This window comes from Shewanella sp. MEBiC00475 (assembly GCF_005234075.1).
Classification (GTDB): Bacteria; Pseudomonadota; Gammaproteobacteria; order Enterobacterales; family Shewanellaceae; genus Shewanella; species Shewanella polaris.
In genome coordinates this window covers 1,730,142-1,787,812 of the sequence record NZ_CP039928.1, presented here as the reverse complement: position 1 = coordinate 1,787,812, position 57,671 = coordinate 1,730,142, and the positions used below count along the sequence as shown (strand labels likewise).

The following is a 57,671-nucleotide window of genomic DNA, read 5'->3' as shown; positions in this document are numbered from 1 at the left end:
GAGATTCGATAGCGACTTCGATACTATTAATTAATTCTTTACGATTACCACGAGCAGCTTTGACAACGTCACGTATTACTCGATGTCGCATAGGGTAATAAGCTTGAAAACCTAAGTCTTCAAGTTCGATTTTGATATTATGAATACCTAATCGGTTGGCAATTGGGGCGTAGATTTCTAAGGTTTCGCGAGCAATGCGGCGACGTTTATCAGGGCGAAGGGCGCCTAATGTGCGCATATTATGGGTTCGGTCAGCCAATTTAATGAGAATAACTCGAATATCTTGAGTCATCGCCATCATCATTTTGCGGAAGTTTTCCGCTTGAGCTTCTTTTTTATCGCGAAATTTAATTTTATCTAGCTTTGATACACCTTCTACGAGTTCTGCCACTGTAATACCAAATAACTCAGTGAGTTCTTCTTTGGTAACAGGGGTGTCTTCAATGGTGTCATGGAGCAAGGCAGCCATAAGCGACTCGTGATCGAGACGCATATCTGCCAAGATGCGGCTAACCGCAACTGGATGGGTAATGTAAGGCTCGCCACTTGTGCGCATTTGCCCTTCGTGGGCATCACGCGCAACTAAATAGGCCTGCTTGAGTAATTCTACTTGATCCGGCTCTAAATAGCTGGATGCTGACTCTTTTAGACCTTCAAACAGATACAAGTGGCGCTACTCCTTATAAAACGTGGCCTTCTGCAATGGCGGCGACAGCGGCAATTTCTGCTGCTTCACGTTCACGAACAGTTTGGCGCTCATCAGCATCTAAAGTATTTGAGGTGACTAAACCTAATTCGATTTCACGCAAAGCGATAACCGTTGGTTTATCATTCATCTCATCAACCATAGGTTCTTTACCTTGCACGGCGATTTGGCGTGCACGACGCGCTGCAACCAGGATCATATCAAAACGGTTGCCGATTTTATTTACGGCGTCTTCTACAGTTACGCGAGCCATGTGTTGAAACTCCAGTGTTATCTATGGGAAAAAATGACGCAAAATTGTACACTATGACAATTAATCTGCCAAGAGATCATTAAGCATATCATTTTGAGCATACTGCTGACTAGCACAGGTTAAGCGTTGACTACGAATAATTGCCTTTAGGTCAGCTAATGCGCTATCAAAATCATCATTTACAATCACAAAATCATATTGAGTGTAATGAGACATTTCAGAAACGGCTTGTGCCATACGTGCATCGATGACTTCTTTGCTGTCTTGGCCTCGGCCAGTTAAGCGACGCTCAAGTTCGGCTTTAGATGGGGGTAAAATAAACACCCCAACGGTATTAGGCATCAATATTTTTACTTGTTCGCCACCTTGCCAATCAATATCAAGAAATACATCAATACCTTTATTTAAGGTTTGTTCAATGACACTTTTGGATGTGCCATAAAAATTACCAAAGACTTCGGCCCATTCAATAAAAGCGCTTTGATTAATTAATGCTTTAAATTGCTCAACAGTAACGAAATGATAATGTTGACCATCGACTTCGCCGGGGCGAGGTTTACGGGTCGTATGCGACACAGAAACCTGTTTATCGCTGGGTTTATCTTTTAAAAGTGCTGATATAAGTGACGATTTACCTGCGCCACTAGGAGCTGACACTATAAAAAGATTTCCACGAGTGCTCATAAATAGGGAGTCTCATCCAATTATTCATTAAGAAAGCTTAATATTATACTCGCTAACAGTAAGGTTATGCTAGCGCAATCATAGAGATTGCTGATGTATATTATGGTGATAGGATTAATTAAAGTGAGTCAATGATTGGCATAAGCAACTTGCAAGAGAGTCAGTAAAAAAGTAACGAAAAAACTAGGTCGGCTCTGGCTTTATAGGATTAATTCTGTAGGCTTTGCGCTATTAGCAGTGACTGATGATTATGGTGTTAACAACAATTCAATAATTGCCAATATAACGGAGTAGAATTATCAACGAATTGTGTTTTCTAGCGAGTTATTTTTGATATTTTTGTAAATAAATAGGAATGATTGATGTCTTTAAAAACCGTACTGTGCAGAGAAGGCCGTGACACAGGTTTAAGGTTAATGGCAATTTTATTAGCAGCATTTTTGCTATTAACGGTCACTGCGATCGTATTTTCGGCGAGTGTAATTAATTGGATTGTGATGTTGGCGGTCATGCCTATTGTTGGTTTATCTGCTATTCGTCGTTTAAATGACGCCAACAAACCGATTAAGTTGGCGATGATCTGTGTTGTTCCAGTATTGATTTTTGGCATATTGATTTACTTTATGATGCCTGTAGGGATATTAGCTGGGGTGTTTTTATTTGGCCTTGCTTGTGGTGGGTACTTTGCATTTTTACCTGCTAAAAATTCGATTAGGTATGTGCAAGGGTATAATGGACCAAGCATAGTACAATCATCCATTTTCGGTTCGGTACACCAGCGTCAAGAACCCGTAATGAAAGGTCAAATCCCCCCTGTTAATTCTGAGTCGGAACATTCATTTACGTCACCAGTATTGAGTGATAATGAAGCCGTCTTAACTGACTCGGCTGTGCCACATTCTGCAGAGGTTGATAAGCATCAATTCAAAGATGATTTACAGCAACCAACAATAATAGATCAAGATGATGTGCATATAGCTCATTCAGCTGATTCGGCCGTTGAGAGTGACCAATCTGCATCATTCACAACATCATCAAGTCGTAGTCATCAACCTCTGTATGTCGACCAAAATGCGTTACAGTCAGGGTCAATTACTGAGCTTACAAAGACTTGGCTTAATATGGCCAAATTACATCGATTAAAACTGATACTTATCGGTAAAATTGCCGTTGCTATTTTGGCTGTTTGTCTTGTTGTTTATTTAGTTTTCGCTTTAGTCAGTGCTTTTTCTGACAATGAAGCGCAACAAAGTCAACCGACTGAAGATACAATTAATGAGCAGCAAACTAGCTTACGACAAACCATTAAATTGCCAGATGGATTTTGGTTAGCATTAGACAATAATATCCTTATTGTTAGGTGGTTAGGTGATAGTGGTGATGCACATAAGCTGTGGGATTTAGCTACCGCAAAAGGTGATAAAACCTGTAGTCATCTTGAGTTTAATGACGGTAGTAGTTATCGGCCTATAACGGTTGATTTATTACAGGATAGTGCTACTGAAGCCCGATTTACTCCGCTAGATAAAAATGCCATTGTGAATAATGTCGCGCTTAGAGGCAGTTTTAAGTTGTGTGGTTATGAGTTTAGTCTTAAAGGCAGTCAGGCGACGTTAATGCAAAACCCTCAATTTGAAATGATACTAAGCCAATAATCATCTTGTAGATAACCAATAAATAATTTTTTGGGGTTATCTTTATTTTGATAAACAGGATATTGGAGTTCTTGATTGATTAATTTTATCCGCGAAAATGTACTGCCTCAATTTGGTTTTAGTCACAATTTCAGTACCGTTAGTTCATTGGGCAATGGCCATATTAATCAAACCTTTTTGGTGAGTGATAAATCAAAATCGTTGGTGTTACAGCGCATTAATACCCAAATATTTACAGAACCTAAGGTGGTCATACAAAATGCTGCCACCATAAGCCAACATTTACTGACTAAGCGCCAACAGCAGCATTATCCACTACAAGTAGTTAGCCCAATAGCCACAGTAGCTGGTGAACTTTATTTGGATTTAGCTGAACATGGCTTTTGGCGGGCAATAGATTATTTGCCCCACTGTGACACAATTGAAGTGGTTAATACTCCCGAGCAGGCTATGCTGGCGGCTGAGGCTTTTGGGCGCTTTGCGGCGGCATTGAGTGATTTATCCTCCAATGATGTTATCGATGTTATTCCCAATTTTTTAAATTTACCTCAACGAATGGCTCAATTACATGATGCAAAGGCCGCTGATGCTCACAATCGACTAATCCATTGTAAAAAATGGGTAGACTTATGTTTAGCGCAAACAGAACTATTGGCCACATTGGTACAGTACGAAACCGATTTGCCTATGCGAATATGCCATAATGATACTAAAATCAATAATATGCTCTTTGATAAACGAGATGGAACAAGTCTGGCCATTATCGATTTAGATACCTGTATGAAAGGCTATTTGATGTATGACTTTGGTGATATGGTTCGCGCCTTTTGCTCTCCCGAGGCTGAAGATTCAACCAACTTGGCCAATGTGCATGCACGATCGGAGATAATTTTCGCGGCTGCTAACGCGTACATTCAGTCTCTTAAAAATATTATTACCCCACTCGAAAAACGCAGTTTATGGCTAGGCACTAAAGTGATGCCATTAATGCTGGGGGTACGATTTTTAACTGATTATGTAAATGGTGATATTTATTTTGGCATAAAGCATCCAAATCATAATTTGGATCGCGGCATTAATCAGTTAACGATTTATCAAAGTCTGTTGCAGCAAGAAAACCAATTAATGCCATTATTCGACTCATAGTCGTCATCACAACATCTATTATTTTAACCAATAAGGCCTTAGTTGATGTCACATATAATCAATAAATATCAATGGATTTTATTTGATGCAGATGAAACGTTATTTCATTTCGACGCCTTTGCTGGATTGAAATTAATGTTTTCGCGCTTTGAAGTCGATTTTAATATAGAAGATTTTGCGGCCTATCAGCAGGTCAATAAACCATTATGGGTTGAATATCAAAATGGATTGATTAGTGCTAGCCATTTGCAGCATACTCGTTTTCATCATTGGGCAAGTAAATTGTTAGTCACACCACAACATTTAAATAGCCAATTCCTAATGGCAATGGCCGATATTTGCCAGCCACTACCCGGGGCTAGAACCCTTATTGATTCATTAAATGGCAAGGTTAATCTAGGTATTATTACTAATGGTTTTACTGAATTGCAGAGTGTTCGTTTGAGCCGCACAGGTTTTAAAGATGCCTTTAATCCGGTCGTTATTTCTGAGCAACTTGGTAAAGCAAAACCTGATGTCGCCATTTTTAATCATGCGTTTAGTTTAATGGGCAATCCCGAAAAACAGCAGGTGTTGATGGTGGGTGATAACTTATATTCTGACATTCTAGGTGGTATTAATGCCGGTATCGACACTTGTTGGCTAAATCATCATGACGAGCCGTTGAGTGGTGGTATCTCTCCAAGTTATCAGGTGCGTAATCTCACTGAGCTACATCAGTTATTGATGCCGAAATAGCCTGCAGTGAAACAGAAATAAAAAAGCCATTCAAGTGAATGGCTTTTTTTATTACGTAAAAGGTTATCCCACTTACTGAAATAAATCTTCAGCTGGATTATCAATAAAGATATCACCATTTTGTTGAGTTTCGGTAACGTATTCTTTAGGTTCAGTACCCTCTACAAAGTATTCAAACTGAGTCGTGTAGTCTGTTTTACGTGTTAATTTACCCGTAGCTAAATCAATACGTGCTGACACAATCCCTTTAGGGGGAATGACTGAAGCTTCAGGGGTACCAGAAAGCGCTTTGTTCATAAAGTCATTCCAACCAGGTCCTGCTGTTTTTGCTCCGGCTTCTGCACCCGATATTTGATCGGGTTCGCCATTAGCCATCCAACTAGAGCGACCTAGCTGACGACCATGATCGTCAAACCCAACCCAGAAAGTTGCCGTAAGGGTTGGGTTAAAACCACTGAACCAAGTATCTCGAGATTCGTTAGTCGTTCCTGTTTTACCCGCAATATCATGACGCTTAATTAATTTAGATGCACGCCAAGCAGTTCCATTCCAACCAGTACCTTTGCTCCAGTCGCCGCCACCCCAAATTACGCTCTTTAGTGCTTCTGTGATTAAAAATGCAGTCTGTTCAGAAATGACTCGTTTAGCAAAATGCGCTTGCGGATTAGAACAAATATTTTGTTCAACGGTCATTAGATTAACTTCGGTTGTTTCATCTGCATTGTCCGCTGATGGATTTACCGTTTGCGGCGTTAACTCTTCAGCCATCGCCGCGAATGGATCATCAATGGCAATGGGTTCTTCAACCTCAGGTTTACTACAGGCAATGGCAGGAATAGTTTGTTCAATCATGTTGTCGTATGAGTCAGTTACACGATCAATAAAATACGGTTCAACGAGATAACCACCATTAGCAAAAGTATTAAATGCTGTAGCAACTTGTAATGGTGTGACCGAAGGAGAACCTAATGCTAACGATTCATTTCGAGGTAAATCACTCGGGTCAAAACCAAATTGCACTAATTTTTTGATAGTGTTATCTAAGCCAGTATGACGCATCGCTCTAACAGACATGACGTTAATTGACTGAGCCAAACCTATCCGTAAACGTGTTGGACCGCCGTAAATATCAGGTGAATTTTTAGGACGCCATGCTGTACCTTGGCGAGTGTCAGGTTTATTAATTGGCGCGTTATTAATAAGCGTGGCCAATGTGTAACCATGTTCTAATGCCGCGGCATAAATGAAAGGTTTAATATTAGAACCCAATTGGCGTTTAGCTTGTGTTACTCGGTTAAATTGACTTTGGCTAAAACTGAATCCACCGACTAAGGTTTCAATTGCACCATCATGAGGCGCAAGCGAAACCGTCGCACTAGACACTTGCGGAATTTGTGATAACTGCCAATATTTACCATTATGTCTGATCCATACCTGCTGGCCAGCAGTTAAAATATCAGTCGCTAGTTTCGGTGGTAAGCTTTGACGTTTATCACTGATAAACTTACGAGCCCATTTTAAGCCTTTCCATTCAAGCGTAATCAGTTTTCCTTTGTCATCAATAACTTGTGCTTGTTGATCTTTAACGCTGATGACTGCCGCGGGCATAATGCCTTGTATTGAAGGTGTACGTTTTAAAATAGCCACAATCGCTTCATTATTTATCGGTGTATCAGTCCATAACTCAGCTGCAGCACCACGATAACCATGGCGTTGATCATAAGCAAAAACATTATCTCTTAAAGACTCCTGAGCCATCAATTGTAGATCTGATGAGATTGTGGTGTAGACATTGTAGCCGTTGGTATAAGCAGCTTCTTCACCGTATTTCTGGATCATATAATCTCGTGCCATCTCCGAAACATACGGAGCATATAAATCAATTTCAGCACCATGGTATTTGGCGGTTAATGGACTATTAATGGCGACTTGGTATTCAGCTTGAGTAATATTGCGTTTTTCAAGCATACGACTCAAAACCCAGTTGCGTCGGGATATCGCCCGCTCTGGGTTTCTAATAGGATTTGCGGCAGAAGGAGCTTGTGGTAAACCTGCAATCATGGCCATCTCAGGCAGTGTAAGTTGGCTAAGTTCCTTACCATAGTAAACCTGAGATGCTGCACCAACACCATATGCGCGATTTCCTAGGAAAGAACGGTTTAAATAAAGAGTTAAAATTTCTTGTTTAGAAAGTGCTTTTTCAATTTTAAGAGCGAGAAATATTTCCTTAACCTTACGAATGTAAGTTTTTTCATTAGATAAGAAAAATCCTCGAGCAACTTGTTGAGTTATAGTACTTGCACCTTGACTTTTTTTACCTGTCGTGACCAATATTAGCGCGGCACGGATAATACCAATAGGATCAATGCCGTGATGTTCGAAAAAACGTGCATCTTCGGTATCGAGAACCGCATTAATTAACTGGACAGGCACATTTTCATACTCTACTGGAATACGACGTTTCTCACCAAACTGGGAAATGAGCTTACCGTCACTGCTATATATACGCAGTGGAGTTTGTAATTGGACCGTTTTTAGTGAATTAACATCCGGCAAACTTGGTAACACATAAAAGTAAGCCGCAACAATAGCGCCGACGCCAAGTAGTGATAGACTAAAAAGTGCAATCAATAAACGTTTAAACCACTTCACTCAATCATTCCAGTAAAATTAGAAATAGTGGCGGTAGTATATAAGCGGGAGGCTTTTTCGTGAAGTAAAACATGAAATAACTAAAAAGCATTTGTAAAATGTTTAAACATTTTATCAAAATACTTATAACGAGTTGATTATGTGCTAATCTCTTAGAAAATAAAAATAGAATGATGACGGACTATGCTTTCAAAATTATGGAAGCGTCAAGCACCTCAAATGGTCGGGATTGATATTGGGTCTCAAGAAATTAAAGCCATATTGTTGAGCAAGACGGCGGATGGATATAAAATTCAGAATTATACGGCAGTGCCTGTAAGAAAGGGCGCTGTAGTCGATCATGATATTCGTGACACTGAAGCTGTCCTTGAATCATTAAGGCTGGTTAGGCGAGGCTTACCTAAATCACTCAAATTTGCAGCGGTCGCGGTTTCGGGTTCTGCAGTTATGACTAAAGTCATTTATATGGATGTTTCGTTAAGTGAAGAAGAGATGGAAGCGCAAATTGAAATTGAAGCTGACAACCTCATTCCTTATTCACTTGATGAAGTCAGCATCGATTTTGAAAGGCTCAGTCCAAATATTACCGACCCAACAAAAGTTGATGTATTACTGAGTGCCTGCCGTACAGAAAACATCGATTCACGGGTAGATTCATTGGATGCCGTCGAACTGGATGTCAAAGTGGTTGATGTAGAGGCTTATGCATTAGGGCGCTCAGCAGAATTAATTTATGGCCAGTTACCTGAAGATGCTACGCAAAAAACAATCGCTATGGTTGATATTGGTGCCAATATGACCACCTTTTCTGTAGTCGAACAAGGTGAAACTACCTTCATACGTGAGCAAGCTTTTGGTGGCGAGTTGTTTACGCAATCAATTTCATCCTTTTATGGTATGCCTAGTGATGAAGCTGAACACGCTAAAATAACTGGCCAATTACCTCGCAATTATATGTTTGAAGTATTATCACCATTTCAGATGCAGTTACTACAACAAATTAAACGAACACTACAGATATACTGTACCGCCAGTGGGCGAGAGAAAGTTGATTATATTGTATTATGTGGTGGCACAGCTAAGTTAGAGGGACTGGTTGATCTACTCAACAACGAATTGGGTACGCATACGATTATTGCGGATCCTTTCCAAGGTTGTTTACATTCTAGTGATGTAATAAAAAGTCAGCTTCAGCCTACTATAAGTAAATATATGGTGGCATGTGGCCTTGCGCTAAGGAGTTATGCTCAATGGCGAATATAAACTTATTACCTTGGCGTGAAGAAGCTAGAGAAAAACAAAAACGCGACTTTATCGGTATTCTCTCGTTAGTTTTTTTAGTTACGTCACTTGTAGTCTATTTATTTTTGGGTTTTTTAGAAGTAGTGACAGACGATCAACGTCAACGCAATGCATATTTAGAATCTGAAATTAGCTTGCTCAATACTCAAATAGCAGAAATTAAAAAAATTACCGAGCGTAAAAAAGACATTGAACGTCGTACGGAAATTATTCTTAATCTGCAACAGTCACGTAATTTACCGACTCATGTTTTAGATGAATTAGTTCGAGTAGTACCACCTGGTATTTATCTATCAAGCATAGAGAAAAAGGGTAGTGTGTTATTGATTGAAGGACGAAGTGAATCAAATAACAATGTCGCTAATATGATGAGAAAGGTTAAAACTTCTGCTTATCTAAATGATCCTAGTATGCAATCTATTGTGTCGCAAAACGAAGAGCTAAGGCAATTACAGCGATTTAAATTACGGATTACTATTCGTGATGATTCGCAAGTAATGAATGTTGACTCGGGCCAAGGAGAGAGAAAATGAATCTCGACTTAGAGCAATTTAACGATATTGATTTCGACAATATTGGTGGTTGGCCCAAGTTGGTAAAAATTGTTTTTGCCACTTTTTTGTCTCTGTGTGTTATTGGTGCCAGTTATTATTTATTTATTTCAGATTCGATTGATCAAATGGAAGCTGAACAACACAAAGAAATTCAACTGCGTGAAGATTTTGAATCTAAATATCGTTTAGCAGTAAACCTTAAATTGTATCGTGAACAATTAGCTGAAATGGAAATACAATTTGCTGAATTGCTTAAAATGCTACCATCTGAAAATGAAATGCCAGGATTGTTAGATGATTTAACCTTTGTTGCGACTGATGCCGGCCTTAGAATTAACAGTTTAGATTGGGATAATGAAATTGAACGTGATTTCTATATTGAGTTTCCAATAAAAATGTCTGTAGAAGGTAATTACCATCAAATGGGGCATATGGTTAGTGGTGTTGCAAAGCTACCTCGTATTGTGAGTTTGCACGACTTTATTATAAAGCAAAATGATACTGGTGGACTATCCATGGATATTCTTGCTAAAACGTATCGCTTTAAAGAAGGGGCTGAATTAACACCACCGGCTAAGAAGGGGCAGAAATAATGAAATTTTTGCCTTTATTATTATCAATGGTGTTTTTATTAAGTGGTTGTATTGGCGAACGCAGCGATTTAGAGCTATTTGTTACTACTACAAAAGCACAACAGGTAGCGCGTATACCACCATTAAAACAAACGCCGAAGTTTGAACATTTTGCTTATCAAGTTGAATCATTGCGGAGCCCTTTTGTTCCTCCGTCAAGGGAATTAACAGAAGAAGTAATTGATACATCCAAGGATTGTTTGCAACCAGACTTGAAACGTCGTAAAAGTCGGTTAGAAACCTATGCATTAGATAATTTAAGAATGCGTGGAACATTGAGTGAAGGTAGTGATATATGGGCTTTAGTGGAGTCTAGTGATGGCAATGTTTATCGTGTAGGAGTGGGTGAGTATTTAGGACTTTATCATGGCCGAATTGCTAAAGTAACACCGCAATTTATAGAAATTATCGAAATTATCCCTGATGGTTCAGGTTGTTGGGCAGAAAGATCCAGCAATTTAGAACTATCAGGAAAATAACGTGCGAAGGATGAGGGAATAATGGAGTCTTCTGCCACGATGAAAAAAACAATAACAAAGTTAATATTTAGTAGAGCACTTTTAGGTGCAGTATTAATAATGGGTTTAATACCTAGTGCGATAGCTGCTAACCGTCTTATAGATGTCAAATATCATTCAATGGTTGATCATCAATTAGAATTAGAGTTAGTTTTTGAATCATCAATAGCGTCACCGTCTGTTGATTTATCGGCTGACCCAGCTGAAATTATGTTGAATTTCTCTGACACGATTTCAAATTTAAATAAAAATACCATTCCGATAAATGTTGTTGGTGTAAAAGTGTTAAATGCACAACAACAAGGTAGCGATTTGCAAATCATTATTGCAATGAATAAAGTAAAGCCATATCAAGGTAAAATTGTTGGTAATAGCTACCGTTTAACTATAAATGATGATGTATCAGGCCCAGTTGAAGCAAATAACCCATTTGTTAATAGTATTAGCAGTATTGACTTTCGCCGCAATAAAACTGGTGGTGGAGAAATATTATTTAATCTTAGTAATCGTTCAGTCGCGGCGAATGTAGAACAAGTTGGTTCAAAGCTAGAAATAAAACTCTACAACACCGATATTGGTAATGACTTACTTTACGTTATGGATGTACAAGACTTTACTACACCTGTGAATAGTTTTGAAACATTTAAAGATGACTTAACTGCCCGTATTTTGGTTGATATAGAAGGTAACTATGATTACAACTATCGCCAAGACGGCAACGTATTTAAGGTCAGCGTAGATAAAGTTGAACGAGTTTCTATGGCGAAAGAAGCCAAAAAATATAATGGCCGCTCATTGTCTTTAAACTTCCAAAATATTTCTGTTCGAACTGTTTTGCAGATTATTGCTGATTATAACAACTTCAACCTTGTCACCAGTGATACGGTTGAAGGCGATATTACCTTACGCTTAGATGATGTACCTTGGGATCAAGCTTTAGATCTGATCTTGCAAACTAAAGGTCTTGATAAACGGATTGAAGGCAACATTCTAATGGTGGCACCAAGTGAAGAACTTGCCATCAGAGAAAGCAATGACTTAAAAAATAGACAAGAAGTGAAAGAGTTAGCCCCGCTATATTCTGAATACTTACAAATAAATTATGCCAAAGCAGTCGATATTGCTGAGTTACTTAAAACAACTGATTCAACCCTGCTTTCATCCCGTGGCAGTGTTGCCGTCGATGAGCGTACTAATACCTTGTTAGTAAAAGATACTACTGAGATTTTAGAAAACGTACATCGATTAATTGAAGTGTTAGATATTCCGATTAAACAAGTCTTAATTGAAGCACGTATGGTGACAGTTAAAGACGATGTCAGTGAAGACTTAGGTATTCGTTGGGGTATAACAGACCAACAAGGATCAGACGGTACTTCCGGTACTATTGAAGGTGCTACCAGCATTGCAAATGGTACGATTCCTAGTGTAGATGATCGTCTTAATGTGAATCTACCAGCAGCGGCAAGTTCGGCGACCAGTATCGCTTTTCATGTGGCTAAATTGGCAGATGGTACCATTCTCGATTTAGAGCTAAGCGCTTTAGAACAAGAAAATAAAGGTGAAATTATTGCCAGCCCTCGTATTACCACATCTAATCAGAAGTCGGCATACATTGAACAGGGTGTTGAAATCCCATACGTTGAGTCTGCATCAAGTGGGGCGACAACCGTAACCTTTAAGAAGGCTGTGTTATCGCTGCGAGTCACACCGCAAATAACCCCAGATGACCGTGTGATCCTTGATCTTGAAATTACTCAAGATTCACAAGGCACAACAGTATCAACCGGAACGGGGGAAGCAGTTGCCATTGATACTCAACGCATCGGTACACAAGTGCTAGTTGATAATGGTGAGACAATTGTCCTTGGTGGTATTTACCAACAGAACTTAATTAGTCGGGTCAGCAAAGTGCCAATATTGGGTGATATTCCGTTAGTGGGCTTCTTATTTAGAAACTCAACTGACTCTAATGAGCGTCAAGAGCTGTTAATTTTCGTTACACCCAAGATTGTGACCGAAAAGCTATAACATAATTTTTAGCAGCAATATCGTAAAAAACCAGCTATTTTATAGCTGGTTTTTTAATTTAAACTATTGTTATTTATCATTTAAATTTATAATTATAATTGTATATTAATATATTTATTATGGATTTTTTACCTTGGGAATATCATGAACAATAATAAAATTACTATAAATAGCCGTGATGACTTGCAAGCGGTAGCCCTTAACTGAGATAATCCTCCGTCAAGTCTCATTAGAGCAAGGTTAAATTATAGGTCGGCTTGAGTTTAAGTCGATAAGGCATTCTTCCATATAAGATTCAGACGTATACGAAATGGCTGAAAAACGCAATATTTTTCTGGTAGGCCCTATGGGCGCAGGTAAAAGCACAATTGGTCGCCATCTGGCGCAAATGCTGCATTTAGATTTCCACGATTCAGATCACGAGATTGAACAACGTACTGGTGCAGATATTGCCTGGGTGTTTGATGTTGAAGGTGAGGAGGGCTTCCGTCGTCGTGAAGCACAAGTCATCGGTGATCTTTCAGAAAGGCAAGGTATCGTTCTCGCAACAGGTGGTGGTTCTGTTCAGAGTAAAGATATCCGCAACTATCTTTCTGCTCGAGGTATAGTGGTTTATTTGGAAACAACAATCGACAAGCAAGTCGCGCGTACTCAGCGAGATAAGCGTCGACCGTTGTTACAAGTAGATGATCCACGTGAAGTGCTCGAAAGCTTAGCGGAGATCCGTAATCCTTTATATGAGGAAATTGCGGATGTTATCGTTAAGACTGATGAGCAAAGCGCGAAAATCGTCGCAAACCAAATTATCGAGCAACTTGGCTTTTAGGTAATAACATGCAACAGATTCAGGTTCAATTAGGTGATAGAAGTTACCCCATTTACATTGGCCAGGATTTGATGAGTGACAGCGAGTTATTTACTCGCTACCTAACACACAAAAAAGCCTTAATTGTTTCAAATGACACCATTGCTCCGTTGTATCTGAAAAAGATACAACAAGCGATGAGCGCTTGCGCGCGCGTTGAAACGGTTATTTTGCCGGATGGCGAAAAATTTAAAGATTTACAACATCTAGATTATATTTTTACCGGATTACTTGAGCATAATTTTGCCCGTGATTCTGTATTAGTTGCGTTAGGTGGTGGTGTTGTTGGTGATATGACTGGTTTCGCGGCAGCGTGTTATCAGCGTGGAATTGATTTTATCCAAGTACCCACTACGTTACTGTCCCAAGTTGATTCTTCTGTTGGTGGTAAAACAGCAGTAAATCATCCGCTTGGGAAAAATATGATTGGTGCATTTTATCAACCCAAGTCTGTAATTATCGATACACTTTGCTTAAATACATTACCCGCAAATGAGTTTGCTGCAGGGATGTCCGAAGTGATTAAGTACGGTATTATTTGGGATGCAGACTTTTTTCAATGGCTTGAGGCCAATGTTGAAGCATTAAAATCGCTTCAAACTGATGCGCTAACCTATGCGATTGCTAAATGTTGCCAAATTAAAGCAGATGTTGTTGAGCAAGATGAAACAGAACAAGGTGTAAGAGCATTATTAAACCTTGGACATACCTTTGGGCATGCTATCGAAGCTGAAATGGGCTACGGTGTCTGGTTGCATGGTGAAGCCGTTGCTGCTGGGACTATTCTTGCAGCACAAACAGCATATAAGCTTAATTTATTAGATAAGCAAAGTGTTGAGCGTATTCGCCAACTGATGTTGGAGTTTGATTTACCTGTAACGGCTCCTGAGTCGATGGGTTTTGAACATTTTATTAAGCATATGCGCCGCGATAAAAAAGTCCTAGGTGGTAAAATTCGCTTAGTGTTACCTACAGGAATAGGTCAAGCTGATGTGTTTAGTGAAGTTAGTGAAGACTTACTTAAACAGGTTGTTAGCGGCTTATAAACTATAGTGTGGTGAATCTTTGACGACTCCAGGGCTATTGTTACTACCCACTCAAGAAGCGCTAGTTCAGCGTTTGCAGCACATTGCTAGCTATAGCGAGCAGTTGTTGGTTATTTGTGGGGACAATGGTTCGGGTAAGTCAACGCTAACGGCTGCACTAGCAAGTGAGTTAGATGACTATAATTCTGCATTAATCATTTGTCCTCAACATGCAGATAGTGCGGAAATTCGCCGAAAAATTCTGGTTCAATTAATCTCAGCCCCTATCTTCGATGATGAGCGTCCTTTAATGGACACAGTGCTCAGAATCCAATCCAGTTTAAAAAAGCCATTACATATTATTATTGATGATGCTGATTTCTTGCCGAAAGATATCTGGGCGGAATGCATCTTGCTGAGTCAAATATACTGTGCAGGTAAACCTGTTGCTGTAACGATGACTGTTACGCCTAGTTTTTGGCAAACCTTAGTCGCCGACTTAACAGATGATACTCGCGCTAAGTTATTACCTGTCACAATTGAATCCTTATCGGTTGCAGAACGTGACGGCTTGTATCAGAGTTTATTACTGAGAAGTCGACAAACGCCGTTTATCCCACGTGAAATTATCCATAAACAATTAGAGAAACAACAAGGCACACCAGCTGAAGTTGTTAAATTGTTAGCGTTAGCATTAGAAGAGCCTCAAACAGATAAAACTCCTTGGCGTTTCGCGACTAAGTTGTCTATCACTGTATTTGTCATATCAATTTGTGTCACTATTGGTTTCGTGGTCAGTACACTATTACCTCAACCAATTGCCACATCGCCGCAACCAACGTTGACGGTCGAAGAAGCGATCGAACGTGAAAGCGCGCATCAATATCTAATTGAATTTGCAGATAATACGTTGAATAAATACTTTTCTCTGCGGGGACTAACACGGGCTGAATTTGGTGACAATTACCCATCAATGTTGTTAGTTGAATCGCAAAAAGTAGTCGGCAGTTTGGTTGTGAATAATGACTTAACCTTCTCTAATGAATTGCCTGCAAACAATTACACCGATGTGAAGGTGAGTTCGTCAATAAAAGGGCTGTCCTTTGAAGGCGAATTAACCAAAGTAAAAATCAAAGCGGCAGATAAACCAAGTGATATTGTTGAGAGAGATAATAAACAGCTTGTGAAAGTACAAGGTTTTACACTGCAACTCGCAAGCGTAAATGATAAATCATCACTCACTCCTATTTTGGCAAAGCTTGCGCAAGAGTCGCAGGTTTTCATTATGAGCAACAAACAACGTTATATCTTATTTTTAGGCGATTTCGATGATTTAGCTGCGGCAAACTCGAAAGCTAAAATGCTCCAGAAAAAGTATGGGTTGGCTGAACCTTGGGTAAGAAAGTGGGCGGACTTAAATGATTATAAACGGCAAGATTAAGTGTTTTGTATTCAACGCTATCTAAGTCAATAATATGAAAATTCGACACAATTATTCTACTTTAGCCGATGATAATTGTTGCTAAACAGAGTACAATCTTGTGCTTTAATTTTGCTGGCATAATGACTATTCATGATAAAAAAGCATAGAGCCTTTCTTAAATGGGCGGGTGGTAAATATAAACTCATTGATGAGCTAGCAAAACACCTTCCATCTGGAAATCGACTTATTGAGCCTTTTGTTGGGGCGGGATCGGTTTTTCTCAATACTCATTATGATGAGTATTTGTTATGCGACATTAACCAAGACTTAATCAATCTATATCAAATTGTTAAACAGCAGCCGGATGTCTATATCGAAGCGGCAAAGGCAATGTTCGTTGATGAAATGAATGATAAAGAAGCCTATTATCGTATTCGAGCAGAATTCAATCTTTGTCGTGATCCTTTTACTCGCTCGGTTTATTTTCTATACATGAACCGCCATGGTTTTAATGGCTTGTGTCGTTATAACCGCAAGGGTGGTTTTAACGTGCCATTTGGTTCGTATAAAAAACCGTATTTTCCAGAAGCTGAAATTCGTCACTTTTCATTAAAAGCGCAAAAAGCGACTTTTAAATGCATTAGTTATGAGCAGGCGTTTGATTTAGCTAATAGCGGTGACGTTATTTATTGTGATCCTCCATACGCGCCATTATCAACGACCGCCAGCTTTACCACATATGTGGGGCCAGGTTTTAGTTTAGACGACCAAGCATTACTCGCGCGTCATTCACGGCTTATTGCTCACGAACGCAATATTCCGGTGTTGATCAGTAATCATGATATTCCATTAACACGAGAGTTATATCGTGGCGCCTCTTTCTCAACGATTTCTGTACAACGTAATATTAGCCAAAAAGGCAGCTCACGGAAAAAAGTGGATGAAATTATGGCGTTGTACGACCAACATTATCGCGAAGAAGAGTGGTAATACAGCTGCATTAACGGGTGATTTAGTGGGTGTGTATCACGGCTGCTGATTAACTTAGCACTTGGTTGACGACTAATATCAATGAAATGACTAATGCTATAGCGAGAATTATCCCCATGATAATAAAAGGTAGCGGGGATTGAGTTTTAAAATCTTTTTGGCGATTCTGCTCTGTCTGCACACCAAAGAAAGCTGCAACAGTGCTACTGAACACCTGCCAAATCGACATTAGTGTAAGATCTGATTTGAACTACTAGAAGTTGGCATATCATTCAAAGGTTTATCTTTGTGACCATGGATCAACTCTAGTAAATCAATAAAGTGAAATTGGCTTGAACGGCTATTACCTGCTACCCAATTCCCCCAACTGACATCATTTGACTGCTCTGTGCAGCGATTTTTAGGATGACTGCTTGGTAGTTTGGCGTCGTAACTTGCGTTGCTATTGCATACACAGGTTTCGCCACTGGCATTATGGATCTCTGATGCTATCAATACTTGGCTTAATAATAATGCAAGTGCTGACGTTGCAAATACAGCATAAACAGATGCTGGCAATATTTTGCCATCATGATTCGAAAGTTTGCGAAGTAATTGCTTAACCATAAGGGTTACTTTATCCGTGGTTTATATATCGGTTGAAGTGACGACTAATATTAAATCCTAGACCAAATGTGAATCCACAATTTAGTCCTTAAGATAACAACTTTTTTGAGTATAGCAAAATAGCTTAGTTATTGAACACTGGTTTATGTGTAAAAAATAACAATTCCTACTTCTGGTCTAGTTTTAGACTAAAATCGCATTATAAATGGGTTATTTCCCTTGCTAGACTAGAGGCTTGCAGCCGCAAAGGGTAAAATGTCGTCACTTTGATCTGCCAATAGAGAAGATTATGCGCCCATTTTTAATTGCACCATCAATTTTGTCCGCCGATTTTGCCCGTTTAGGTGACGATGTTAAAGCCGTATTAGATGCAGGTTCAGACGTGGTTCATTTTGATGTAATGGACAATCACTATGTTCCAAATTTGACCATAGGCCCAATGGTCTGCACGGCGTTACGCAATTACGGTATCACCGCAGATATTGATGTGCATTTAATGGTTAAACCTGTGGATCGCATTATTCCTGATTTTGCTAAAGCTGGCGCATCCATCATTACTTTTCATCCAGAAGCTTCAGAGCATGTTGATCGCACTCTACAATTGATTAAAGAGTCTGGCTGTAAAGCGGGTTTAGTGCTTAATCCTGCTACCCCACTGCATTATTTAGATCATGTGATGGATAAGCTTGATGTGATTTTGTTGATGTCTGTTAACCCAGGTTTTGGTGGTCAGTCATTTATTCCGCATACACTCGAAAAACTTCGCCAAGTACGTGCGCTTATTGACGCCAGTGGCTTTGATATTCGCTTAGAAGTGGATGGCGGCGTTAAAGTCGATAATATCGCAGAGATCGCCGCAGCGGGTGCAGATATGTTTGTCGCTGGTTCGGCCATTTTCAGTCAAGCAGATTATAAAGTTGTTATTGATCAAATGCGTGCTGAACTCGCTTCTGTATCATAATATCTTTATTCGCCATCAGTGGGACTTTACATGATGCAATGGTCAAATATCAGCGCAATAGCTTTTGATTTAGATGGCACGCTAATAGACAGCGTACCTGATTTAGTTGTGGCTACAAATGCCACCTTAGCACAAAGCCAATATCCACCAGTGACAGATGCATTGGTGCGTAGTTGGGTGGGTAATGGTGCTAAAATGTTAATACAACGAGCACTAAGTTATTCCTCTTCCATGGCAGAAGACTCTCCAGAACTGCAGGCGATGCTTGAGCAAACTATGCCGCAATTTTTGCGTAATTATGGTGAAAACTTACAAAAGCATAGCCGTTTGTATCCGGGCGTATTAGCTACGTTACAACAGTTAACAGAAGCGGGTTTCAAACTCGCTATTGTCACCAATAAACCTTACCGATTTACGGTACCGTTATTAACGGCTTTTGGTATTGATGGCTTTTTTTCTGAAGTACTTGCTGGTGATTCATTGGCAAAAATGAAGCCTGATCCCATGCCATTACAACATCTACTTAAACAATGGAAGTTAGAGGCATCGCATTTACTCATGGTCGGCGATTCAAAGAATGATATTTTTGCAGCCAAAGGCGCGAATGTTATGTCTATTGGCTTGACCTACGGTTACAACTACGGCGAAGATATCGGTCTAAGTCATCCGGATGCGGTATGCGAACATTTTGCTGATATTGGTCAGTACCTACTGCCACAATAATTTACTATTCATAAGATAAACTGGAGCAATAAAACACATGATTAAACCCATAGTTCTCAGCGGTGCACAGCCATCAGGCGAATTAACCATAGGTAATTATATGGGCGCACTTCGTCAATGGGTTGCCATGCAAGATAGTCATGATTGCCTATATTGTGTTGTTGATTTACATGCCATTACCGTTCGCCAAGATCCAAAAAAGCTGCGAGAAGCCTGTTTAGATACTTTGGCGTTATACCTTGCTTGTGGTGTTGACCCTAAAAAAAGTACAGTGTTTATTCAGTCGCAAGTGCCGCAGCACACACAGTTGGGTTGGGCATTAAACTGCTACACCCAAATGGGTGAGTTAAATCGTATGACCCAGTTTAAAGATAAGTCGTTAAAGCATGCCAATAATATCAACGTTGGTTTATATGGCTATCCAGTATTGATGGCGGCAGATATTTTGCTTTATCAAGCCAATGAAATCCCTGTTGGTCAAGACCAAAAGCAACACTTAGAACTGACCCGTGATATCGCTACTCGTTTTAACAATGCCTATGGCGACACCTTTACCATTCCTGAACCGTTCATTCCAGAACACGGTGCTAAGGTCATGTCGTTGCAAGAACCGCTTAAAAAGATGTCTAAATCGGATGATAACCGTAACAACGTCATTGGTTTGCTTGAAGATCCTAAAGTGATCTTAAAGAAAGTGAAAAAAGCCATGACCGACAGCGACGAGCCACCAGTAGTGCGTTTTGACATGGAGCAAAAGCCAGGTGTTTCAAATTTATTGAGCTTAATGTCTGGTTGTACTGGGCAATCAATCGCTGCTTTAGAAGCAGAGTTTGAAGGCAAAATGTATGGTCATTTAAAAGTGGCAACCGGCGAAGCTGTTGTGGGTATGCTAGAGCCATTACAAGCTCGCTTTAAAGAGTATCGTGCTGACGAGACATTCTTACACCAAGTTATGGCCGAAGGTGCAGCAAAAGCCCAAGCTCGTGCAGCCGTAACCATTAAAAAGGTTTATGAGAAGATTGGTCTTATCGTATAAACCATCAAGGATTAACGTTAATTAAGCCAGCATTTTTGCTGGCTTTTTTTTTGTGACGTTTAATTTAATATGCGGTTATTTAATATGTAGTTATTGAGTTGACGGTTGCTGGGGTGACTATTATTTGATGAGGCGTTGTTGGGCTTATTAAAGTTTTAAAAAGGTCTGCTGGATAAATCCAATATGAACAATCTTTTTGATACTACCGTTTCTGCTTTATGCCATTGATACAAATAAAGGTAAAAAAAATTCATCGAGCAAAATGCTGGATGAATCTTATACCGCTAACAAAATGTGGGACAGTTGGATTAAGAATCAGTATATTCAAATACCTTAATCACTTTACGAACTCCGGCAGTATTTCGAGCGACGTCTACGGCTAAATCAGCTTGCTTGTGGTCAATTAAGCCCAGTAAAAACACTTCACCATTTTCGGTAATCACTTTCACTCGAGTAATATCGAGAGATTTCTCATTCAGCATACGGCCTTTCACTTTGGTTGTTACCCAAGTGTCGTTACTGCGAGTGGTGAATGAGGTGGGATTACCAATACGAATTTGGTTATGTATTTTGCCGCCGATTTGTAAATCTTGCACTACTTTAACGGCTTTATCGCGCAGCATCGAGTTAGGCGCTTGACCTATCATCAATACATTATTGTTCATCACAATTGCCGCAATATGGGTTTGATTATTAAGGTCATCATGTTTCGACAATGCGCTGGCAATAACAAAGTCAGCATTAGTATCGCTGACTTGAGTGCTCATGCTGCGTTCGTCATTAACCATCTTGGCACCGCTAACGGCACCAACCATGACTGCACCAGCACATCCCTGCAATATTGCTAGAGTTGTGATGATGAGTAACCCTTTTATCATGCTTGTTCATCCTGTGGGAACAAGGTGCGATCGATGTTATCGCATAAACAGTGAATAACCAGCAAATGGACTTCTTGAATACGTGCAGTGACGTTTGATGGTACACGAATTTCTACATCACCCGCACTCATCAAGCCAGCCATTGCGCCGCCATCTTTACCAGTTAGCGCAACAATTGTCATGTCGCGGCTTAATGCTGCTTCCATGGCTTTAATAACGTTGCCAGAGTTACCACTGGTCGAAATAGCTAATAAAATATCGCCCGGTTGACCCAATGCAAAGATTTGCTTCGAGAAAATTTCATCGTAGTTATAATCGTTAGCAATGGCGGTAATCGTTGACGTGTCACAGCTTAATGCAATTGCAGGTAGCGGCGGACGTTCAATTTCATAACGGTTTAATAATTCAGCAGAGAAGTGTTGAGCATCGCCAGCACTGCCGCCATTACCGCATGACAGAATTTTATTTCCGCCAAGTAGACATTGCACCATCATCTCTGCAGCTTTTTCAATCGGCTCTGGTAATGCTTCTGCAGCATCAATCTTAGTCTGAATTGATTCGGTGAAACTATCTCTAATACGTTCTAACATGCAACAATCCTTACGCTAAATTATATCTACGATGTCTCTGATGGGCTTTTTGTGAGCATCCATCAGTTAGACTCAGTAATTTGACTATATAATGCCATAAATCAAAGTTATGGTAATCAGTTGTTGCTTAAAAACACCCTTGTAGCCAGTTTATTTCATCATTATTCATTGCAATGACATCAAAGCGACAAGGTGGATTCAATTTTTGTCGTTGTAAATAATGATCTGCCGCCAATCTTATCCGGGTGATCTGTTTGCTTGTTAATGCATTTAAGGCACCACCAAATTGGTTTGACGCCCTAAATTTTACTTCAACAAACACCCACACATCCTGTTGGCGCATAATCAAATCTATTTCACCAAATGGGTAACGCACATTAGCCTCTACAAACGTCAGACCTTGTTGTTCAAGATAAGTTCGCGCTTGTTGCTCAGCTAATTGTCCACGGTTCATAGTGGTGTTAATTGCCCTTTAGTATATAGACCCCAAGACAATTGACGATCAATCACCCCATTAGGTTTAACCGATAATGCACCACTTCGCCCCATAAATTGATAACCAGGGAAAGCACGCATTTGCGCTAAACGATTAACCAATTCAAGTGCATCGAAGCCCATTACATATAAACGTTTTTGGCTGTTATTCCAACCACTCCATAGCTCTGCCACCATTTGAGTTTCGTCATTAGACTGCATTAACCATGGAACATCACTAATCATCAAGTTATTCAGTTCTTGCGATGACTGGGCCGACTCATTTTCGAGGCGACTTCGGCTAGTGGTATACAAGGCGACTGGTTCAGAGAATACGCTAAAGTTAACATCTAAAAACGGCTTAAGTAGAGCCAAGTCTTGTGAACCTGAAATCATGTAGATTGCATCAATATCTTGACGTGAACGGAAATCAGCCTCTAAACGACTGCCCAACAATTCACGCATTCTAGCGATGCGAGCTTGGCTGTCTTTAACGCCCAAGGCTTCTTGAACGGTCAGTTTCATTTGGTCGCCGGCATCATAATAATGCACTTCAACAGTATTATTTGTTAGGGCTAACCACGCCTGATTAAAGCTCTCAGCCATACGTTTACCAATAGAATCATTACTGGCAAGCAATAATGGCAACTTTACCCCGTCGTTAAACAGTTTTTGCGCGGCATCACTGGCTTCTTGCGCCGGAGACAATGAAAAATAAAAGAGATTAGCCTGCGGCGTAAACGTATCAGTTTGGTTTAAATATAGTTGAGGTACAGTGGTTTTTTGCTTGTCGTTGATTTTTTGTAACTCTTCAACCTCATTGGGTAATAATGGCCCAATGATAAACTCTGCACCTTTGGCAATAGCTTGCTGATAAGCGCCAGTCACACCTTGCTGAGTATCATAAAAGTTAAGTGAGACATTGCTATCGAAGTCAGATAGATAACTAGATAATAATCCTTGGCGGATAGGTTCTGCAACCGCAGCTCGTGGACCTGTTAACGGTAATAATATCGCAATATTTTGCGGCCTAAAGGGTTTAGCATTAAGTGCTTTTTCTAAATCGTTAGGTAACTTCATCGCAGCTGGATGGTAAGGATTATTACGTTGCCACTCACCTAAATAACGTACTAGTTGAGACGGCTCAACGGCATAATGTTTAGCGATATAAGTCAGTTGTAACCAACCAGAAAAAATAGGATTAGATTGATCGCGCATAAATGCTTGCACGGTTTCTTCATGCAATGGCTGGAGTAATTTCCAGATAACATTGTTAAGGGCTGCAGTTTCAGACTTTGGTAGGTAATTACTTAATAAGCTTAATTGTTTAACTTGCTCAATGGGTTGTTGGGTATGTTTATACAATTTAGCTTTAAATTGGTGATAGCTGGCCATTTGCCATCGTGGTAGCTGCCAATGTGGTGGATACTGTAAAATATCTAAAGCGGCTTGGCTGTTAGTGGTTTTCTCCGCAATGCGAGCGCGCAAATAGATATGCTCAGCCTGAAGTGATTGCACATTCACCATCGACTTTTGCATTGAGGTTAAAACATTAGTTGCAGCATTAAAATTACCATCATTTATATAAGCGTGAGCGGCGAGTAATAAATAACGATCGCGCTTTTCTGGTAAACTGCTTTTGGTTGCTTGAGCCAAATAAATTTTAGCCGGATGCTCCGCGGCAACGAGCGATGCACTTGCTTCAACGTTATCTTGCTGTTTTTGGGTAGCGCAACTGGCCACCAATACAGAGAAAATCAACGCACACACAAATTTTGTAGTATTCAGTCTTTTTAACACTTGGCTATACTCTGGTAAGATGCTGGCACTAGTTTAACCTGCTCTTACGCTTGGCGAAAGTATCAGGTAGATTCATTATCGAGGTAATTATGGACCAAATGGTCGCGCTGTATATTGTTCCCACCCCAATTGGTAATTTTGGCGACATCAGCGCTCGGGCAATAGAGGTGCTGCAACAGGTTGATTTAATCGCCTGTGAAGACACACGCCACAGCGGAAGACTGCTTAGTCACTTTGGTATTGAAACCCGTAAAACGGCATTACATGATCATAATGAACGTGACCGAGTGCAATGGATAGTTGAACAATTAGATGCCGGAAAGTCAATTGCGCTTATTTCCGACGCGGGTACACCGTTAATTTCTGACCCTGGCTACCATTTAGTTAACCATGTTCGTCAAGCGGGTCATCGAGTGATACCGTTACCAGGTGCTTGTGCCGCGATTACGGCCTTGAGTGCATCTGGTTTGCCGTCCGATCGATTCAGTTTTGAAGGTTTTTTACCCTCAAAAGAAAAAGCCCGTATCGACAAATTAGAATTTCTGAAAGAAGATCCTCGTACATTGATATTTTACGAGTCTCCGCATCGTATTCTTTATAGTCTTGCCGCTATTGTTGAGGTGTTAGGCGAAGACAGACAAATAGTGATGGCTCGTGAAGTCACTAAAATGTTTGAAACTTTTCTCTCTGGGACTGCAGCAGAAGTCTTAGCGTTAGTAGAAGCCGATGATAATCAGCAAAAAGGCGAAATAGTGATTATGTGCCACGGCTTTACCTTAACAGACGAAGAGGGTATTCCTGCGGTTGCTGTCGCCACGTTGAAGTTACTTTGTGAAGAACTACCACTTAAAAAAGCTGCAGCAATAGCCGCGCAAATACACGGTTTAAAGAAAAATGCCTTGTATAAATATGGTTTAGAACTGGATTTATAAAAAGCCCGTCGCTTTGGCATTGGTTTGTTGGTCTGCTTAGGCTATAATCCGCGCCGAGTTGGCCAGACAGTTGCCGCGTACGCAAGTACGGGGAGGAAAGTCCGGGCTTCAAAGAGCAGGGTACCAGGTAACGCCTGGGCGGTGTGAACCGACGACAAGTGCAACAGAGAGGAAACCGCCATTTTGGCTTCGGCTAAAGTGGTAAGGGTGAAAGGGTGCGGTAAGAGCGCACCGTGCGGCTAGCAATAGTCCGTAGCAAGGTAAACTCTACCCGAAGCAAGACCAAATAGGGTCCCGTATGGCGCTGCTCGCGTTGGGACCGGGTAGGTCGCTTGAGCCTGTGAGCGATTGCAGGCCTAGATGAATAACTGTCCTCGACAGGACCCGGCTTATCGGCCAACTCACCTCTTTACATGAAAGGCCTCGCAGCAATGCGAGGCCTTTTTTTGTTGGTATGAAAAATTATTGATTATCGTCATTGCCTACCCCAAAGGGGGAATCAAGCTTATTTATACTAAACCTTCATGCGGACTAATTGCCTGACGCAGGTGACCTATAGATTGTGACAAATGTGGAGAGCATATTAATAAGCGAACTTATGTTTATGATTAAGCAAGGCGCTGTAAGCACTAATAATGTTAGCTGTATTAGGAACAAATAAGTCAGTTTTTGATTGCCAGATTGAAGATATGAAATAAAGTTTACACTTACCCCACAAGCTCAAAAAATTGAGTAATTAAAAATAGCGAAAAATAAGAGTCGTAAAATAAATGAAAGGAGTGAAATTAAGATTTCATAATAATAGGTGGCTAGCTAACACAGACGCGATTTATAGGCTAATAAAAACGAGCAAGGCCCTAAGGCACTTGCTCGTTGTTGTCATCAAAACATAGAGATTATTGCTCTTTTTCGATGATCAGCTTTCTGTGTGGGAAAGGAATTTCAATACCTGCTTCATCCAGTGCTTTTTTGATTTGCTCAGGGATTGAGTACAGGATGTCGAAGTAATGTTCACCATGACAGAAAGGACGGACCAAGAAGTCCACTGAACTGTCATTTAAAGTTTCAACTTCAACAAATGGCACTGGGTCTTTTAAAATATGTGGATGAGCTGCCAATACCGCATCAATAACTTTGCGTACTTCATCGGTATTTTCTTTGTAAGCCACACCAAAGTGCATATCTACACCACGAATATCATGGAAAGAATGGTTAACGATTTGAGCCCCCCAAATTTGATTGTTCGGCACAATAATATGCTGATTATCAAAAGTTTTAAGGATCGTGGTGAATAAATCGATTTCTTGAACATTACCGAATCGATCAGCAGCGCTAATAAAGTCACCTACTTTATAAGGACGGAATAGTAATAACATTACGCCTGCAGCAAGGTTAGATAATGTTCCTTGCAATGCTAAACCAACAGCTAAACCAGCAGCACCTAACAATGCCACAATAGAGGCTGTTTGCACGCCAAAACGATTTAACACCGCTATAGCAACGAAAGCGAGAATGATGTACTTCGCTACACTGCCTAAAAAACGGAATAATGTGTTGTCGAGCTTATCGTAACTTTCACCAATTTTATTGATGATTGAGCTCATTTTATTAGCAATATAAAGACCAACGATTAAAATTAGCGCAGCTAATAATACATTGATCCCTACATCAATTATTAACGGTAGGTATTGATTAATATCGATTTGTTCTACGTAGTCTTGCATTTAATGCCTCCTGCATAAAAGGAATACTTGCTTTATGTTTGACGGTAACTTGTATTGGATCTTACATCTGATTAGATATTAACTTGGTTTGTTAAATTCTATGACTTAATGTAACAACATTGTTGTCGCGATAAGCTTAACACAATCATGGGCTAATGTGATGACAATCACTTTAAGAATGACTGAGAAGAGTTTGTTTTTGCTTGAATTAATGGTGGGTATCATGACTTCGCAACAGAAATTAAAAGTAAGCTTATGTCTATTAAATAAAAAGAACGTTAGTTGAATAAAGAACATTACCCATGATTATCGGCTGCAATATAAAATGGGTGGCTGAATAAAATAGACTATTAGCATTATTCACAAACGTTTTAATCCCTTGAGCAGTATTTCCCTACCTAAAGATAAAACGCTTCACATAACTTCTTTGCAAAAATATTTTGCGTAAAATTTTCGCGAATACGTACCTACTGCTAACCCATTGCGTCAGTCATTATTCCCTTAACAAAAACGAGACAGCTTGGTGAGTGTTATTCATCATTAAATATCTGTCTGTATAAGCGTCTTATCTGCCGTCCCAAAGGTATTTCGGTTAAAGATTGTTGCTTATGGCGCTAGATTAAGGGAAATATTATGTATAGATCGATATGTAAAGTGGTGATTTTTGGGGTAATGATGTTGGTATCGGCATGTTCGAGTGACGTTAGCCCTTATCATGGGAATCAAGGCGACACCCCTAAAGTATTTGATAGTCAGTTTTTTAGTGGCCAATGGAGTGTGATAAAAGCGCAAGGTAAATATACTCATTTCGCCAACAGAAAACCTCACATTGTGTCTATTTACCAAGGTGATTTAGAGAGTCTTAACAGCAGAATTACGCAAAATAAAGTCGCCGGACTACGCCTTGAAACCATTGTCGCGGCTCAAGGTAAAAGTAAAATACAGGCGCTACTAAATAATATAAATGAATTTGAATATATTAATAAACATTACACCTCTGAGAATATTGATAGTGTTCAAGAATCCACCATTTATAACGGTGCTAAGCCATTACGAAAAGACTTTGTACAAAAGAATGAAGCTAATACCTTAGTTTTTGATTACTACAACCAAAACAATGTTGTCGTTGGTCTTAATGCTTTTGTACTGTTTGAGTATCAACATTTTTCTGTGTTGCGAAAAAATCAACGTGAGCATTTTGCTCATGCTAAGACGACATATAAGCAATTGGGTTTGGATATTAATATCGACGTTGATTTTATAATGCTCAACGATAAACAAAATATGGTTGGTATTGATGTGGTGAACGATGAACTCATTATTGTGTACAACTTTGGCCGAGGTGAAAGGAATTACGCTATTTTAGAAAAAGTGAAATAGTAACAACTGAGTTTTTATTGGTTTATGTGAGATCTGAGTATTAACATAAGCGCGAGATCTCAAATGATGAAGTTTATTAATCATTAAACTAAATAATTCTGGGCTAGATGCATTGTTAATATATCCTTTAGAAAAATAACTCCGCTGTATTTTTTTGAGTATTAATTAATTTCAACATTGAAAATAAATGTCGATTATAAAAGGACCGTTATGAGTAACGAAATCATTGAGCCACGTAGTACTTGGACAATGCGACTAATTTCACCAAAGTTTAATGATGAACTCTATCTTTGGATGTCTACCATCCCAATATTTTGTGGTGTGATGCAGTTTATCCTCAGTTTTTTTTACTACCTGAGATTTATGGGACTGGTATTTGTTGGGGCAAGTGGCCCTAAAGCATCGAATGGCGGCGGTTTAGGCGCGCTAATGTTGGTTATTTTAGCTTTCTTGTTCACCATAGGACTATTTTGCGCTTTTGTTATTGGGTTTTCCTACGGTTTTACATCGTTAGGTTGGCTTTATGAAAGGGCTCCTTGGTTATTGTACTTGTGGCTAACCGTTGTTATTTTGGGGTCAATGTTTAAAAACAGCATAAAAGTTAAAGCCATTGGTGATAATGCTGATAAATATGGCTTAACTATTGTGTATTACTATGGCATGGGATTGACGGCTTTTTTAGTGTTACTGGTATCTAATCATGTTTTTGAAAATAATATGGTTGAAACGGGAGGGGGAAATTGGGCGTTAATTCCATTCGGTATTGTTGCCTGCTTTTTGTCTTTATTTCATGGCATTATTAAGCCCGCCATTACTTCAATTATTGTGCTCTATATTCGCTTATTCGTAAAAGCGGATGATAAGGTCAACGCGCTTATTTTGCAGCGCAATGAAGCGGCTATGGTAGCGGCAAAATCAGGTCGTAAGGGGTTAAGTTATCTACGTTACGCAGCGTTATTTAGTTTAATTTCACCGCTCGTATTTGTGCGCTTACTAGACGTATTGGGTATGGGACAGCAAGTGCTTAGCACTTCATTAGCGCCTTATACATTCGATATATTCATGGCGATGTTCGGGCATATTGAAATGGCAATTTGGCTGGCACTAATTGCGTGGTTTGCTATTGCTGCCATTATAACGCCACAGCGTAGTTTACTGGCAAAGCTTATCCGATTAAGTGGTAAGGAATCACTTGGTGCGACCAAAACAATTGCGGCTATTGGTGTTGTGTGTTTCAGTCTATTGGCTCTTGGAGTTTATGTTGACCTTGGTATTTCAAACGGATTTAACAAAAACAACCCAGAGAGCATTATTTTGCAAAAATCCCGTGATGGTAACCACTATTTATCATCACGTTATGCCAAAGAATTCGCGATAAATCAACCAGAGTTATTTGAGGTTTTTAATATTGAACCACCAAAAAAGACCACTATTTTTGGTGTAAAACCAGGTACAGCTAAATACAAAAAAGCCCAAAAAAACTATATTAATGATCACTATATTAAAGAAAGAACTGACATTGCTCAGTCTAAACATTATCAATTTAGGCAGGGGTTAGCATTTTATGAAATAGCATTATGTATTACTATTTTCTTAGGTATGTTTACGTTATCACCTATTCATTTAGGCATGTATTGTATATCCGGCTGTTTCATGTTTTTGATTTGTGCCACCAGTATTGAAGGCAACTTTGAATATATTGACGAAATAGAGAAAGATTCGTTGGAGATCATTGATAAATTATATTTTTATTCTACTCACAGCACGTTAAGTGGGGCCGAATATCGCCTTTATCGCGATGCGCAAAAACTCAAGTCTATATAACCATAATGACAGTTTATCTTGTCGTAATCTCAATGATCGACAAGATAAACTTCCCCTAATTCATTTATATTTAATTAGTTTTCCGATAAACATCAACACAAAGTGCTTGTATCGTTAACAAAATCATAATAAATGTAAACCCTTAAATACAAATGGTTATCATTAGTGTTTAGTGTTATATTACGGCCAAATTTTACTGTTGTTAATGAGTAAGCTGTTATGCATTTGAACGTGATTAATATTGGGATATTAAGCCTGCTGTTACCTGTACTGAGTGTCAGTGCTAATGAACAAGGTACCGAAAAAGCTCCAAGTGAATCGATTGAAAAAATAACCGTAATGGGTCGAGCGCAGACATTTTACCGAGAATCATCGACCTCGGTTGGTGCTAAAGTCGAAACCGATATAATGGATTTGCCACAATCGGTGCAGGTGTTGAATGAGCAGTTGATTGTTGACCAAGCCGCACGTGAAATTACCGATTTATATCGTTCTATTGCAGGAGTGAGTGCCTACAGTTATTCGGGCGTAACGTTTCGTGGATTTAGAGATGACAGTAATGTTTTTTATGATGGTGTCAGAGGCGATCCATTTTCTGGTTTTGGCGTACCACAGTTATTCAATATAGAACGCGTTGAAGTGCTAAAAGGTCCTGCCGCAGCATTATACGGTGGTGGCGAACCGGGTGGCATGATCAATTATGTTACCAAGAAGCCGAGTTTTGTCCAAGACACCGAGGTAACATTAACTGCGGGTGATAACGACCGTATGGGTGGCTCAATAGACTCAAAAGGTGGCTTAACAGACAATATTGCTTATCGCCTTGGTGGTTTTTATGAACAAAAAGACAGTTTCCGAAATAATGCAGATTCTAAAAATACCGAGTTAACGGGTGGATTATTATTTCAACTTGGTGATGACACCACACTAACAACCTCGATTGATTACATTAAGCAAGACTTAGGCGGTAATCGTTTACGTGGTGTTCCGGTTGATGATGATGGTAATTTTTTGGTTGATCCAAGTTACAACGCCAATGAAAAATCTGATTATCAAAACCTTGAAGCAACAATATTACAAGCTGATTTACAACATCACTTTAGCGATGCTTTGAGTATGAATACCACAGTTCGTTACCTTGATAATGAACGCGTTCAAGGCTATCACGAATCCCAAGGCTGGGTAGATGTCAATGGCGACGGTGAAGCCAACGTCGACGATGAAACCATTAAGCGCGAGTACCGTAAGCAGTATCGTGCTAATAAAGAAATGAGCGTGACCTCCGATTTTGTGTATCGTTTAGACAGTGCCATTGAGCAAACTTTGCTATTTGGTGCAGATTACCATCATGTGGATACTGAATATGATTATTGGCGTGCTCGTTATGAAGCCGATGGCGTCGCTAATCTCAATATTTTTGATCTGAATTATGGTCAGAGCGATCCGGCTGATTACAACTTAACCGATCAAAACCGAGATGGTGGTAAAACTGAACGTATGGGTTTATATACTCAAGATCAAATTAGTTTAAGTGATAAATGGCTGCTGCTGATAGGCTTACGTTACGATCACTTTAATGATTTTGATAAAGAGACTGGTTTTGAGTATAGCGATCATCATGTGTCACCTCGAGGCGGCATAGTTTACAAGTATTCTCCAGATACCTCTTTTTATGCGAATTATTCTGAAAGTTTTAATCCGACATCTATTGGTGATCAAGAAGAGTCCAGTGCTGATGGTGGTTTATCACCAGAAATAGGTGAGCAGGTTGAAGTTGGTATTAAAAACCAGTGGTTTGACGGTAGTATGATGACCACGCTTGCTGTGTATCAAATTAACAAAAAAGACGTGGCCATGAATAATCCTGACTATACCGGTGACGATGATGGTATCGCAGCCTTAATCAGTTTAGGTCAAGTAGAAAGTAAAGGTGTTGAATTTACCCTAGTTGGTGATATCACCGCCGATTGGACCATTATGGCAAACTATGCTTATAACGATACCAGAGTCACTGAAGGTGATATTGGCGATACCTATGCAGATGGCAGTAAATTTGTGAACGCGCCACGACATCAAGCCGGTTTATGGACTCGTTATGATATCGACAGTTTACAGTCTGCTATTGCATTTGGTGCTGATTATGTCAGTGAGCAAGTCAGTGCGGATGCGCAAAAGGTTAAACCTTATACTGTATTTGATATGAGCTGGACAACAACCTGGCAAGAGACCCAATTTCAGTTAAATGTCAAAAACCTGTTTGATAAAGAATATGCAGTAAGTGGCTTTTCTGAACGTAATGGTCATTTCCCTGGTGCGCCAAGAGAAGTGGTATTACAGGTATCACATCACTTTTAACTTAAGACTATTAACGGAAGACCCATAAGGTCTTCTTTAATAAAAAAGGGAGTAAACAATTAATTGTTTATTCCCTTTTTTATTATTTCACAACGGGTTTAAAAACTGGCTTTAACGCCCAGATTAATGGTGGTACCCAGTGCTTTGGTATAGTAACTCGCATTAGTAGAAGATTGTGCTCGTGCAGAAAAATAATCTTCATTGAGTAAGTTTTCTACACCTAGCGATAGTTGCCAATTATTGAGTTGATAGCTACTAGTTAGATTCAGGACGTTATAATTTGCTATAGGTCCTTGAGAGCCAATATATTCGCCATCGATCGGGTCAAATCGGTCTCGGTCACCAACATACATGTAGTTAATCCCGATACTAGCTTCTTCAACGGGTTGCCAACTAACATAAGCGGTTAATTTAGGGGGTGATATGGTACCACCATCTATATAAGTATCGGTTTCAGTGTCTTTCCCTTCAATCCAACTATAACTTAAACCGGTACTGAGGTTATCAAATACACGGTAGTCGAATTGCGCTTCATAGCCCCAAATTTTTTGTGGTGCGCGTACGGGTAAGTAAATGCCTGTTGTTGCATCAAAGCTGTTACTTGTGCCTAATTCTGATTTACTTCGGTAGGCGGCAATTTCATAATTTAAATCACCAAGTTGACCAGAAAAACCGATTTCATAGTTATCGACAATGGATGATTCGGTGCGGATTAATGCAATATCATCGACTGTGGCGGTTCGTAAAAGACGACCAATATCTGAAATATCTGCACCTTGGGAAAAGCTCATGAACGGGTTAAATAACTCGTTCATGTTGTAACGTAAACCAATATTATAGGTGGTTGAGTTATATGTTAATTCGCCGCCAGTGACATCAAAAGGTACTGAGCAAGTACTTGGCGTTCGACATAGTTTTAAGGTTTTATAATCATCAACAGTTAAATCGACACTGTCTTGGCGGATACCAGCTTTAAAAACCCAATCATCGGCAATAACAAACTTAGTTTGTAAATAAACCGCTAAATTACGCATATCCATTTCAGGCACCCAAATTCGGCCGTCTTCTAAAGGTTGTGAACTGATGTCTTGCAGCGCATCAATACCGTAAATAAAAGTTGATTCAACATTATCCCAATCAACTTGGGTAGCAAAGTTAACGCGTAGGCCTTTCTTTTCTGACTTGATGAATGATTGACCCCCTTCGTAACCTTCGCTTAGGTTAGCTAGTGCCGTTGAAAAGAAAAACATATTTTCAATTTTTTGAAGATAACCATCAACGGTTAACTGGGTGTTAGTGAATACTTCTTGATCGACGTATTTTAACATTAGATTATGATTACCGCGTGGCCCTTGAGGTACGCCAAGCTTTGCTACCCCAGTTGTGTTTTCTATCGCGTAAGTTTTTTCACCGGTGTTAGCATTACCTGCAACATCAATATAGTCTGAGTTTTGTTGGGCTTCATAGTAGTTATAAGTCAGTTGAATGGACTTATCGTCGTCAAGTTGATAGCCCAGTTTAGTAAAATAGTTGTTGGATTTAGTTTCTGATAAGCCATAGACTAATCCGATAGCGTCGCCTTCTGCATCTCGCTCCACGCCTGTTTTTTCTGTAATGGCACTAAATACATAGCTAAAATTGTCAATCGTACCATCTATCGAAGTATCCACTCGATAACCGGCACTGTCTTGTAACTTTATCGCGCTAAATTTACTGGAAATTCCAACATTAACTCGTGCTTTGTCTTCGCTGGCTCGTTTAGTGATGTAGTTAATGATCCCGCCTGAAGCACCATTGCCATAAATAGAGGTTGCACCTTTAATCACCTCAATACGTTCAATGGCTCCCGCATCAATGGAGCTTATGCCTAATTTTCCATTTCGTAATGGCGTAGATTGTGGCACACCGTCAATCATGACTAATGCAGCACGACCGCGTAAATTTTGTCCCGAGTTACTTGATGTGCCAGTGCTTGGCGCCAAGCCAGGAACACGAAATGCGAGTAAGTTTTGTAATTCGGATGTGACAAGCATATCGCGCGCGAGGGTTTCTTGCTCAATGAGCGTGACGGAAGAAGGAACTTCCTCTATTCGCTCAGATGAGCGACTACCAGTAACAATCATGCGCTCCATTGAGGCATTACTGTCCGTGGATTGTGGTGATGATTCTGCATTGGCATTAGTTGCGGGGAGTACCAATAAAAATAATGCACAGTGAGTCGCTATAGCCAATTGGCTAGGCTTGAATAACATAAGTATACCGATTAATAAACAATGAATGGTATGTAATGATATTCATTATCATTAATGAATACAGATTATTTACATTTTTTACATTAATTAGATGCCTGTTTTTGTGTACTAAATCAAATGAAGATTAATCATCTTTTTGCTTGGAAGTGTGGAGAGTTTCGTCTTTGTCATCTACTCGTTAGCAGTTTTGGTTTGGCACTGTAGTAACAAAGATCTGTAGATTTAGAAGTGATTTTTAACTTGGAATCGAAACTCCCAAGCATTGGTATCATCACCAGTGGTCATTGGCACTGCAACATCAATGTGTGCCACGTTGCCGTAACTGGATTTAGATGAGTAAACACGTGCGCCAATGCCAATACTCGCAATGGGGCCATTAACCTCGTTTAGCTCATCTGTGCCGCCAGTTGCTTGGCCAATATCGGCAAATATCGCCCAACCTAATTCAGCCAATTGGTATAAATTGATATTTGGGTAATAACGAATTTCGCTGGTCAGTAACCACTGATTATCGCCATGCTGGTAGTCATTAGGGTAACCTCGTATACCGGTTTCATCACCCAGCGCAAATGTTTGGTCAAGATAATTATTGTGTGAGGTGGCAATTCTGGCTTTGGAGTAGGCGGTCCATTTAGGGCTAATTTGATGAAAATATTCTGCCGCTAAACCGATATTATAAAAATCTTGTTGCCCAGTTTGAATATCTGTCCTACCAGTTAAACTCATCAGTAGTAATTGATTGTCTTGTTGCCAACCTCGAGTGGTTAATAAGTTGAGGTGATAACCTAACGCTGTACTGTCAGCCACATCGTTGAGTTCTAATCCTAGAGTGACAACATGGCGCCAGCCTAAGTTAAAATCTTCGTTGTTATTTATCAGGTGGATGTTATTCAATACCGTAAATTGGTCTTCTAGGTATTCGTAGCTTATCCACGGGTAAATAAACTCACGGTCGTAGGGTAACTGCGACTCTGGATATTCAGCGATATTATTGAATTGATGTTGGTCTTGAGTGATACCTAAGCTAATGCGTTGCAATTGATCATCTTGCTTATCCACTAACCAACCAAAACCCAAGTTGGCGTAATCAATAATATGTTCAAACTCGTTAATGTCTTCGCCATTTTGTCTTATGGTGTCTGTTCGAGTATCTGTTAACCATGCTGCGGTATACATGTCTTTGGTGTCTAATGAGTAAAAAGGTTTATTAAACGCTAGAGACGAGGTTTGGCCGTCGCTATTGTCATAAAAATCTACCGAAATATTACCGTGCTTTACCCATCTTATTGGTGCATCAAATGCAATTTTATACCCAGTACGGTCCTCACTGGATTGGTATTTTATTTTTGTTTGTACCCCTAAACCCAGCAAATTATCTTCTTTAATTCCGAACGAGTACTTAGTGTCACCGCCATTTTTGCTCAGGCTTACGGTTGGTAATAATGACCAGTTATCCCACGTTTCAACTAACACCACATCTTCAACGTTGTCTGCTGCTAATGGGTCTTTTCTGGCAATATTAATTTCGGCATCACGAATGTAAGACTCATAACGTAATAGGCGTTGGGCCTCGAGAAGATTTTTGGTGGTGATTTTGTCGCCTTTTTCAAAGCTCAAGCTGTTTAGAATGGTCGATTCTTTAGTGTTGATGTGTAAATAGTTTGCCCAGCGATGCAAAAAAATAGCATCTGGGGCTGATTCATCAAAAATGGGGTGACTGACAATGACGATATTAGCAACGCTATCGACATCATGTTTGTTCACAGTTGACGGTTCAGATTGACTTACTGCAGCGTCATCATTAGCGCTAACGCTAGTGTGAAAAAGCAAGATGACGAAAAAACAAGCTGACAGTAAGACTGTTGGCATAAATTCGTCCTTATTATTGTTTTTGTTATAATTTTTAAGGAAATACACATGTTAATTTAGCGTTATTGGAATGGTGCCTTTGCGTTGGGGTTTCACTTAATAACACACTGGAATCGTTAAAGAGTCAAGTATTTAGGTTATTTAGACTAAATCAACATCAGAAAGTATAAGGGCTGCATTAAATGCAGCCCTTATAAGAAGTATGATTAAATTGATAGTGCTGATGAGATTATAATGAGCGTCTTGGCGGAACCACTACGTTAGCAAATATAAGCCCAGCAATTAATGACATGAAAATAAGAAATATCTGGGAGCCTAAATGGGCTTGATTAAGCATGGTTTCGCCAGAAATTAGTGCATTTAACCCAATATAGGTTTTGCTGCCAGGCACTAAAATAACAATACCTTGTAGTAGCGCAATGGATGCAGGTGCTTTCATCCAACGGGCATAAAGGTTTGAATAAATTCCCACCGCTAATGCTCCAACAAAAATACCAATAGATTCGCCTAAATAAATCCCCCGAGCATCGCAGAGAAAAATGCCACAATGCCGGCAAATACGCCCCAAGGTGAGTCTTTTAAACGGGCCTTAAAAATAATCACCAATGACATAGATAATATGGGAACAGCAGACCAAATAGCCCAACGAGGTAGTGGAATGGGGTCAATATAAGTAACGTCGCCAAAAATGGCTTTGCCAACGGTCATGCCAAGTACTGCGCCAAAATACAATTTAAACAGCTGCATCACCGCATCCATAATGCGTGCCGTACCAGAGATTAAATCTCGGGCAGCAAGCTCGGCTAACCCTAGTGTAAGTGCTAGGCCGGGAACAAAGATAATAATCCCAGACAAAATGGTGACCGGTAAATTGACACTAGGGTCTAGGGTGGCAATCCCCGACGCTAAAATCGCGCACACTACCGCGGCCATAGGTTCGAGCATTTCGGCTATTCGTTTTGAGCGTTCAGCCCAAAAAACTAAGCCGTATACCAGTAAGCCTAAAAGAGCAGACCAAAAAACATCATGCCAACCAGTGCCCATTAACATCGCAAAACCACCCGCGCTGGTACCAAAGGCAAGTAATGTGAGTTTATGTCCATAGGGGTTGGGTTTATTGGCAATTTCTTCTAAGCGTTCTAGGGCTTCTTGTAAGGTGCGTTGTCCAGAGCAGAGTTCTTCTACAAGCTCGAAAGTACGCGCTAACGAGCCTAAATCTAAGTCGCCTGGTTTTACGCGTGCGACGTGATTGTATTCTTGCTCAGTGTCATGTTGGAGGACAAATGTCATCGATGTTGGTGATATTAAAAAATATCCTTCAATGCCCAGAGTGGTTGATACGGTTTGTAAGTGGGATTCTAAGCGATACGCCGGAGTACCGAATTTATGTAGGTATTTTCCTAACTTTATAATAAATCGGCGTTTTTCTAAAAAATCCTGATTATCCACTGGGCTATGGTCACTTTTGTTAAGGTAAGGTAGTTATTTTGGCGCGAATATTAACCGATTAAGGCGTGTGTTTACAGCCAAACTGATCCAAAATAACATCAACTTATTAAAACAATAATATAGTCGACTCAAGGAATAACACATGACATTGATGGTATCGGGTTTATATGCAGGCTTAACGGCGTTGTTGGTTCTAGCATTATCTTACAAAGTGGTTAAATTTCGTCGTGCAAATAAAATAGGGATTGGTGATGGCGGCCATCAAGGATTGACCATTGCCATAAGAGCTCATGGTAATTTAGTTGAAAATGCCCCAATAGTATTGATTTTATTGATGCTTGCAGAATTAAACGGTATGCCGCTGTACTTAATCCATTGCTTAGGCACAGCTTGGATTGTTGCGCGCTTATTGCATGCTATCGGACTTAATCAAGGTCAAGGAGGTCTTCATTTTGGTCGTTTTTACGGTGTGTTAATTACTTGGATTGTATTATTAACCTTAGCTGTTGCTAATGTTGGCTTCTTTCTTGGGTTATAACATTGAAATCATAAGGGAATAGCAATGTTCCCGCTTTTTATATAAGGGTATATAGGGATAAAAATATTTCACTTGTGGTGTTTTTTTAGTCACACTTAGTGTCTCTGTACTGCTATACTCCGCGTCCGTTAAATTCAGCTATAGGCTGATGTTGTCATCGGATCAGCGAGACTGGTTTTCCCCATTTATGTAGGTCATATACATGCAAGTTGAGTCAACGTTATTTAATTATCCAAAGTTTTGGGCTGAATGCTACGGAACAGCACCTTTCTTACCCATGTCTCGTAAAGAGATGGATATTTTAGGTTGGGATAGCTGCGATATTATTGTCGTGACTGGCGACGCGTATGTTGATCACCCTAGTTTTGGCATGGCAGTGATTGGGCGAATGTTAGAAGCCCAAGGTTACCGAGTGGGGATTATTTCACAGCCTGATTGGTCAAACAAAGAAGACTTTATGCAGCTAGGTCGCCCAAATTTATTTTTTGGGGTAACCGCTGGCAACATGGATTCGATGATTAACCGTTACACCGCTGACCGTAAGCTACGTCATGACGATGCATACACCGCGGGTGATATTGGTGGCAAACGCCCAGACCGTGCCGTGACCGTTTATACCCAGCGCTGTAAAGAAGCTTTTAAAGAAGTCCCTGTGGTGATTGGTGGCATTGAAGCTAGCTTACGTCGCATTGCACATTATGATTATTGGTCTGATAAAGTCCGTCGCAGTGTGATTTTTGACGCTAAAGCAGATATCTTAATTTACGGTAATGCTGAACGACCATTAATGGAAGTGGCACGCCGTATTGCAGCGGGTGAAGCCATTAGCGATATTGATGATGTTCGTGGTACCGCAACAATGCGGAAAGAGCCTATGCCCGGTTGGCGTGGTATGGATTCGCGTAAAATAGACCAATTACATAAAATTGAGCCATTACCTAGTCCATATGGTGCAGATGACGTTGGTTGCAGTAATTTATCAGGTCCAACAGACGAAAAGATTTTTGATAACGAGGCTCCTAAAGCCATTAGCGTTCAACCGCCTCGTCCAAAGCCATGGGAAAAAACCTATGTGCTGCTTCCTGCCTATAACAAGGTCAGCGAAGACAAGTATTTGTATGCCCATGCCTCGCGTATTTTGCACCAAGAGCAAAACCCGGGTTGTGCCCGTGCGCTGTTTCAACCACATGATGCTAACCGTGGGGTATGGGTCAATCCACCGGCTTGGCCATTAAACACTGATGAAATGGATGCAGTATTCGATTTGCCTTATCAACGCATTCCACACCCTATGTATGGCCAAGAAAAAATTCCAGCCTACGATATGATTAAAACATCAATCAATATCATGCGTGGTTGTTTTGGTGGCTGTTCATTCTGTTCGATTACCGAGCATGAAGGACGCATTATTCAAAGTCGCTCGCAAGAGTCGATCATCAAAGAAATTAAAGATATTCAAGAAAAAGTACCAGGCTTTACAGGGGTTATTTCTGACTTAGGCGGCCCAACGGCAAACATGTACCGTTTAGGCTGTACCAGCGTGAAAGCAGAGAAAACCTGCCGACGTTTATCGTGTGTGTATCCGTCTATTTGTGGCCATTTAGGTACAGATCATAAACACACCATCGACTTATATAAAGCCGCACGTGAAGTGCCAGGTATTAAAAAGGTCTTAATTGCATCGGGGGTTCGTTACGATTTAGCTATTGAAAACCCTGAATATATTAGAGAGTTAGCTAAGCATCATGTGGGTGGTTATTTAAAAATTGCCCCAGAACATACCGAAGAAGGTCCTCTCAGTAAAATGATGAAGCCAGGTATGGGAACCTATGACAAGTTTAAAGAATTGTTTGATAAATTTTCTAAAGAAGCGGGTAAAGAACAGTTTTTAATTCCGTACTTTATTTCGGCGCATCCAGGTACCACCGACGAAGACATGGTTAATTTGGCATTATGGTTAAAAGGGCAGAAATTTAAGCTCGACCAAGTGCAAAACTTTTATCCATCTCCGATGGCCAATGCGACCACGATTTATCATACCGAACTTAACTCATTGAAAAACGTTAAGCATGATAGTGAGCACGTGACGGTGCCGAAAAAAGGCCGTCAGCGTAAATTGCATAAATTCTTATTGCGTTACCACGACCCAATGGGTTGGCCGATGATCCGTGAAGCCTTAGTGGCCATGGGTAAAGAGTCGTTAATTGGTAATGGTCCAAATCATTTGGTGCCACCAGAAACCCGTAACGAGCAAACTAAAGTGAAGTGGGGCCAAAAGCCATTGGCTAAAACAAAAGAGCAAAGCGGCCAAAAAGCAATGACCCGTTTTTCTGCCGATCAGTTTGAAGACCGTAAAGGCGGTACTAAAGCAGATAAAGGCAACGCCAAACCTGCAGGGCAAAACAGTAAGTCTTCGTCTAAGGCTTCGGGCCAAGCGGCAAAAGGGCAAACTCCCAAAAGCCAAGGCGCTAAACATTCTGCAAAAACGGGTTGGGCAACCAAATCGAAATACGCAAAGTAGTCAGGTTGCCTTTATAGACTTGAGTTAACTAAACCCGCATTTATGCGGGTTTAGTTTATCTAAAGCGTGTACTCTGTGTTGAATAAAAATGATAAGCAAGGAATGAGCATCATGGCTAAAATGTCTAGACTAAGTGGTTACTTCAGCAGTGCGTTAATGTGTGGCGGTATGTTATTGGCAACCCCAAGTTATGCTGCTAATTCGGTACAGCAACAACAATTTTTTGAAGCGATTAGTGCGCTTTGTGGTAAAGCTTTTGCCGGTAAAATCACAGCTGGTGGAGCTGAAGGTGATGGTTTTAGTGGCAAACCATTAGTTATGCATGTGCGAGAATGTACAGATAAGCAGTTGAAAATCCCATTTCATGTGGGTGCAGATCATTCGCGTACGTGGATTATCACTCAAACAGATACTGGGCTGCGTTTAAAGCATGATCATCGCCATAAAGATGGTAGCGAAGATAAAGTGACTATGTATGGTGGCGATACCCGCGATACTGGTACTGCAAATATGCAGACTTTTCCTGTTGATGACGAATCCATTGCCAACTTTAAGCAACATGGCTTAACTCAATCGGTTACTAACGAGTGGCAGATGATGATTGAAGCCCATCGGTTTACTTATCGTTTAACCAGAGAGGATCGCGACTTTAAAGTCGAGTTTGATTTAACCCAACCGGTAGCGTTACCACCAGTGCCTTGGGGATATAAATAGGTTTTTGATAGGTTTATCCTATTGTTATTCTCACCGGCAGTTACTAGCCTGTCTCAGAGAAACTGACGATAACCGCTTATGGAACAGCTCAAGCATAGCGCTGTTAAGCTTGTTTGCTGATTTTGTCACCACAAATGGGCGTGGTTTTTCTGATTATATAGGTGGATGAAAGGGCGCACGGTTATGTCTCGCCCTTAATATGAGAAATTATTTGTAGTCGCTGTTTCTCAAAGAGTAACGAGTAACGGACTCTTTCCACTTCTCGCCACTTTTCCAACGCTCAAGGAACAGTTCACTGTTTATTACTGCGCGGCCACCGATGCGAGTGATGCCATGTTCAAATAGTACCTCTGGCAACAGGCCAACGCTTGGGCCCACCAGTGCGATCTCTTGGGCTTTATGGCAATGCGTTAGCAAGCCTTCTAGGGTGTTGTTGATTACGCTGGTGCCAGTAATAAGTACCTTATCGCATTGCGCCAATTTGCTTGGATCTGTGGTTACTTCAAAATTGCCTTTGGCCTGAACCAATTCAGCCCGCAGCTCGATCACCGTTAAAGGGGTTTGTTGTTCGCGGAGTTGGGCTATAAGCGGGGCGAAGTAGCCAACCATACCAACGCGCTCACCAGGTTGAATATCTAGCAGCTCTAAACTGTCTTCTTCGTTGTGGTAGTTAAAGCCACGTTGTTTGAGTACATATTGGCTAATGGCATTAAGCGCTCCGGCGCCAAGCACTTGCTGCCAATCTTGTTGCAGCACGCTTAATTGGGCTAAATCCGTTACTGCTTTACCAATGTAATCACTGTATAGCGATTCATTTTGTAACTGCTCAAACGCGTTGCCCAATTTTACGTAGGTTAGGCCAATGGTACCGCCTTCTAATTCGACAACCCCAAACTTGGCACTTGGGTTATTTTCTTCGTGGCAAATGTGGATTGCTTTGATTGGTGGTAGATCGGTTGGTGCTGTAGTGAGTAACTGTTGATAAATAGACGACATCTGTGATTTCCATAACGCAGGGGATATTTCCAATTATTGTACCTCTACAAAAACGGTTTTTTTGTTAGCTAGTTAGAATATTTCTTACTTGATCAGGAGCTTTTGAAGCGCCATGTGCAGGAGATAACAATAGTAGTGGGTGCGGGAAAGGAGATTGCCACAATAGAGTTAGACTACTTTAGCTGATTACTCGCCGAGCCAAAACCTAGCTGATGAATCAACTGTTCTAACATTGCGGTCGTCGCTCCCCAAACCTTATGTTCCATGAAATAGACCGACTGGTTACCGGCGTAAAACAACCTAGACAGCCTTTGTTAAACCAACGAAAAAACTAGCCATATATGGACGCTCCCGGTGAGTTAAGATAATACTCTGCTCACCGAAGGCTTTGTGCCCCTAGTTTTCTGTACAACATTCTCACTCTTGTCGTTGCTTTTGATGCGCTCATTTCCCGCTAGAATTTAGTGGGGTCAAATTTAGTGGGGTCAGGGTAAACTTTATGAAAAGTAAATTGAAACACTGGATTTTCTAAAACGTTTCTGTCCATAAGTGAGTCAGAAGCCATGATTGAAAATGCCTAAATTCAACTCTGAACTTGAGGCCGTTGAAGACTTTTTATAAAAGAATGCGTGAGCTAGCCATGCATGACGGGCTAGCTTTCGCGGTACAGGTCGCTCTTTTGCATCAGACCCATATGGATATGGGAAATGTCATTATGATGTCGGGAACATCATAGACCATGCCATCACGACATTCGTGAATCCATTCACATCAGATGTACCATCGAAAGCGTTAGCATTTTCGAATAAGACCGAGGAACACTAAAATGAAGCCAAAAGCTGGATAAATTTCCGTCGCAATTTTTTCGCTGCTGTTGTTTGGTTAAATAGCGAAAATGTTGCCGGAACGGCAGGGGTGATCCAAGAGGGGATTGCTGTTGATCCCCTTTTGGCCCGTGCAGGGTGGAACCTTGCGTTCTTAAATGTCTGGTGTGGGCGAAGCACCACGACGTTAGTGGCCGCAGGCCATAAATACAAACTAGCAGTGGTTACTTACCATCAAAGGTAAACGACTGACCTGCAAGAGCGGCTTCAAACATTAGCCCACCCTTTGCGGCGGTAAATATCGCCATACCATTGATATAGGCTGCGGCGGCGGCATGATTACTGCCTGCTTGGCCTGCACCAGCTGAATTACCTGTGGTACCTACTTGAGCATTTGCGCCAAGATTAATTGCCACTGCTGATGCTTGCGCGCTAAATTCAAAGCTACCGCTGGTGAAATCATTATAAGCTTTGGCATCTTTAAAGAAGATGATTTCACTATAAGCTTGTCCACCTAATTGAAAACCGATAGATAGCTGGGTTAACGTGGAATCACCCATGTAATTATCGCCTTGGAATACGCGACCATTACCATATGCGGCTCCAATACCGATACCGCCTTTGGCTACGCTGGGGAAGATCGCATAACCATAAGCCGTATTAAATAAACTCCGGCTTTCATCGGCCTTTTTGAAATTAGTAATAGCGTCGTTGTAAGCTTCATCGCTAGCAAAACTTGGAACTGAAAAAGCGAAGCTAAATAACACGAGAACACTGGAAAAAACTAAGCTAATTGAACGTTTCATAAATAACCTCATTGACTAAGTTGTCATGGTAAAAACTCACCATAGAGTAGCATACCCCTTAAATGGCACTAATGAATAAACATTTATACTTGCTGTGTGTCAGGGTGTTATTGGTTGCTGTCTGCGAATGCAAAATAGGTGCGAGTTACTTTTTTGAGTGGTCTTTGGTTTCGGTTACGTTATCGCTTGTATCGTGCTCATCATCTACCATTAAATCTTGCAAATAACTCATTTCTTCATCGTTTAGTAACGAGTTAGTGTTGAGTGTTTTGTGGGGCGCTGTAGTTTTGTCGCTGGCGTTGAGACCTCCACGTAAATAGGCGGTTCGCGTGACTTGCTGGATACCATATAGTGCAAATATGTATACGGTCAGTAAAAGCGTTAAACGGGTAACTCCTTGGGTTAATAATGAAACAGAGTCACCTAAGTAAAATGGTAAATAAACCAATATAATCCGCAGTACCCAATTAATCAGAATACCTATGGTGAGTACACTTAACCAACGAAATCGAATCACTTGTAAGTTAAGTTGCCTTTTGGCCAAATATTGAGGGCGGTAGTGGGATAATAAACGATAAATCGCCCAGAAATAGCCAACAGTTTGTAGCATTAATAATATGGGTAAGATCATGGCTAATAGATTAATACTGCTTAATTTATCGAGTGTCCCAATGGTGTTACTTGAGGCTTTTGGATCAATACCAATATGAAATAAAACAGTTGAACTGGTGACTAATGCAACGATAATGGCAAAGCCAAAATGTTTAATTAACAGTGGTTGATAATCTTGTCCTGTTAGGCTGCTTTTACAATATAAATACAGCATTGGCATTAATAAAAAATAGATCGGGATAAACAGTGTTAGGGTTAAATGTATCGGGATTGGGGTGGTTTCTGGGGTAAGTAAACCTGTTAAGAAGTAACAACCGATAAGTAAAAATATTCCAGCCAGAAGGCTATGGCTGCGGGTGGTACTTTGGTAAATATAATGCACATACAAACCTACCCCAAGGCAATGAATGCCTCCTAGTAAGGAGAGCCACCAGTATGTTTGAATGAATAAATCGTTAAATTGGTTCATTTTCACTCTCTTTGACGATAGTGAATACTAACCTACTTCCTGCTAACCGAATAGTTTTTGCTTGCTAACTTTGCTCAGCTTTACGTAAATGCCTGTTTGACGCTTTCTCCGGTGGTAAACCCGGTGCCGGTTTACGCTCTGCCAGTAAATGCTTAATGGCAAAAATGGGATGAGGCAATAGCATTCTTGGCCCCGCATACATCATTATTTCACGTGCTCTTTCTTTCATATGGGGTTTGTAACAATGCACAGGGCATTTATTGCAAGTGGGTTTGTCTTGGCCGTAGGGGCAACGATCGAGGCGAGTATTGGCATAGCTTAAAAATTCACTACACTGCTGGCAAACACCATGGGATGGTTTGAGGGGATGATGCGCTTTACAATATATTTCGACCATGGCTTGCATGGTTTGAAATTCGTAAAGTAATTTACCACTTAATAATTCTACATCGGCCATAGTGTTATTCCTGATTAAATACCCTAGTGAAATAGTCGGACATTAGTAGTGTAAGCTTGGCAATATGAGCTGACAAATTCAGCTTATTTAACTTTGAACTTAAACACAAAACGTACTTTTCTGAGGTTTGGATCGCAAAAATGATCCAAACAAGGGATAAATGATGAGCGATCTACGGCTTATTACAGATTTAAATAGATAAACACTTGATTTTATAGTGTACATTGAAATAATAATGGGCGGTGCTTAAAAAAAGCACAGCGTTTAAACAACAACGCACTATTATGTATGAATGTCGTTACGTTGCCTCACGACGAATACTGTTGTGAGTGAGATAAAATCATGTGCTATGCACATAATCAGCAAGGTGAAGCCTAATGAAGGTAATTTTAATTGTCATATTGGTTGCAATTGCTCTGTATCTGTACAGACGCACTCAAGCGGTGGCAAAACAAGAACAAGATAAAACCGATAGCAATGCTGCAGCGCATTCATCATCTAATGAGATCGCTAAACCTTCAATGGTAGCTGACGATACTGCAGTGGCAGATCCAGAGCATGCTGTCATCGATAAAGTCGCAGAAGATGACGTAGTAGCAGAGCATACTGCTGAATCCGTTGAGGCACCTACAACAGCAATAATCTCTGAGTCTGATCGTCCACAAACAGAAATGGTTACTGAACCAGAAACTGTGGTAAAAGATGCGATTTCAGAGGTTGAAGTAAACACGGCTAACGTTGAAGCAAGCGTCGCTGGTGTATCAACAGTTAAAGAGCCAATTTATCAAGGTCAAGCGTTGAATCTTAGACGTGTTGAAAGTGATTGGGCCAGTGAGAGTTTTTTACAACAGGTTGACGCCGCTAACAATGCTAGCGATCTTGAAAGCCAGCACAGCGACTTAGCCAGTGTGATAAACCATTGTTATAAAATGCGTAAACAGGCTGATTATTGCCAATATGGTGCGGCATTGCAGTTGACCTATTTAGGCTTATATAGCGCATTACATCAACAATATGTCAGTCAAAAAAGTACTGATGAAATAAAATCGCCAGTATTTATGCAGTTATCGACTTTGCTAAATGATGCTGGTCAGTTTGATGATGCGATTAAAGTTTGCCAGCAAGCGCTTGAATACCAGTTAACCGACGGCACTGTCACTGGGTTTGAAGGGCGAATTAAACGTATCGAAAAAGCCAAAGCTAAAGCTAACTAACAGGCTAATCAATACTGTTGGATGGATATCAGGTATGATATTCAAAAGGAAAGCGGACCTTGGTTCGCTTTTTTGTTGCTTAAGATATAGGGTCTGTTGATCTTTCAAGTCGGTTTTGCAGCGAATTGTTGGTCATTACTTAAACATGAGCTATAAGGCAGAGACTTTGTGGTGTAGTTATTTTACATAAAAAGTCGATAATACAGTAAAAATGACCAACAAACGCTGCCCGAAGGGTCGGCTAAAAACGTTTTACTCTTTGTTGAGTGCATCTTCTTGAAGTGATAGTTGCTTAGATTGCTAGGCAGCAATCCACTCGCCTCGATTAACACGTTTTTATCTCGAACAAAATTCAACCAGAAAAGGTCAACAGACCCTTACGATTACAAGGTTTAAAATGACATTAATGACTCGTACATTGATTAAAATATTGCTAATTTCTGCAGCTGTAGTTTCACTTTCTGGTTGTATTCGCACCCCAGAATGGACCTTGTTTTATGTTGCAGATCAAACACCATTACCAACAGAGATTGCTGTACAAGACCACATAACAGGTTATTACGACTCTCTTGAGCAATGCCAAGCAAAGGGCGCGGGGATGTTGCACTTACAATTGTCATCAGTGCCAGCAGAGCAAGCTTTTGTGTGCGGTGAGTTATGTCAGGTAGACGAACAGGAACAATTGCAGTGTAAAAGCTTAGCCGTAGGGGCGGAGCGTGATGCAATTTAAGCAAGATTATTTTGAACAATTAGAAGGCTTTTATTCGCAAGTTTATCCTTTACCCATCAGTAATCCTCATTGGCTTGGTTGGAGCGAGGACGCTGCTCAACTGATTGGTTTGCAACAGCCTAATGATGAATTGCTGATGCAATTGTCGGCCAACCATGCGGCTCCTGGTGCGAGTTATTATGCTCAAGTTTATAGTGGTCATCAATTTGGCGGCTATACCCCAAGATTAGGTGATGGGCGTTCAATTATATTAGGTGAAGCCATTGGGCCAAATGGCGCTTGGGATGTTGCGTTAAAAGGTGGCGGGCCTACACCGTATTCTCGCCAAGGTGATGGCAGAGCGGTAATGCGCTCGGCGGTTCGGGAGTTTTTAGTGTCAGAAGCGCTGGCTGCGTTAAACGTACCTACCAGCCGTGCTTTAGCCGTCATTGGTTCTGATTTGCCGGTGTGGCGCGAAAGCCAAGAAACTGCTGCAATTACAGTCCGTTTAGCCAAAAGTCATATTCGTTTTGGCCATTTTGAATATTTTTTTCATAGTGAAAAAGGTGATGCTGGCAAGCTGACACAATTGATTAATTTTACTATCGAACAACATTACCCCCATTTATCGACAGATGCAGCAGGGTATATACAATGGTTTTATGAGGTGGTGAAATCGACCGCAATAATGATTGCCCATTGGCAATCTGTCGGGTTTGCTCATGGGGTGATGAATACCGACAATATGTCGATTTTAGGTGATACATTTGATTTTGGCCCCTTTTCATTTTTAGATACATTTAAAGAAGGCTTTATTTGCAATCATTCTGATCATGAAGGCCGCTATGCATTTGGTCAGCAACCGGGAGTCGGATTATGGAACCTCAAGTGTTTGGCCCAAGTATTAACGCCAATTATTGAGTCTGACGATTTAATTGCTGCGTTAAATACTTATCAAGACGAGTTGGTTAAGCAGTATTTATTGCTTATGCGCGCTAAGTTGGGGCTATCGCAACCAAACATCAATGCAAATGGACTCAGTGAAGCAGCCCAAGCTGAGCTAAATAAGCAGGATTTGCATTTGGTTGGGCAATTAACCGTATTGCTTGAAAGTAATCAGCTTGATTACAGCAATAGTTTACGCAACTTTGGCCAGTTGGACCCTAATAGTTCACATTCTGTTTTACGTGACAGTATGGTCGACCTTGCTGGTTTTGATACTTGGTATCAAGCTTATCAAGACCGGATGGGTAAGGTGGCGGATGTCAATGTATGGCAAAGTGAGCGTAAAAGTGTCAATCCAAAATACATTTTGCGTAATTATCTGGCGCAAGAAGCCATTATCGACATAGAAGAAAACGGTGATAACAGTAAGTTATTACAACTCCAGCAAGTGTTAAGTCGTCCATATGATGAACAACCTGAGATGGAAGACCTTGCCAAACGCCCACCAGATTGGGGGCAAGGTTTAATTATGTCTTGCAGCAGTTAATTGAATTATTTTATCTGAGTCAATTTATGAATTTATTGTCAGCCCGATTAGATCCACAAACATTAAGTTTGGTTATACAAGCAGAGGTAGATTTTGAGCAATTTGAACAATTTGCAGAACCATTAGCCGCTGCACTCGACTGCGAAATTCGTGAACGCCAATGGGGTGCAGATCGGCATCAATGGTTACTGAATTTTGAAGGTTGCCCTTTATGGTTACATTACGAATTTTATGGTGATAGTTGTTGGATCTCCATTGATAATCCCAATGATTTAGACGTATTAGCGTTTTTGTTAACGCTACTGACTCCACATATTCAAACGACGTAATAAGGCATACATGGATAACGGTACTGACGCAGAGTTTCATTTTCAGGCATTGAGACCCGATCTCATTTTAGATGCCATCGAAAGCATCGGTGTCTTTCCTGAGACGGGATTATTAGCATTAAATAGTTATGAAAATAGGGTGTATCAATTCCGTTCAGACCAAGGTATTCGCTATGTGGTGAAGTTTTATCGACCACATCGCTGGAGCAATGAACAAATTCAAGAAGAGCATGCTTATGCCTTGGCACTGGCTGCTGAAGAGATACCAATGGCGGTTCCGGTTGTTATTGAGGGTAAAACCTTATTTGAATATCAAGGGTATCGTTTTGGGTTATTTCCTTCTATTGGTGGACGTGCATTTGAAGTTGATAATTTAGAGCAACTTGAATCGGTTGGTCGCTTTATTGGCCGTATTCATCAATATGGTGCAAGACAGCCTTTCGTGTATCGTGAACATCTCACACCTGCTATTTTGGGTGATGAGCCTTATCGCTATTTACGTGAAAGTGGTATGGTTTCCAGTTCGATGCAAGATGCATTTTTTACCGTTGTTGAACAGGTGTTGGATAAAGCGAAACAAATTTGGCAGCAACACAGCTTTACTTCGATACGTCTGCACGGAGACTTACACCCTAGTAATATTTTATGGACACCCGATGGCCCAGGTTTTGTTGATTTAGACGATGCCAAGCAAGGTCCGGCAGTACAAGATTTGTGGATGATGTTGACGGGTGATCGCCAGCAACAATTATTACAAATTGATATTTTGTTAGAAGGATATCAAGAGTTCTGTGATTTTGATGCTAAACAGTTGGCATTAATTGAGCCATTAAGGGCATTTAGGATGGTGCATTATAATGCGTGGTTAGCCAAGCGCTGGAAGGACCCTGCATTTCCCATGAATTTTCCATGGTTTGGTGATATTAAGTACTGGGAACAACAAACGTTGGCGTTTAAAGAACAGCTCTCTGCGCTGAATGAACCACCATTAAGTTTATCCAGTTTTAATTAACAATATTTCATAATCACTACCTAATAGTATTTAGTTACAAATACAATTAGCTAGATATTGAGTTACAGGCTATCGCTAGACTATGATAGAGCCAGCGTATTTATATTTTGCCTATTTAAGGAAGTAAAATGAAAAAAGCATTACTGATGGCCGTAGCACTACTACTGGCACCTATGGTGGCGATGGCTGCTGATTATAAAGAAGGTGTACATTACACTGTGATTAATGAAGGCCCAGGAACAGCCAAGCCAGAGATTACTGAGTTTTTCTCATTCTTTTGTCCACATTGTTTTAATTTTTCTAAAACAGTTGTGCCAAAAATTGAAGCGAACTTGCCAGAAGGTGTCGAATTTAATCAAGCTCACGTAGAGTTTATTGGCCGCCAAATGGGCATTGAAATGTCTCGTGCTTTTGCAATTGCAGAACAACTTAATGTTAAAGACAAAATTGAACCTGCATTATTTAGCGCTATCCACGATAAGCGTCAACAATTTACACGTGCAGACGATATCAGATCATTATTCATTGCTAATGGTGTCGACGCTAAAGCTTATGATGCAGCAGCTAGCTCGTTTATGGTTAATGCACAAATGGCAAAAATGAAGCGTGATACTGAAAATGCTAAAATTTCAGGTGTTCCTTCATTAGTTGTTAACGGTAAATACCGCGTCGAAACCAGCTCTATTAAATCTTATGATGAGTTAATTGATATCGCATTTTACTTAACATCAATAGATAAAAAGTAATCCACTACCGATGGGTTATGTAAATAAGGAGCTTCGGCTCCTTTTTTGTTGCCTAACTAATACCAATTCCACTAATTATCTGGTCATTCAGCGGGAATTCTGTGCCTTCTAGGCAAGTAATAGGATTGTAGGCATAGTTGCTCTCGGCAACTGCTCCTGCGTTGCTCTACCTCCTGCATCCATGCCGTCGTACGTCAAAATGCTATTAAGCAGCATAGAAGGCACAGAAACCCGCCTTGCAGGAGACGCTCAGACAGTCCATTTTTTTGTTGCATTGCTTTAAAAGGGAATAACCATTGTTTCAACAATGCGCCTCAAACTGAACAGTCTGAGCGACTCTGATTGGTCACATAATTAATGGAAATGGTATAAGAGACATATTTACGAGAAGATGGCTTGAACGGTGAAAAGGCAAAAAAAAACCGCATGCCTATAAAAGACAATACGGAGATGAGTTAAATAACTCTTTTTTACCCTGAGTAACAGTAAAGATATTAACATGGCGTCAAAATATTGGCAAGTGACATTAAAGTGCCGATTTATAATATTTGATTTAGTAGGGCAATAAATAATCATCAATTAATGAAACTCTTTTGGCTGCAAGCTGTCCAATTTGACAAGTATAAAACTGTGTTTATCGTTTAATAAAAGTGGATAGTAGTTTGCTGTGGCGTTTGTATATTTAGGTTACACGCGGCTTATCGTTAACTATTCCATGCATGTTGTGGATGTTATCTTCTTGGAGGAAGCCGTATGAGAATGTTCCCTGTTTATGCCCCTAAACTTATCGTTAAGCATGCTCGAATTTTTTTGAGTGGAGTTATTTGGGTAAAAGACTTAGGACTGCTTGAGTTTGATAAAGGCCGCTTTTTACAGACGAAAAAAAGCCTGCCACATGTGAAGCAGGCGATCAGTGAATTAAATGCCTTGATTGAAGCGCAATCGCAGCAGTATCAATCCATTTAGATTTCGTTATTCAATAAACCAACAAGGCCGTTGACCTTATCACTCCAAGAGTCTAGGTCTTGCTGCAATTGTTGGTTTTTTTGTGCCAATTCTTGTTGTTCTAATATCAACGCTTCATTCTTTTGCTTCTCTTCATCAAGCTCCATTTTTAGTAGCTCAATATTTTCAAGTGTTGCCTGGATTTTGGTTTCCAGTTGGGACAATAATTCAAAGCTCATGGGGGCAGTCCTATACGTTTCTGGATGGAACCCCGATTCTAGCAGTGACAAGGCCTATAGGAATAGCCTTTAAAACTAAGTGGCTAAAATATATTCAATAAATCGTTCGATATTGTACTTTATCTGAGATCGCGCTATTTTTATCTGCTAACCAAGGCAACAAAGACCTTTCTATGACAATCCGCAGACTCGATGTTGGCATTCGTATGAGCAGTATAGTGATCCACAATAATAACGTTTATTTGAGTGGCCCAAGTCGCAAAAGACAAATTAACCGACATCAATAGCCAAACTGTGTCGATGCACGAAGAAGTTGATACTCTACTTACACAAGCGGGAAGCCGACGAGAAAATATTTTATCAGCCACTATTTACCTTAAAGACATGGCCGATTACGATGCTATGAATAAAGTGTGGGACAACTGGTTACCTAAAGGGCATGCCCCTGCAAGAGCTTGTGTGCAAACAGCAATTGCCGAGCCTGAATACTTAGTTGAAATATCAGTAATTGCAGCAATGGCAAGTTAGCCATTCATGGCTAATCATGTTTAGTTACATTAGAGTCATTGATTGGTTGCGATTAGCGAGTGATAGAATGAGATATGCACTGACAGTTTGTCTGTTGCTGTATGAATAAATATATTGATGCTTGTTACGTTCATTTTACGTAATTTGATTTAGGATTTATGGCTTCGACTTGACATTAATCTCAAGCCTCCATAGTCTGCAAGCTCAGTTTTTAAGGTGGTATGCAATGGACATAAAATATAATTTGAAATCAGCGTCAGAGCGCCGTACAGAACCCTTCAAGCCTGAAGGCAACGTAGGTTTCGGTAAGTTGCGTACTGACCATATGTTTTTGATGGATTATCGTGATGGTCAGTGGTGCGATCCGCGCATTGTACCTTATGGTCCGTTTGAAATGGCGCCAGGTGCAATGACGTTACATTATGGACAATCAATATTTGAAGGCGCAAAAGCCTTTATGCACGAAGATGGCGAGATTTATACTTTCCGTTTAAACAAAAATGCCGAACGGATGAACCGTTCTGCCGATATTGTGTGTATTCCCAATATTGATGAAGCAATGCAAGTGAAGGCTATTAATACCCTTATTGACGTGGACCGTTTGTGGTTTCCGCAACAAGATGGTGCCTGTTTGTATATTCGTCCATTTATTTTTGCTACAGAAGATCGTTTGTCGGTTAGTCCAAGTCAGCAATACACTTTCTGTGTCATGTTAAGCCCATCTGGTGCTTATTATGCTACAGGTGTCGACAGTGGCATCCGTTTATTGATCACCACAAAATTTCACCGTGCAGTGTCAGGTGGTACAGGCGCATCTAAGGCTTCTGGTAACTATGCTGCATCTTTACGTGCAGGCAAAGCTGCAGCGGAATATGGTGCCTCACAAGTGCTATATCTTGATTCTACTAACACCCAAATTGAAGAAGCGGGTGCAATGAATCATTTCCATATTTTAAAAGACGGCACTGTGATTATTCCTACATTCACCGATACCATTTTAAAATCAATTACTTCTCAATCTATGCTTGAATTAGGTGATTTATTAGGCTGTGAAGTAAGACAAGAAACGGTGATGTTGGATAAGTTTATTGCGGACATTGAATCTGGTGAAATTATTGAAGCGGGTGGTTTTGGTACTGCAGCTGTAGTGTCTCCTGTGAGTTCATATATTTTTGAAGATGGACGTATTATTACCGTGGGTGATGGCAAAATTGGACCTAATATCCAACGGATTTATAAAGTCTTTACTGACCTACAGAAAGGTAACATTCCTGCACCAACAGGTTGGGTAAAACGTATTGAGCGTGTCGCTCCATAGGTTACTTTATCTGCTAATGTTGTTTAATAAAGCTCCTTTATGGAGCTTTTATTTTGCGTTAAAAACGATTAATGGCAGCTTTTTCTTTGGTTAATAATGCCAGGCAATCAACAGTGTTCAATGGCTTACTGAGTAAGAAGCCTTGTACTTGATCACAGCCTCCTTCACGTAAGAAATCTAATTGTTCTTGAGTTTCAACCCCTTCAGCAACCACGTTAAGCTCTAAACTATGGGCCAAGGTGATAATGGCACTCGTAATGGCTGCATCGTCAGGATCTTCGGTAATATCTCGAACAAATTCACGATCAATCTTTAATGTATCAATTGGGAAACGTTTCAAATAGCTTAAGCTGGAATACCCAGTACCGAAATCGTCAATGGCAATGGTTAGTCCTAATGCTTTTAATTTCGCCAGTACTGCGACAGAATCTTTTGGGTTACCCATGATCATTGATTCTGTTAATTCGAGTTCTAGTGCACTTGCTGGTAAACCTGATACTGCCAATGCCACTTCTATCGTCGAGATTATATCTGCTTTCAACTGTCTAGCAGAAAGATTAACCGCTACAGATATATGTTCAAAGCCTAAATTGTGCCACTCTGCTAGTTGATTACAGGCTTCATTAATTGCCCAGTTGCCTATTTGATTTATCATACCGGTTTCTTCTGCCAGTGGGATAAACTCAACTGGTGAAATAAAGCCTAGTTCTGGACTGTCCCAACGTAATAATGCTTCTAGACCAATAATCATCTCGGTCTTAACATCGAATTGAGGTTGATAGACCAGATAAAATTCATTGTCTTGCATTGCTTTTTTAAGTCCCGCTTCTAACTGGACATGGCGGGTAGCATATTTATTTAATTGTTCGGTATAGAATTGGAAATTATTTCGCCCCAGAGATTTAGCGTGATACATGGCAGTATCGGCGTATTTAATTAAAGACGTTGTATCTTGAGCATCTTCGGGATACAAGCTGATACCGATTGACGGTGAAATTGTCAGTATTTTATCATCAAGTAAAAAGGGGGTTTGGAATGCGTTGAGGACTTTTTCTGCAATGATTGTTGCGGCTTTAGTTTTGGCAACACCTTCTAAAATAATGGTAAATTCATCGCCCCCTAAACGTGCAACCGTATCACCATCACGTACAGAGTTTTGCAGTCGATGAGCGACAGCTTTAAGCAGTAAGTCACCAATATGGTGTCCCATTGAATCATTGATATGCTTAAATCGGTCAAGATCCAAGAACAATAATGCCACTATGTTGTTTGCGCGATGTGCTTTAGTGACCGCTTGATTGAGGCGGTCTTGGAATAGTGTGCGGTTAGGCAATCCTGTAAGAGGGTCGAAATTAGCTAATACTCGCAAATCTTCTTCAGCTTTTTTACGCGCAGTAATATCAGTGAATACAGCTACGAAATGGCTTGTTTCGCCTTTATTATCGATAACTTGGTTGATTTCGAGCCATGCAAGAATGCCGCGACGGTCGCGAGTACGAATGTTGATCTCGCCAGCCCAATGTTTGTGTCTTAATAGCTGAGTTTCGACAGCATTGTAAAACTCACTAGATTGCTTGCCCATTGTCAAAAACAGAAAATGTTTTCCGACAACATCACGGTGTTTAAAGCCAGTAATACGGCTAAATGCGGGATTCACAGAGCGAATTTGGTAGTCGAGCTCACCGACGATAACCGCTTCATTCATACTAAACAGAACTTGTGATGACAGCTTCAACTCATTTTCAGTTACTTTACGATTGGTAATATCTTTATGAGTACCAGCCATTCGTATAGGGACATTATTTTCATCGCGCTCAACAACTTGGCCTCGGTCTAATAACCATGACCATTGACCCGGGGTTGATTCAACACGATATTCAGCTTCAAAGAATTCTGTCTCACCATTTAAATGGTCGTTGAGTAGCTTCTGTACCTTAGGACGGTCTTCAGAATGGATACTACTAATGAGTAATTGATCTTTCTGGGTGAAGTTCATTGGCTCAACCATATTGGTTCGATAAACTTTGTCCTCTTTAATATTCCAGTCCCACATTCCATCACCTGAAGCCCACAGTGCTAACTTGAGGCGCTCTTCAGAGGCGCGAATACTGCTATCGAATTCACGCTGTTTGCTGTGTTTTTTCTTCTGGGCGGCAATAAACCAGATAATCAATAATAATGCGACCGAAAAATATAGTGCATAAGCTAAATTTGTCATGTATATCGGGGGAACAACCGATACGTTTACATTTAAAGTGTTTTTATCGTATTGGTTGGCGCCAAGAGCATGGCGTACTATTAATTGATATTCCCCAGGGGGTAAATTGGTGTAGGAAATTTTATTGCCATCCGCTAACTGATGCCAAGCCGTATCAAAACCATTAAGAAAATAACTGAAACGACTTAATCCTGGGTAACTATAGTTTAATGAACCAACCTCAAAGCTAATTAACTGTTTTTCGTAGGGCATAATAATGTCAGGTGCATGGCTTAAATCGAGGATTGGGTATGTTGTTTCGCCGATAGTATATTTTGTTAAGGCTAATTTATTCTCTGCTCGGTGTTCTGGGATCAGGACTGGGCTAAATCGATTCAGTCCTCGAATGCCGCCAAACCATAAATCACCATTACGGTCTTTAAATTTAGACGAGCCATTAAATTCTCTGGCTTGTAAACCTTCATATTGATTAAATGATATAAATTCATTCGTTTTAGGTGTAAATCGTGAAACACCGTTATTTGTGCTTAACCATAAATCATGTTGTGCATCTTCTAAAATGGCATAAACCGTGTTGCTACTGTTATCTGCATTAACATCTTTACGCTCAAAGTTAAAAGCACCATCTTCGATTGTTAGCTTGTTTATACCGTCATGAGTCGCTAACCAAAAGTCACCATTTTCAGTGAGTAAAAAATCCCGAACGCGGTCATCACTTAAACTATTGAGATTATTTGGCTCGTGACTTAGAAAGTCTAGCTTTTGCTCATCGGGCGAAAGTCTTACTACTCCACCCATGGTGCCTAACCATAGGTAACCTTGGCTAAAATATAATTTAATAATTTGATGTTTGAGTGGTGAGTATTCTGTTTGAAAATCAAAATTATAGGAGGCCATTTTTTGACTATTTGGTGAAATAGAATATAACCCTTGGCTACTGGCGATCCATAAACGGCC

49 protein-coding genes, 1 other RNA gene and 2 pseudogenes (2 of these 52 cut by a window edge) are annotated in these 57,671 nt (G+C 40.3%); 32 read left to right on the top strand and 20 right to left on the bottom strand.

All coding sequences use genetic code 11. The features are described 5' to 3' along the window. The 3 genes in view from spoT to gmk are tightly spaced (at most 60 nt apart) and all read right to left on the bottom strand, a layout consistent with a single transcriptional unit that may run on beyond the window. Positions 1-667 carry the 5' end (the start) of a bifunctional GTP diphosphokinase/guanosine-3',5'-bis pyrophosphate 3'-pyrophosphohydrolase gene (gene spoT, locus FCN25_RS07855; protein WP_137223553.1) on the bottom strand. It extends 1,442 nt beyond the left edge of the window, so only the first 667 of its 2,109 coding nucleotides appear in the window; its start codon is at positions 665-667; its stop codon lies off the left edge, out of view. Between the two features lie 13 nt (positions 668-680). After that, a complete protein-coding gene (rpoZ, locus tag FCN25_RS07850; protein WP_137223551.1) occupies positions 681-959 on the bottom strand; it encodes a DNA-directed RNA polymerase subunit omega in 279 nt (92 codons plus the stop codon). Between the two features lie 60 nt (positions 960-1,019). Then, the gene (gmk, locus tag FCN25_RS07845; RefSeq protein ID WP_137223549.1) at positions 1,020-1,643 is read right to left on the bottom strand and encodes a guanylate kinase; all 624 of its coding nucleotides are present in this window, start codon (positions 1,641-1,643) and stop codon (positions 1,020-1,022) included. A 362-nt stretch (positions 1,644-2,005) separates the two neighbouring features. On the opposite strand from gmk, the gene FCN25_RS07840 reads away from it, so the two are divergent. From FCN25_RS07840 to yjjG, 3 genes are all read left to right on the top strand, one after another. Further along, positions 2,006-3,298, top strand: coding sequence for a DUF805 domain-containing protein (locus FCN25_RS07840; protein WP_137223547.1), 1,293 nt, complete (start codon positions 2,006-2,008; stop codon positions 3,296-3,298). A gap of 75 nt (positions 3,299-3,373) precedes the next feature. Continuing rightward, positions 3,374-4,444 carry a phosphotransferase enzyme family protein gene (locus FCN25_RS07835; protein ID WP_137223544.1) on the top strand — a complete coding sequence of 357 codons (1,071 nt, stop codon included), beginning with the start codon at positions 3,374-3,376 and terminating at the stop codon, positions 4,442-4,444. A gap of 45 nt (positions 4,445-4,489) precedes the next feature. Next, positions 4,490-5,182, top strand: coding sequence for a pyrimidine 5'-nucleotidase (yjjG, locus tag FCN25_RS07830; RefSeq protein WP_137223542.1), 693 nt, complete (start codon positions 4,490-4,492; stop codon positions 5,180-5,182). A 72-nt stretch (positions 5,183-5,254) separates the two neighbouring features. Here yjjG and FCN25_RS07825 read toward each other — a convergent pair whose 3' ends face one another. Then, on the bottom strand, positions 5,255-7,834 hold the full coding sequence (locus FCN25_RS07825) for a penicillin-binding protein 1A (RefSeq protein ID WP_137223540.1): 2,580 nt from the start codon (positions 7,832-7,834) through the stop codon (positions 5,255-5,257). Between the two features lie 183 nt (positions 7,835-8,017). Here FCN25_RS07825 and FCN25_RS07820 point away from each other — a divergent pair, with 183 nt between their 5' ends. From FCN25_RS07820 to FCN25_RS07780, 9 genes are all read left to right on the top strand, one after another. Next, positions 8,018-9,097, top strand: coding sequence for a pilus assembly protein PilM (locus FCN25_RS07820; RefSeq protein ID WP_137223539.1), 1,080 nt, complete (start codon positions 8,018-8,020; stop codon positions 9,095-9,097). Continuing rightward, a complete protein-coding gene (locus FCN25_RS07815; RefSeq protein WP_137223537.1) occupies positions 9,085-9,669 on the top strand; it encodes a PilN domain-containing protein in 585 nt (194 codons plus the stop codon). The genes FCN25_RS07820 and FCN25_RS07815 overlap by 13 nt, the downstream gene beginning before the upstream one ends. Then, the gene (locus FCN25_RS07810) at positions 9,666-10,283 is read left to right on the top strand and encodes a type 4a pilus biogenesis protein PilO (RefSeq protein ID WP_137223535.1); all 618 of its coding nucleotides are present in this window, start codon (positions 9,666-9,668) and stop codon (positions 10,281-10,283) included. Before FCN25_RS07815 ends, FCN25_RS07810 begins: the two co-directional genes overlap by 4 nt. Next, positions 10,283-10,801 (top strand): pilus assembly protein PilP, encoded by a 519-nt coding sequence (locus FCN25_RS07805; protein WP_137223533.1) that lies wholly within the window; start codon positions 10,283-10,285, stop codon positions 10,799-10,801. The genes FCN25_RS07810 and FCN25_RS07805 overlap by 1 nt, the downstream gene beginning before the upstream one ends. A 21-nt stretch (positions 10,802-10,822) precedes the next feature. Then, a complete protein-coding gene (locus tag FCN25_RS07800; RefSeq protein WP_137223531.1) occupies positions 10,823-12,871 on the top strand; it encodes a type IV pilus secretin PilQ in 2,049 nt (682 codons plus the stop codon). Positions 12,872-13,181: 310 nt separating this feature from the next. Beyond that, positions 13,182-13,697 carry a shikimate kinase AroK gene (gene aroK / locus FCN25_RS07795; protein WP_011635865.1) on the top strand — a complete coding sequence of 172 codons (516 nt, stop codon included), beginning with the start codon at positions 13,182-13,184 and terminating at the stop codon, positions 13,695-13,697. 8 nt (positions 13,698-13,705) lie between these two features. Next, positions 13,706-14,782 carry a 3-dehydroquinate synthase gene (aroB, locus tag FCN25_RS07790; protein ID WP_137223529.1) on the top strand — a complete coding sequence of 359 codons (1,077 nt, stop codon included), beginning with the start codon at positions 13,706-13,708 and terminating at the stop codon, positions 14,780-14,782. A gap of 19 nt (positions 14,783-14,801) precedes the next feature. Next, positions 14,802-16,202, top strand: a complete 1,401-nt coding sequence (locus FCN25_RS07785; protein WP_137223527.1) for an AAA family ATPase — start codon at positions 14,802-14,804, stop codon at positions 16,200-16,202. Between the two features lie 132 nt (positions 16,203-16,334). Then, positions 16,335-17,174, top strand: coding sequence for a Dam family site-specific DNA-(adenine-N6)-methyltransferase (locus tag FCN25_RS07780; RefSeq protein WP_137223525.1), 840 nt, complete (start codon positions 16,335-16,337; stop codon positions 17,172-17,174). Positions 17,175-17,223: 49 nt separating this feature from the next. On the opposite strand, the gene FCN25_RS07775 is transcribed toward FCN25_RS07780, so the two are convergent. Continuing rightward, positions 17,224-17,403: a DUF2970 domain-containing protein gene (locus tag FCN25_RS07775; RefSeq protein WP_137223523.1), complete on the bottom strand. Its 180-nt coding sequence runs from the start codon at positions 17,401-17,403 to the stop codon at positions 17,224-17,226. After that, a complete protein-coding gene (locus FCN25_RS07770) occupies positions 17,403-17,780 on the bottom strand; it encodes a hypothetical protein (RefSeq protein WP_137223521.1) in 378 nt (125 codons plus the stop codon). Before FCN25_RS07770 ends, FCN25_RS07775 begins: the two co-directional genes overlap by 1 nt. 289 nt (positions 17,781-18,069) lie before the next feature. Between FCN25_RS07770 and rpe the strand changes: the two genes are divergently transcribed. The 3 genes from rpe to trpS are packed head-to-tail and all read left to right on the top strand — an operon-like array spanning position 18,070 to position 20,500. Next, a complete protein-coding gene (rpe, locus tag FCN25_RS07765) occupies positions 18,070-18,741 on the top strand; it encodes a ribulose-phosphate 3-epimerase (protein WP_137223519.1) in 672 nt (223 codons plus the stop codon). Between the two features lie 30 nt (positions 18,742-18,771). Further along, positions 18,772-19,464, top strand: a complete 693-nt coding sequence (locus FCN25_RS07760; RefSeq protein WP_137223517.1) for a phosphoglycolate phosphatase — start codon at positions 18,772-18,774, stop codon at positions 19,462-19,464. Between the two features lie 37 nt (positions 19,465-19,501). Beyond that, complete coding sequence (gene trpS / locus FCN25_RS07755) at positions 19,502-20,500, top strand: tryptophan--tRNA ligase (protein ID WP_137223515.1); 999 nt, start codon at positions 19,502-19,504, stop codon at positions 20,498-20,500. Between the two features lie 308 nt (positions 20,501-20,808). Here the strand turns inward: trpS and FCN25_RS07750 are convergent, their stop codons facing one another. From FCN25_RS07750 to FCN25_RS07735, 4 genes are all read right to left on the bottom strand, one after another. Then, on the bottom strand, positions 20,809-21,378 hold the full coding sequence (locus tag FCN25_RS07750) for a BON domain-containing protein (RefSeq protein ID WP_137223513.1): 570 nt from the start codon (positions 21,376-21,378) through the stop codon (positions 20,809-20,811). Next, complete coding sequence (locus tag FCN25_RS07745) at positions 21,375-21,968, bottom strand: phosphoheptose isomerase (RefSeq protein ID WP_137223511.1); 594 nt, start codon at positions 21,966-21,968, stop codon at positions 21,375-21,377. The genes FCN25_RS07750 and FCN25_RS07745 overlap by 4 nt, the downstream gene beginning before the upstream one ends. Positions 21,969-22,095: 127 nt before the next feature. After that, positions 22,096-22,422 (bottom strand): YraN family protein, encoded by a 327-nt coding sequence (locus FCN25_RS07740; protein ID WP_137223509.1) that lies wholly within the window; start codon positions 22,420-22,422, stop codon positions 22,096-22,098. Further along, positions 22,419-24,242, bottom strand: a complete 1,824-nt coding sequence (locus tag FCN25_RS07735) for a penicillin-binding protein activator (protein WP_137223507.1) — start codon at positions 24,240-24,242, stop codon at positions 22,419-22,421. Before FCN25_RS07735 ends, FCN25_RS07740 begins: the two co-directional genes overlap by 4 nt. A gap of 89 nt (positions 24,243-24,331) precedes the next feature. Here FCN25_RS07735 and rsmI point away from each other — a divergent pair, with 89 nt between their 5' ends. Together rsmI and rnpB are read left to right on the top strand one after the other, a co-directional pair. Continuing rightward, positions 24,332-25,174 (top strand): 16S rRNA (cytidine(1402)-2'-O)-methyltransferase, encoded by an 843-nt coding sequence (rsmI, locus tag FCN25_RS07730; RefSeq protein WP_137223505.1) that lies wholly within the window; start codon positions 24,332-24,334, stop codon positions 25,172-25,174. Positions 25,175-25,228: 54 nt separating this feature from the next. Further along, an RNA gene (gene rnpB, locus FCN25_RS07725) (RNase P RNA component class A) lies at positions 25,229-25,582 on the top strand. A 488-nt stretch (positions 25,583-26,070) separates the two neighbouring features. On the opposite strand, the gene FCN25_RS07720 is transcribed toward rnpB, so the two are convergent. Then, positions 26,071-26,898, bottom strand: coding sequence for a mechanosensitive ion channel family protein (locus FCN25_RS07720; RefSeq protein WP_137223503.1), 828 nt, complete (start codon positions 26,896-26,898; stop codon positions 26,071-26,073). 633 nt (positions 26,899-27,531) lie between these two features. Between FCN25_RS07720 and FCN25_RS07715 the strand changes: the two genes are divergently transcribed. The 3 genes from FCN25_RS07715 (at position 27,532) to FCN25_RS07705 (ending at position 32,457) form a co-directional block, all read left to right on the top strand. Then, a complete protein-coding gene (locus tag FCN25_RS07715) occupies positions 27,532-28,278 on the top strand; it encodes a hypothetical protein (RefSeq protein WP_137223501.1) in 747 nt (248 codons plus the stop codon). A gap of 210 nt (positions 28,279-28,488) precedes the next feature. Further along, positions 28,489-30,102 (top strand): hypothetical protein, encoded by a 1,614-nt coding sequence (locus FCN25_RS07710; RefSeq protein ID WP_137223499.1) that lies wholly within the window; start codon positions 28,489-28,491, stop codon positions 30,100-30,102. A 219-nt stretch (positions 30,103-30,321) separates the two neighbouring features. After that, on the top strand, positions 30,322-32,457 hold the full coding sequence (locus FCN25_RS07705) for a TonB-dependent siderophore receptor (RefSeq protein ID WP_137223497.1): 2,136 nt from the start codon (positions 30,322-30,324) through the stop codon (positions 32,455-32,457). Between the two features lie 98 nt (positions 32,458-32,555). Here FCN25_RS07705 and FCN25_RS07700 read toward each other — a convergent pair whose 3' ends face one another. From FCN25_RS07700 to FCN25_RS07690, 3 genes and pseudogenes are all read right to left on the bottom strand, one after another. After that, positions 32,556-34,709, bottom strand: coding sequence for a TonB-dependent receptor (locus FCN25_RS07700; protein ID WP_137223495.1), 2,154 nt, complete (start codon positions 34,707-34,709; stop codon positions 32,556-32,558). Positions 34,710-34,931: 222 nt separating this feature from the next. Next, positions 34,932-36,578, bottom strand: coding sequence for a ShlB/FhaC/HecB family hemolysin secretion/activation protein (locus FCN25_RS07695; protein ID WP_137223493.1), 1,647 nt, complete (start codon positions 36,576-36,578; stop codon positions 34,932-34,934). Positions 36,579-36,807: 229 nt separating this feature from the next. Further along, positions 36,808-38,027: pseudogene (locus tag FCN25_RS07690) on the bottom strand (threonine/serine exporter ThrE family protein). A 142-nt stretch (positions 38,028-38,169) separates the two neighbouring features. Between FCN25_RS07690 and FCN25_RS07685 the strand changes: the two are divergent. The 3 genes from FCN25_RS07685 (at position 38,170) to FCN25_RS07675 (ending at position 41,800) form a co-directional block, all read left to right on the top strand. Next, positions 38,170-38,565 (top strand): MAPEG family protein, encoded by a 396-nt coding sequence (locus FCN25_RS07685; protein ID WP_137223491.1) that lies wholly within the window; start codon positions 38,170-38,172, stop codon positions 38,563-38,565. 202 nt (positions 38,566-38,767) lie between these two features. Next, positions 38,768-41,086: a YgiQ family radical SAM protein gene (locus tag FCN25_RS07680; protein ID WP_137223489.1), complete on the top strand. Its 2,319-nt coding sequence runs from the start codon at positions 38,768-38,770 to the stop codon at positions 41,084-41,086. 168 nt (positions 41,087-41,254) lie between these two features. Then, positions 41,255-41,800 (top strand): hypothetical protein, encoded by a 546-nt coding sequence (locus FCN25_RS07675; protein ID WP_254693766.1) that lies wholly within the window; start codon positions 41,255-41,257, stop codon positions 41,798-41,800. A 207-nt stretch (positions 41,801-42,007) separates the two neighbouring features. Here FCN25_RS07675 and FCN25_RS07670 read toward each other — a convergent pair whose 3' ends face one another. The 4 genes from FCN25_RS07670 to FCN25_RS07655 form a co-directional block, all read right to left on the bottom strand. Beyond that, positions 42,008-42,829 carry a DUF364 domain-containing protein gene (locus tag FCN25_RS07670; RefSeq protein ID WP_137223487.1) on the bottom strand — a complete coding sequence of 274 codons (822 nt, stop codon included), beginning with the start codon at positions 42,827-42,829 and terminating at the stop codon, positions 42,008-42,010. 1,015 nt (positions 42,830-43,844) lie between these two features. Beyond that, positions 43,845-44,426 (bottom strand): YSC84-related protein, encoded by a 582-nt coding sequence (locus tag FCN25_RS07665; RefSeq protein ID WP_137223485.1) that lies wholly within the window; start codon positions 44,424-44,426, stop codon positions 43,845-43,847. 145 nt (positions 44,427-44,571) lie between these two features. Beyond that, positions 44,572-45,507 carry a hypothetical protein gene (locus tag FCN25_RS07660; protein ID WP_137223482.1) on the bottom strand — a complete coding sequence of 312 codons (936 nt, stop codon included), beginning with the start codon at positions 45,505-45,507 and terminating at the stop codon, positions 44,572-44,574. Positions 45,508-45,571: 64 nt separating this feature from the next. Beyond that, complete coding sequence (locus tag FCN25_RS07655) at positions 45,572-45,964, bottom strand: nitrous oxide-stimulated promoter family protein (RefSeq protein ID WP_137223480.1); 393 nt, start codon at positions 45,962-45,964, stop codon at positions 45,572-45,574. 377 nt (positions 45,965-46,341) lie between these two features. Between FCN25_RS07655 and FCN25_RS07650 the strand changes: the two genes are divergently transcribed. From FCN25_RS07650 to FCN25_RS07615, 7 genes are all read left to right on the top strand, one after another. After that, positions 46,342-47,178, top strand: coding sequence for a hypothetical protein (locus FCN25_RS07650; RefSeq protein ID WP_137223478.1), 837 nt, complete (start codon positions 46,342-46,344; stop codon positions 47,176-47,178). Between the two features lie 397 nt (positions 47,179-47,575). After that, positions 47,576-47,908 carry a hypothetical protein gene (locus FCN25_RS07640; protein WP_137223476.1) on the top strand — a complete coding sequence of 111 codons (333 nt, stop codon included), beginning with the start codon at positions 47,576-47,578 and terminating at the stop codon, positions 47,906-47,908. After that, positions 47,898-49,379: a YdiU family protein gene (locus tag FCN25_RS07635; protein ID WP_137227358.1), complete on the top strand. Its 1,482-nt coding sequence runs from the start codon at positions 47,898-47,900 to the stop codon at positions 49,377-49,379. Before FCN25_RS07640 ends, FCN25_RS07635 begins: the two co-directional genes overlap by 11 nt. A 26-nt stretch (positions 49,380-49,405) precedes the next feature. Further along, the gene (locus FCN25_RS07630; RefSeq protein WP_137223474.1) at positions 49,406-49,708 is read left to right on the top strand and encodes a DUF3630 family protein; all 303 of its coding nucleotides are present in this window, start codon (positions 49,406-49,408) and stop codon (positions 49,706-49,708) included. Between the two features lie 10 nt (positions 49,709-49,718). Then, complete coding sequence (locus FCN25_RS07625; protein ID WP_137223472.1) at positions 49,719-50,720, top strand: serine/threonine protein kinase; 1,002 nt, start codon at positions 49,719-49,721, stop codon at positions 50,718-50,720. 128 nt (positions 50,721-50,848) lie between these two features. Then, a complete protein-coding gene (locus tag FCN25_RS07620; RefSeq protein WP_137223470.1) occupies positions 50,849-51,466 on the top strand; it encodes a thiol:disulfide interchange protein DsbA/DsbL in 618 nt (205 codons plus the stop codon). Positions 51,467-52,219: 753 nt separating this feature from the next. After that, complete coding sequence (locus FCN25_RS07615; RefSeq protein ID WP_137223468.1) at positions 52,220-52,432, top strand: DUF1107 domain-containing protein; 213 nt, start codon at positions 52,220-52,222, stop codon at positions 52,430-52,432. Here the strand turns inward: FCN25_RS07615 and FCN25_RS07610 are convergent. Continuing rightward, a complete protein-coding gene (locus FCN25_RS07610; RefSeq protein WP_137223466.1) occupies positions 52,429-52,650 on the bottom strand; it encodes a cell division protein ZapB in 222 nt (73 codons plus the stop codon). The two genes, FCN25_RS07615 and FCN25_RS07610, sit on opposite strands and share 4 nt — an antisense overlap. A gap of 173 nt (positions 52,651-52,823) precedes the next feature. Between FCN25_RS07610 and FCN25_RS07605 the strand changes: the two are divergent. Further along, positions 52,824-53,178 (top strand): annotated as a pseudogene (locus tag FCN25_RS07605) (RidA family protein). 226 nt (positions 53,179-53,404) lie between these two features. Further along, entirely contained in the window at positions 53,405-54,496 is a 1,092-nt protein-coding gene (locus FCN25_RS07600; RefSeq protein ID WP_137223464.1) for a branched-chain amino acid aminotransferase, read from the top strand. Between the two features lie 58 nt (positions 54,497-54,554). Here FCN25_RS07600 and FCN25_RS07595 read toward each other — a convergent pair whose 3' ends face one another. Beyond that, on the bottom strand, positions 54,555-57,671 hold the 3' portion of the coding sequence (locus tag FCN25_RS07595) for an EAL domain-containing protein (protein ID WP_254693736.1). The gene runs 1,371 nt beyond the window's last position; 3,117 of the gene's 4,488 nt are visible here — the last part of the coding sequence; its start codon lies off the right edge, out of view; the stop codon is at positions 54,555-54,557.

Coding starts and splice junctions, on each gene's coding strand:
- rpoZ (WP_137223551.1), bottom strand. CDS start 959: ATGGCTCGCGTAACTGTAGAAGACGCCGTAAATAAAATCGGCAACCGT.
- gmk (WP_137223549.1), bottom strand. CDS start 1,643: ATGAGCACTCGTGGAAATCTTTTTATAGTGTCAGCTCCTAGTGGCGCA.
- FCN25_RS07840 (WP_137223547.1), top strand. CDS start 2,006: ATGTCTTTAAAAACCGTACTGTGCAGAGAAGGCCGTGACACAGGTTTA.
- yjjG (WP_137223542.1), top strand. CDS start 4,490: ATGTCACATATAATCAATAAATATCAATGGATTTTATTTGATGCAGAT.
- FCN25_RS07820 (WP_137223539.1), top strand. CDS start 8,018: ATGCTTTCAAAATTATGGAAGCGTCAAGCACCTCAAATGGTCGGGATT.
- FCN25_RS07815 (WP_137223537.1), top strand. CDS start 9,085: ATGGCGAATATAAACTTATTACCTTGGCGTGAAGAAGCTAGAGAAAAA.
- FCN25_RS07810 (WP_137223535.1), top strand. CDS start 9,666: ATGAATCTCGACTTAGAGCAATTTAACGATATTGATTTCGACAATATT.
- FCN25_RS07805 (WP_137223533.1), top strand. CDS start 10,283: ATGAAATTTTTGCCTTTATTATTATCAATGGTGTTTTTATTAAGTGGT.
- FCN25_RS07800 (WP_137223531.1), top strand. CDS start 10,823: ATGGAGTCTTCTGCCACGATGAAAAAAACAATAACAAAGTTAATATTT.
- aroK (WP_011635865.1), top strand. CDS start 13,182: ATGGCTGAAAAACGCAATATTTTTCTGGTAGGCCCTATGGGCGCAGGT.
- aroB (WP_137223529.1), top strand. CDS start 13,706: ATGCAACAGATTCAGGTTCAATTAGGTGATAGAAGTTACCCCATTTAC.
- FCN25_RS07780 (WP_137223525.1), top strand. CDS start 16,335: ATGATAAAAAAGCATAGAGCCTTTCTTAAATGGGCGGGTGGTAAATAT.
- FCN25_RS07775 (WP_137223523.1), bottom strand. CDS start 17,403: ATGTCGATTTGGCAGGTGTTCAGTAGCACTGTTGCAGCTTTCTTTGGT.
- FCN25_RS07770 (WP_137223521.1), bottom strand. CDS start 17,780: ATGGTTAAGCAATTACTTCGCAAACTTTCGAATCATGATGGCAAAATA.
- rpe (WP_137223519.1), top strand. CDS start 18,070: ATGCGCCCATTTTTAATTGCACCATCAATTTTGTCCGCCGATTTTGCC.
- FCN25_RS07760 (WP_137223517.1), top strand. CDS start 18,772: ATGATGCAATGGTCAAATATCAGCGCAATAGCTTTTGATTTAGATGGC.
- trpS (WP_137223515.1), top strand. CDS start 19,502: ATGATTAAACCCATAGTTCTCAGCGGTGCACAGCCATCAGGCGAATTA.
- FCN25_RS07750 (WP_137223513.1), bottom strand. CDS start 21,378: ATGATAAAAGGGTTACTCATCATCACAACTCTAGCAATATTGCAGGGA.
- FCN25_RS07745 (WP_137223511.1), bottom strand. CDS start 21,968: ATGTTAGAACGTATTAGAGATAGTTTCACCGAATCAATTCAGACTAAG.
- FCN25_RS07740 (WP_137223509.1), bottom strand. CDS start 22,422: ATGAACCGTGGACAATTAGCTGAGCAACAAGCGCGAACTTATCTTGAA.
- rsmI (WP_137223505.1), top strand. CDS start 24,332: ATGGACCAAATGGTCGCGCTGTATATTGTTCCCACCCCAATTGGTAAT.
- FCN25_RS07720 (WP_137223503.1), bottom strand. CDS start 26,898: ATGCAAGACTACGTAGAACAAATCGATATTAATCAATACCTACCGTTA.
- FCN25_RS07715 (WP_137223501.1), top strand. CDS start 27,532: ATGTATAGATCGATATGTAAAGTGGTGATTTTTGGGGTAATGATGTTG.
- FCN25_RS07710 (WP_137223499.1), top strand. CDS start 28,489: ATGAGTAACGAAATCATTGAGCCACGTAGTACTTGGACAATGCGACTA.
- FCN25_RS07705 (WP_137223497.1), top strand. CDS start 30,322: ATGCATTTGAACGTGATTAATATTGGGATATTAAGCCTGCTGTTACCT.
- FCN25_RS07700 (WP_137223495.1), bottom strand. CDS start 34,709: ATGTTATTCAAGCCTAGCCAATTGGCTATAGCGACTCACTGTGCATTA.
- FCN25_RS07695 (WP_137223493.1), bottom strand. CDS start 36,578: ATGCCAACAGTCTTACTGTCAGCTTGTTTTTTCGTCATCTTGCTTTTT.
- FCN25_RS07685 (WP_137223491.1), top strand. CDS start 38,170: ATGACATTGATGGTATCGGGTTTATATGCAGGCTTAACGGCGTTGTTG.
- FCN25_RS07680 (WP_137223489.1), top strand. CDS start 38,768: ATGCAAGTTGAGTCAACGTTATTTAATTATCCAAAGTTTTGGGCTGAA.
- FCN25_RS07675 (WP_254693766.1), top strand. CDS start 41,255: ATGTTATTGGCAACCCCAAGTTATGCTGCTAATTCGGTACAGCAACAA.
- FCN25_RS07665 (WP_137223485.1), bottom strand. CDS start 44,426: ATGAAACGTTCAATTAGCTTAGTTTTTTCCAGTGTTCTCGTGTTATTT.
- FCN25_RS07660 (WP_137223482.1), bottom strand. CDS start 45,507: ATGAACCAATTTAACGATTTATTCATTCAAACATACTGGTGGCTCTCC.
- FCN25_RS07655 (WP_137223480.1), bottom strand. CDS start 45,964: ATGGCCGATGTAGAATTATTAAGTGGTAAATTACTTTACGAATTTCAA.
- FCN25_RS07650 (WP_137223478.1), top strand. CDS start 46,342: ATGAAGGTAATTTTAATTGTCATATTGGTTGCAATTGCTCTGTATCTG.
- FCN25_RS07640 (WP_137223476.1), top strand. CDS start 47,576: ATGACATTAATGACTCGTACATTGATTAAAATATTGCTAATTTCTGCA.
- FCN25_RS07635 (WP_137227358.1), top strand. CDS start 47,898: ATGCAATTTAAGCAAGATTATTTTGAACAATTAGAAGGCTTTTATTCG.
- FCN25_RS07630 (WP_137223474.1), top strand. CDS start 49,406: ATGAATTTATTGTCAGCCCGATTAGATCCACAAACATTAAGTTTGGTT.
- FCN25_RS07625 (WP_137223472.1), top strand. CDS start 49,719: ATGGATAACGGTACTGACGCAGAGTTTCATTTTCAGGCATTGAGACCC.
- FCN25_RS07620 (WP_137223470.1), top strand. CDS start 50,849: ATGAAAAAAGCATTACTGATGGCCGTAGCACTACTACTGGCACCTATG.
- FCN25_RS07615 (WP_137223468.1), top strand. CDS start 52,220: ATGAGAATGTTCCCTGTTTATGCCCCTAAACTTATCGTTAAGCATGCT.
- FCN25_RS07610 (WP_137223466.1), bottom strand. CDS start 52,650: ATGAGCTTTGAATTATTGTCCCAACTGGAAACCAAAATCCAGGCAACA.
- FCN25_RS07600 (WP_137223464.1), top strand. CDS start 53,405: ATGGACATAAAATATAATTTGAAATCAGCGTCAGAGCGCCGTACAGAA.